This is a genomic window from Xanthocytophaga agilis, from assembly GCF_030068605.1.
GTDB lineage: Bacteria > Bacteroidota > Bacteroidia > Cytophagales > 172606-1 > Xanthocytophaga > Xanthocytophaga agilis.
Genome location: NZ_JASJOU010000003.1, coordinates 57,672 through 115,342, shown reverse-complemented (window position 1 = coordinate 115,342; position 57,671 = coordinate 57,672). Strand labels below are relative to the sequence as shown.

40 protein-coding genes (2 of these 40 cut by a window edge) are annotated in these 57,671 nt (G+C 39.4%); 24 read left to right on the top strand and 16 right to left on the bottom strand.

From position 1 onward, the window contains the following. From QNI22_RS10900 to QNI22_RS10865, 8 genes are all read left to right on the top strand, one after another. Positions 1–1,453, top strand: partial view of a hypothetical protein gene (locus tag QNI22_RS10900; RefSeq protein ID WP_314510663.1) — the 3' portion only. 3,629 nt of this gene lie to the left of the window's left edge; only the last 1,453 of its 5,082 coding nucleotides appear in the window; its start codon lies beyond the left edge, outside the window; its stop codon occupies positions 1,451–1,453. 90 nt (positions 1,454–1,543) lie between these two features. After that, the gene (locus tag QNI22_RS10895; RefSeq protein ID WP_314510662.1) at positions 1,544–6,199 is read left to right on the top strand and encodes an RHS repeat domain-containing protein; all 4,656 of its coding nucleotides are present in this window, start codon (positions 1,544–1,546) and stop codon (positions 6,197–6,199) included. Positions 6,200–6,237: 38 nt separating this feature from the next. Next, on the top strand, positions 6,238–6,699 hold the full coding sequence (locus tag QNI22_RS10890; protein ID WP_314510661.1) for a hypothetical protein: 462 nt from the start codon (positions 6,238–6,240) through the stop codon (positions 6,697–6,699). Between the two features lie 509 nt (positions 6,700–7,208). Beyond that, a complete protein-coding gene (locus tag QNI22_RS10885) occupies positions 7,209–7,751 on the top strand; it encodes an OmpH/Skp family outer membrane protein (RefSeq protein WP_314510660.1) in 543 nt (180 codons plus the stop codon). A gap of 319 nt (positions 7,752–8,070) precedes the next feature. After that, positions 8,071–8,700 (top strand): hypothetical protein, encoded by a 630-nt coding sequence (locus QNI22_RS10880; RefSeq protein WP_314510659.1) that lies wholly within the window; start codon positions 8,071–8,073, stop codon positions 8,698–8,700. A gap of 47 nt (positions 8,701–8,747) precedes the next feature. Further along, positions 8,748–14,051, top strand: coding sequence for a hypothetical protein (locus QNI22_RS10875; RefSeq protein WP_314510658.1), 5,304 nt, complete (start codon positions 8,748–8,750; stop codon positions 14,049–14,051). 212 nt (positions 14,052–14,263) lie between these two features. After that, positions 14,264–20,302 carry an RHS repeat-associated core domain-containing protein gene (locus QNI22_RS10870; RefSeq protein WP_314510657.1) on the top strand — a complete coding sequence of 2,013 codons (6,039 nt, stop codon included), beginning with the start codon at positions 14,264–14,266 and terminating at the stop codon, positions 20,300–20,302. Between the two features lie 469 nt (positions 20,303–20,771). Beyond that, positions 20,772–21,437, top strand: a complete 666-nt coding sequence (locus QNI22_RS10865; RefSeq protein ID WP_314510656.1) for a hypothetical protein — start codon at positions 20,772–20,774, stop codon at positions 21,435–21,437. A gap of 212 nt (positions 21,438–21,649) precedes the next feature. Here the strand turns inward: QNI22_RS10865 and QNI22_RS10860 are convergent, their stop codons facing one another. The 7 genes from QNI22_RS10860 to QNI22_RS10830 form a co-directional block, all read right to left on the bottom strand. Continuing rightward, on the bottom strand, positions 21,650–22,795 hold the full coding sequence (locus QNI22_RS10860) for a type II secretion system F family protein (protein WP_314510655.1): 1,146 nt from the start codon (positions 22,793–22,795) through the stop codon (positions 21,650–21,652). Between the two features lie 12 nt (positions 22,796–22,807). Next, on the bottom strand, positions 22,808–23,326 hold the full coding sequence (locus QNI22_RS10855; RefSeq protein WP_314510654.1) for a PulJ/GspJ family protein: 519 nt from the start codon (positions 23,324–23,326) through the stop codon (positions 22,808–22,810). A 19-nt stretch (positions 23,327–23,345) separates the two neighbouring features. Next, positions 23,346–23,816, bottom strand: coding sequence for a hypothetical protein (locus tag QNI22_RS10850; RefSeq protein WP_314510653.1), 471 nt, complete (start codon positions 23,814–23,816; stop codon positions 23,346–23,348). Positions 23,817–23,839: 23 nt separating this feature from the next. After that, complete coding sequence (locus QNI22_RS10845) at positions 23,840–25,099, bottom strand: bactofilin family protein (RefSeq protein WP_314510652.1); 1,260 nt, start codon at positions 25,097–25,099, stop codon at positions 23,840–23,842. Positions 25,100–25,119: 20 nt separating this feature from the next. After that, positions 25,120–25,983 carry a toxin-antitoxin system YwqK family antitoxin gene (locus QNI22_RS10840; RefSeq protein ID WP_314510651.1) on the bottom strand — a complete coding sequence of 288 codons (864 nt, stop codon included), beginning with the start codon at positions 25,981–25,983 and terminating at the stop codon, positions 25,120–25,122. A gap of 369 nt (positions 25,984–26,352) precedes the next feature. Further along, a complete protein-coding gene (locus tag QNI22_RS10835; RefSeq protein ID WP_314510650.1) occupies positions 26,353–29,550 on the bottom strand; it encodes a hypothetical protein in 3,198 nt (1,065 codons plus the stop codon). 477 nt (positions 29,551–30,027) lie between these two features. Then, positions 30,028–30,420: a hypothetical protein gene (locus QNI22_RS10830; RefSeq protein ID WP_314510649.1), complete on the bottom strand. Its 393-nt coding sequence runs from the start codon at positions 30,418–30,420 to the stop codon at positions 30,028–30,030. 806 nt (positions 30,421–31,226) lie between these two features. Between QNI22_RS10830 and QNI22_RS10825 the strand changes: the two genes are divergently transcribed. From QNI22_RS10825 to QNI22_RS10815, 3 genes are all read left to right on the top strand, one after another. Then, complete coding sequence (locus QNI22_RS10825) at positions 31,227–32,453, top strand: sensor histidine kinase (RefSeq protein WP_314510648.1); 1,227 nt, start codon at positions 31,227–31,229, stop codon at positions 32,451–32,453. 248 nt (positions 32,454–32,701) lie between these two features. Further along, positions 32,702–33,424 (top strand): 1-(5-phosphoribosyl)-5-[(5-phosphoribosylamino)methylideneamino]imidazole-4-carboxamide isomerase, encoded by a 723-nt coding sequence (hisA, locus tag QNI22_RS10820; RefSeq protein WP_314510647.1) that lies wholly within the window; start codon positions 32,702–32,704, stop codon positions 33,422–33,424. Positions 33,425–33,453: 29 nt separating this feature from the next. Then, positions 33,454–33,945: a YajQ family cyclic di-GMP-binding protein gene (locus QNI22_RS10815; protein ID WP_313989470.1), complete on the top strand. Its 492-nt coding sequence runs from the start codon at positions 33,454–33,456 to the stop codon at positions 33,943–33,945. A gap of 393 nt (positions 33,946–34,338) precedes the next feature. Here the strand turns inward: QNI22_RS10815 and QNI22_RS10810 are convergent, their stop codons facing one another. Beyond that, positions 34,339–34,617 carry a hypothetical protein gene (locus QNI22_RS10810; protein WP_313989442.1) on the bottom strand — a complete coding sequence of 93 codons (279 nt, stop codon included), beginning with the start codon at positions 34,615–34,617 and terminating at the stop codon, positions 34,339–34,341. 289 nt (positions 34,618–34,906) lie between these two features. Here QNI22_RS10810 and QNI22_RS10805 point away from each other — a divergent pair, with 289 nt between their 5' ends. From QNI22_RS10805 to QNI22_RS10795, 3 genes are read left to right on the top strand one after another with little or no spacing between them, the layout of a single operon-like run. After that, positions 34,907–36,322, top strand: coding sequence for a methyltransferase RsmF C-terminal domain-like protein (locus QNI22_RS10805; protein ID WP_419836225.1), 1,416 nt, complete (start codon positions 34,907–34,909; stop codon positions 36,320–36,322). Beyond that, the gene (locus tag QNI22_RS10800; protein ID WP_314510645.1) at positions 36,319–37,011 is read left to right on the top strand and encodes a hypothetical protein; all 693 of its coding nucleotides are present in this window, start codon (positions 36,319–36,321) and stop codon (positions 37,009–37,011) included. Before QNI22_RS10805 ends, QNI22_RS10800 begins: the two co-directional genes overlap by 4 nt. Before the next feature lie 5 nt (positions 37,012–37,016). Next, positions 37,017–37,769 (top strand): M15 family metallopeptidase, encoded by a 753-nt coding sequence (locus QNI22_RS10795; protein ID WP_314510644.1) that lies wholly within the window; start codon positions 37,017–37,019, stop codon positions 37,767–37,769. A gap of 8 nt (positions 37,770–37,777) precedes the next feature. Here QNI22_RS10795 and QNI22_RS10790 read toward each other — a convergent pair whose 3' ends face one another. Beyond that, entirely contained in the window at positions 37,778–38,428 is a 651-nt protein-coding gene (locus QNI22_RS10790) for a class I SAM-dependent methyltransferase (protein WP_314510642.1), read from the bottom strand. 52 nt (positions 38,429–38,480) lie between these two features. Next, on the bottom strand, positions 38,481–39,020 hold the full coding sequence (locus QNI22_RS10785; protein ID WP_314510641.1) for an NADPH-dependent FMN reductase: 540 nt from the start codon (positions 39,018–39,020) through the stop codon (positions 38,481–38,483). A gap of 195 nt (positions 39,021–39,215) precedes the next feature. Between QNI22_RS10785 and QNI22_RS10780 the strand changes: the two genes are divergently transcribed. Then, on the top strand, positions 39,216–40,034 hold the full coding sequence (locus QNI22_RS10780; RefSeq protein ID WP_314510640.1) for a universal stress protein: 819 nt from the start codon (positions 39,216–39,218) through the stop codon (positions 40,032–40,034). Between the two features lie 89 nt (positions 40,035–40,123). On the opposite strand, the gene QNI22_RS10775 is transcribed toward QNI22_RS10780, so the two are convergent. Continuing rightward, positions 40,124–40,936: an SDR family oxidoreductase gene (locus QNI22_RS10775; RefSeq protein ID WP_314510639.1), complete on the bottom strand. Its 813-nt coding sequence runs from the start codon at positions 40,934–40,936 to the stop codon at positions 40,124–40,126. 225 nt (positions 40,937–41,161) lie between these two features. Here QNI22_RS10775 and QNI22_RS10770 point away from each other — a divergent pair, with 225 nt between their 5' ends. Further along, positions 41,162–42,283 carry a trans-sulfuration enzyme family protein gene (locus QNI22_RS10770; RefSeq protein ID WP_314510638.1) on the top strand — a complete coding sequence of 374 codons (1,122 nt, stop codon included), beginning with the start codon at positions 41,162–41,164 and terminating at the stop codon, positions 42,281–42,283. 182 nt (positions 42,284–42,465) lie between these two features. Then, positions 42,466–43,413 (top strand): ring-cleaving dioxygenase, encoded by a 948-nt coding sequence (locus QNI22_RS10765; RefSeq protein WP_314510637.1) that lies wholly within the window; start codon positions 42,466–42,468, stop codon positions 43,411–43,413. On the opposite strand, the gene QNI22_RS10760 is transcribed toward QNI22_RS10765, so the two are convergent. Next, positions 43,404–43,568: a hypothetical protein gene (locus QNI22_RS10760; RefSeq protein ID WP_314510636.1), complete on the bottom strand. Its 165-nt coding sequence runs from the start codon at positions 43,566–43,568 to the stop codon at positions 43,404–43,406. The genes QNI22_RS10765 and QNI22_RS10760 overlap by 10 nt on opposite strands. A 64-nt stretch (positions 43,569–43,632) precedes the next feature. On the opposite strand from QNI22_RS10760, the gene QNI22_RS10755 reads away from it, so the two are divergent. The 3 genes from QNI22_RS10755 to QNI22_RS10745 all read left to right on the top strand — a co-directional run bounded on the left by QNI22_RS10755 (position 43,633) and on the right by QNI22_RS10745 (position 45,834). Continuing rightward, the gene (locus QNI22_RS10755; RefSeq protein ID WP_314003533.1) at positions 43,633–44,280 is read left to right on the top strand and encodes an alpha/beta hydrolase; all 648 of its coding nucleotides are present in this window, start codon (positions 43,633–43,635) and stop codon (positions 44,278–44,280) included. A 122-nt stretch (positions 44,281–44,402) separates the two neighbouring features. After that, positions 44,403–44,981 (top strand): NADPH-dependent FMN reductase, encoded by a 579-nt coding sequence (locus QNI22_RS10750; RefSeq protein ID WP_313989428.1) that lies wholly within the window; start codon positions 44,403–44,405, stop codon positions 44,979–44,981. A 244-nt stretch (positions 44,982–45,225) separates the two neighbouring features. Then, entirely contained in the window at positions 45,226–45,834 is a 609-nt protein-coding gene (locus tag QNI22_RS10745) for a DUF4337 domain-containing protein (RefSeq protein WP_314510635.1), read from the top strand. A gap of 65 nt (positions 45,835–45,899) precedes the next feature. Here the strand turns inward: QNI22_RS10745 and QNI22_RS10740 are convergent, their stop codons facing one another. Then, positions 45,900–46,424, bottom strand: a complete 525-nt coding sequence (locus QNI22_RS10740) for a DUF4303 domain-containing protein (RefSeq protein ID WP_313989425.1) — start codon at positions 46,422–46,424, stop codon at positions 45,900–45,902. A gap of 911 nt (positions 46,425–47,335) precedes the next feature. Here QNI22_RS10740 and QNI22_RS10735 point away from each other — a divergent pair. Then, complete coding sequence (locus QNI22_RS10735; protein ID WP_314510634.1) at positions 47,336–49,417, top strand: M43 family zinc metalloprotease; 2,082 nt, start codon at positions 47,336–47,338, stop codon at positions 49,415–49,417. A gap of 63 nt (positions 49,418–49,480) precedes the next feature. On the opposite strand, the gene QNI22_RS10730 is transcribed toward QNI22_RS10735, so the two are convergent. After that, on the bottom strand, positions 49,481–50,335 hold the full coding sequence (locus tag QNI22_RS10730) for a pirin family protein (protein ID WP_314510633.1): 855 nt from the start codon (positions 50,333–50,335) through the stop codon (positions 49,481–49,483). Between the two features lie 187 nt (positions 50,336–50,522). Between QNI22_RS10730 and QNI22_RS10725 the strand changes: the two genes are divergently transcribed. Further along, positions 50,523–51,734, top strand: coding sequence for an outer membrane beta-barrel protein (locus QNI22_RS10725; protein ID WP_314510632.1), 1,212 nt, complete (start codon positions 50,523–50,525; stop codon positions 51,732–51,734). Positions 51,735–51,787: 53 nt separating this feature from the next. Here QNI22_RS10725 and QNI22_RS10720 read toward each other — a convergent pair whose 3' ends face one another. Both QNI22_RS10720 and QNI22_RS10715 read right to left on the bottom strand, forming a co-directional pair. Continuing rightward, the gene (locus QNI22_RS10720) at positions 51,788–55,414 is read right to left on the bottom strand and encodes an ABC transporter permease/M1 family aminopeptidase (protein WP_314510631.1); all 3,627 of its coding nucleotides are present in this window, start codon (positions 55,412–55,414) and stop codon (positions 51,788–51,790) included. 37 nt (positions 55,415–55,451) lie between these two features. Next, positions 55,452–56,333, bottom strand: coding sequence for an ABC transporter ATP-binding protein (locus QNI22_RS10715; RefSeq protein ID WP_313989418.1), 882 nt, complete (start codon positions 56,331–56,333; stop codon positions 55,452–55,454). Between the two features lie 283 nt (positions 56,334–56,616). Between QNI22_RS10715 and QNI22_RS10710 the strand changes: the two genes are divergently transcribed. Both QNI22_RS10710 and QNI22_RS10705 read left to right on the top strand, forming a co-directional pair. Further along, on the top strand, positions 56,617–57,219 hold the full coding sequence (locus QNI22_RS10710) for a hypothetical protein (protein WP_314510630.1): 603 nt from the start codon (positions 56,617–56,619) through the stop codon (positions 57,217–57,219). A 70-nt stretch (positions 57,220–57,289) separates the two neighbouring features. Beyond that, on the top strand, positions 57,290–57,671 hold the 5' portion of the coding sequence (locus tag QNI22_RS10705; protein ID WP_314510629.1) for an outer membrane beta-barrel protein. 212 nt of this gene lie beyond the right edge of the window; the window shows 382 of its 594 coding nt (coding positions 1–382); its start codon is at positions 57,290–57,292; the stop codon falls past the right edge of the window.

The following is a 57,671-nucleotide window of genomic DNA, read 5'->3' as shown; positions in this document are numbered from 1 at the left end:
CAATGTGGCTAATTATGCCAACAAGCAAGGGGTGTTTACTGAAGGTGTGATGACGAACGAACTTATTCTTGCCTGGGAGCAACAAGGTAATGATATATGGTGGACTCAGTATCACAAGTTATTTCGTACTAGTAAAAAATATATTCCGTCTGTGCTGGTGTCCCAAACTACTACCAAAGGTACTATCAGTAATACAGCCAGCACTCAGCTGTTTGATTTCCTGACGGGACAAGTTCTTGAATCACAACAGACAGATGCTTTAGGGAATACATTTGTATCTGTTGAGGTACCAGCGTATGAGAAATATCCTGAGATGGGGTCTAAAACGCTGAATCCTCTCAATAAAAATATGATGGTGCAACCTACTGCATCCTATGTGTACAGAGTTCAGAATGGTCAACGGTCCACTGCCCCTGTATCTGTTGCAGTACAGACCTGGAAAGGATGGGATTCTTATCGTAGTTATGATGAAGCAACTTCAAAATATCTAAACAAGACCGAAGGACCAAAGATATGGCGGAAACAGGAAGCCTGGGTATGGGATGGCCGTGAACTTAATGCCGATGGTACATTAAAAGGCTTCAGTACTTCTACTGATTTTAACTGGAGTAGCTTAACACAATTATCTCCCTGGTTAAAGGTTGGAGAAACAGCTGCATATGACCACTATTCTGCAAGCTTGATGTCCAAAGATATGAATGGTAATTTTGCTGCCTCCAAAAAAGGATACAACCAACAGTATACCATTGCCAATGCTTCCAATGCCCGTTATACAGAAATTGTCTACTCAGGGGCTGAAGACAAAACAATGGTGGCTCCCAATGTATTCCACTTTGGTGGAGAAGTACGGGATGCGGATAAGCAAAGCTCTGATGTAGCCCACACAGGCTTGTATTCGGTAAAGTTGCAAAATGGTGAACATGGATTCCGGTACACTGCGTTGGCTGGGGATGCAAATGATCCTGCTACAGAAATAGAGACAGGCAGAACCTATCGCATTAGTGCGTGGATACATAGAGATGACTTTGCCAGTAAAGCAGCGCGTTTGTATGTACAATATACAGATGCACAAGGGGCTCATATCCTGAAACAGGTAGGATTAGCTGATCCAGGAGCACAACTGTCTGGAAACTGGTATCTGGTAAATGCATTTGTTGATATCCCTGCAAGTATCAATGGGCAGACACTGACTGTAGGTGCTACCAACACAGGGGCTACTCCTGTATACATCGACGATTTCCGTTTCCATCCTATAGATGCTCCTATGACGGGATATGTGTATAATCCTAAAACATGGCAAGTTACACATATACTGGATAATGATAATATCTATACATTTTATGAATACGATGACGCTGGTATATTGATTAAGACTTATCAGGAACGCTTGGGAGAGACAGGTGTCAGACAACAGCTTAGTGAGAAAAAATATAACTACGCACGTCCCAAATAGTCTCATTGAATGTGCAGATGTGTTGAATAAGATCAGCACATCTGCTTAAAAACACCTTCTTACATCTAATTCCTATAACTAAACGCCTATATGTATAAGTATATAAAGATGCCTGATAAGGTAGTCAAAGTAGTGATATGGCTGTTTGTCCTTGTTTGTGTGAATGTACAGTTTGCCAGTGCTCAATGGATTGATATGACCTGGACAGGTGGTAATACGGTTTATCCCTGTCTGGACTCAGATGTGACTCTGACCTGGAATCCAGGTCAGCAGACCTCTGTGCCTACGCTCAACTGGTATTACGGACCAATAACTCCGGAAGTAGATTATCATATTCTATCAGATAGCAGAAATACGGAAAGGGTTATTCGCTTCCTGAAACCGGGCACCTATTACATTAGCGCTGGTGGGACATCAATTGAGGTGTTTATTCCTGAATCTCCTGTGATCACATTGACAGCTACCAAACAGACTGCTAATCCTTATGAAGCAGTGACATTAACAGCCAGTGGTGGTAACACATATACCTGGCGGGCTGGAAATGTTGAGTTGAATGAACATGATTATCAGATTACGGTATCCCCCGAACAAACAACTACCTATACAGTAATAGGTACAGGACTTGGGGCATGTCCCGGTATTAAGAGTGTCACAATTACTGTTAACCAAAGCACAGATCCTTATAATTGGACACAAGCGACTGTTTATGGAGAAACGTTTGTTGAAGAACCAACAAGTGGAGGGGTAAGCCCTGGTAATTATGGAGATGACGTCTTTTATCTGGCAACTGCATTTACGCTGCCTCAAGGTGATAATCCTTTGATTATAAATGCTAACTCTCAAAAGAAAATATATGTTAGCAATGATAAGATTACTGTAAAGAAAGGCCTTTTAAGTATTGCAGCCGGGGGATCACTGGAAATGCGGATTGACGCACTTTCAGGTACTACTCCTGAAATAAAACCTGGCACACGAACAGAAGTAGCAGATAGTCGCAACTATTCTGATGGAATGGGAAGAATTACCCAAAGTCAGAGCAAGGATGTGACACGTAATGAACTTATTGTTGGCCAGACTTTATATGATCAGTATGCGCTGCCTGCTATACAAACACTTTCTGCACCAGTAGGACAGGGAGGTTTTCGATATGTTACCAATTTTGTGACATATGGTGGTGCACCCTATAATTTTACCCATTTTGACCAGACACACGTCAACTCACCTTTAGCGGTTGATAATACAAATCCGAATACTTTAGGAGTCTATTATTCAAGTCAAAACGTACGTGAGCCTCTTGTAGCAACTACTCGTTTTCCCTATGCCCGTACCTATGTAGATCCTAAGGGTAATGTATCCCGTACAAGTATTGCCGGAGATCAGCACCGGATGGGAAATGGCCACGAAACGCGATCGGCTGTGGTGCCTTTACTCAATGATCTGGATAATCATTACCTGAAGGTACGTAATTTGTTTGTGGCAACAGATCCGGCTGCCAGTCTTCTTTATAAAGGGGTAAAGAGTGTTTCGATCGATATTAACGGACGTGAATCCATTAGTTTTACAGATACTGATGGCAAATTGCTGGCTACCTGCCGGACGGATGCTTCTTTTCCTGCCCGGGAAATAAGCGGAAATATAACGGGTGGATCAGATGCCTATTACCTGGATGTACACATCCCAAATACAGATGCACAAACAGTCCTGACTATTCAGTGGGGAAACGTTCGCATCTATAGCCAGCTGGATGGTTCAGTTATCAGTGAAAGTGCTACTGGTAATCTGGCTCTGGCGCCCGGATTTTACCGGATTGAGTCGCTGGGCGGAACTCAAACTATCCGTTATTCTGTAAAATACGGAGAGTTTAGTTATCAGATCTACGATGACATTGGCCGACAACTTGCCAGTATTGCCCCAAAAGGTGTAGACCTGAGTACAATCCCGACGAGTAAAAATGAACTCTCTTTTGTAACTACATTTGAGACAGCGGCCAATGGTGATATGACCAAAGCTAGTTTAGTAGATGAAGGTACCACTGAATATGTATACCGTAGAGATGGAACGCTTCGGTTTAGCCAGAATGCACAACAAAAGCTGGAAAATAAGTTCTCTTACATCAATTATGACCGTATTGGTCGTGTTTTGCAATCAGGAGTGTATACATCTGTGACCCCTTTTAATGCTACTGATCCATTTGAAGTACAGTTACAAGCCCAATTGACAGGCTTTGCTACTATATTGGAAGATCGTACCCGAAGTGGAGGACTAGATCCTGTAAGATGCAGTGAGACTACCAATACTTATTATGATATACCTGCTACAGATGTGCCTGGTGGGCGGGTTCAGCGATTTACGCTGGGTGCTGCCAGTAAAACATCCAATGTGAACGTAACTACCTGGTATAGTTATGACGAACTGGGACAGAAAGAATGGATGATTCAGGATATTGCTGGATTAGGAGTAAAGATTATAGACTACCGTTATGACCGTAATGGAAATCTACGTGAAGTCGCTTATCAACGTGATACTCCATCTGAACGCTTCAGTCATTATTATACCTATGATGCCGATATGCGTCTTTTGCAAGTACACACCAGCCGTGATAATGGGCTCAGCAAAAAGCTTCAGGCTACTTATCTGTATTATCTGCATGGTCCATTAAAGCGTGTAGAAATAGCAGATAAGCTACAGGGTATTGACTATGTCTATACTATACAAGGATGGCTGAAAAGCATCAACCATGTAGACAAGGCAAAAGATCCTGGTAAGGATGGTACGGGTACCAGTGAGTTTGCTCCGGATGTATTTGGAATGAATCTGGAATATTTTGCAGGAGACTATACAGGAGCCAATAGCCCAATTGCCAGCATGCCAGTAGAGGGGACAGACTACTATTCAGGTCGCCTCAAGGCCATGAGTTGGCATACGCAGAAACCTACAGTTGTGACTGGCACAATGACTCCTGCCCAAGCCGCAGCTCTCGAAGCACCGACCATGCAGGCATACACCTATGATACACGTTATCAGCTAACACAAGCCAGATGGGGAGGTATTGACTTTACAAAAGCTACCAACGGGCAAAATGCCTTTGTGGAAACTAATTTGTTTCGTGAGACTATTACAGGGTATGATGTACATGGTAATATTCTGGGGCTGATACGTACAGACCAGAATGGTAACGAAAAGCATAATTTTACTTATATTTATGAGAATAATGGAAAGAGCAACAAACTCTCAAGAGTTGATAAAGTTGTAAAGGATCAGAATGGAAATAGTACTATTGGGGGTACATATGCAAATTATGCATATGATGCAATAGGTCAGTTGATAGGACAGGAAAAAGGAGCTAACAGTGAAGCTTTATCTCATTATCTGGAATATGATGCTTTCGGATTGGTAGTAGCTGTCTATGACAAACCCAAAACAGATCCAAGTCGACAGAAAAAAGTAAGTTATACATATGATGAAGCTGGACTACGAGTAAAGAAAATAAACCATGTAACCAATATTACAACCTATTATGTAGGAGGGGTTATCTATGATAATACTAATACCAGTACTGTAACCTTAAAAGAAATTCCAATAGAAGGTGCTGGTCGTATCGGAGTTTATCGTGTTGTAGATAGCCAGTATACGTATGAATTGAGTGATCATCTGGGCAATGTCCGGGCTGTAATTTCGGAAACAAAATCAAGTGGCAAAGCTGATGTACTAGAATATAGCGACTATTATGCTATGGGTGGAATAGCCCGTCGGGATGGAACAGTAGGTTATCGGTATGGGTATCAGGGACAGTATGCAGAGCTTGAGCAGGAAACAGGATGGAATGCATTTGAATTGCGTATGTATGACCCAGTGATTGGTCGATGGGTTTCTCCTGATCCTTACGGACAATACGATTCTCCGTATGTTGGCATGGGTAATGATTGGCCTAATGGGACTGATCCGGATGGAGGATTCTTTGGTCCTGGCCCAGCTGTTGGTACTATTGGTAGTGGAACTGCTGCCGCTACAGGTGGAGTAGGAAGCGCTATGTTTGCTATGGGACAAGCTGTAAATTCAGGCATGTCTGCCGCAGCAAGTGTTTTGCAAGGTGCTTATAATTCTGCTTGGCATGCGGTAGGCATAGGCCCACAATACGATAATTATAGCTTTCGTCAGAAGGTGGCGCGTTTAGATGCACAATTTGCGGAGGGGGCTCGCGAACCTATGACAAAATTTGGTAGAGGCATAGCTAGTTTTAGTCCTGTAGAACATGTTATCAATATTGGGACGGGAATCCACCATGATGAGAATTTATGGGGAGAGCCTATGGAGGGATGGATTGATTATGCACATGAAGGATTAGGTGTCATTCCTTCAAGTAATGTATATGTAAAAGCTGGAAAAACTGTCATAAGCCAATCTCTTAACTTTGCAAAGAAAGCGAGAGCTCTAGGAAAATTGACATGGGCTGTAAGATATTACAAAGATCACAAAAGAAGGATGGAGGCTATTGATCATATTTGGATTAGACATAGTCATGGCTCTACCTATTCAGATGTGAGTAGATTTTCTTCAGCGTTTAAGACAAAAAACCAAATAAAGGGATTAGTGACACAAGCTTGGGTAAAAGCTGGTAAACCATTAAATACTTTTGTATATGACTTGGGAAGAGTTATAGGTACAAAGGTGGATGGCGTTACTCCAACAACAAAAATAATGGTTTATATGGAAAATGGAGCTGTTAGATCCGCTCATCCTTGGTAAAATAACTATCATATATTAACAATAAAAATAATTTTAATATGTTTTCTATCGAATTCTTTATCTCATGGGAAAATGTGAAAAATGATAAAAAGTGGGTGCCTTTTGACCAAATGGTATATACAGATCTTATTTCAGAATTTGGATACGGAAAGATTCTTATTTATCAAAATAATAAATGTATATTTTTAAAGAAAGTTGATTTATTGGGATTCGCCATAAATTTTGAAGAGAACTTGAGATTGGCGCTAAAAACAAATGATGAACTGTGGATTACTAGTATGTATGAATACTATAGACTATCTATTATAAAGAAAGGAAAGATATGCACGATTACTACTTACAATATTAATGACACTTTTCAGTTAGATATAGATTTTGATAGCTTGTTTAAGAAAGTAAAAACATTCAAGCAACATCTATTTTTAGAATTTGTTGATTTTTATCCTGAATTGCAATTATTACTTAATTTTGATGAAATGAAATCAAAATTTGGATTGTAAATGTAATCTTCTTCTCAAAGAATGCATATACAGGTAATACACGCAATAAAGTTACTATCTATACTATAGGTACTAATTTTGTCAGAAGAACATGAATTAATTGTATGGTATCAAATGTTTTGTATGTAGTATAGGATACTACTAAGTCATCCTCAATAAGTATGTGATATACCTGCTACCAGATAGCCTAAAACATGTAATCTTACTATGTTTTAGGCTATTTTCTTTCTATCTATAGCGTACAGAATCCTACTAAATATCCTATTTGTAAGTAAACTATTGTAGTATGGTTACATATTGTATACAAAATGTATTCAGAATTGAAAAGTTTATAAGCGACTCAGAGGCAAATGAACATCTATAATTCTGGTTCTTTGTTTCCAAAAATGGAAAGAAAGTAAGTATAACCGGGATTTTCCTTGGAATTAATTTGATCTGAGTATCTGCTTGCATACAACTTTTATCACATTAACCCATTTAATCATTTTAATCCAGCATTTAATTATTTTATGAACCGCTATTTTCAGATTGGTTTTTACATTCTTGTTACTGTTTCTATTGCCGTACTATATATTCTCTATTTTAAGAGAGCAAATACAGAAGTTGTGTATGTAGATTCTGCAAAATTATTAAATGGCTATCAGGCTATGGTAAATGCCCGAACCGAATATGAGCAGAAAGCCAAAGGCTGGCAAGCCAATGTAGATACACTGATGCAGGAAGTGCAGACAGCTATCAAAGAACATGAAAAACAAATTCCTTCCATGTCTGCCAAAGAACGTGATTTATCGCGTCAGGTTATTGAATCCAAGCAGCGCCAGTTAGCGCAATACCAGCAGGCTATAGCTGAGAAAGCACGCCAGGAAGATGTAAAACTTACCAAACAGGTAGTAGACCAGGTAAATGCCTTTCTGGACCGTTATGGAAAGGAACATGGATACCAGATTATTCTGGCAGCGAATCAGACAGGTAATATTGCCTATGCTCAAAAGAAACTGGATATTACAGAAGATGTATTGGCCATTATTAACCAGGAGTATTCACATAAGTAACAGGCAAAATCAATATAGAACTTTTTTTAGTTTAAAATGGACAGGGAGTGTATTCTCTTTGTCCATTTTTTTGCTGATAGTTTATACCTCTGTCTAATTAATATAGAAACAACTTTGAGTTTCAAAATACAACCATAAGTTGTAAAATAGGCTTTATTTTTTTTGTATTATCCTTTATTATAGAGGTAACTTTGTATAGAATGTTACATGTAATATTCTATCTCAAATTCATAGATGGAGATAATTGATATACTTCTCTTTTTGAGTTAGTTATGTATTTGTGATAAAGCAGACTAAAAAAATAAAAGTGGTAATGACTATGAAAATCAATACGAAGAGATTGGTGTGGATACTAAACCTGTTTCTGGGAGTGCTTACAGTGGCATGTCAGAATAAGGTTCATTCAAGAGAAGAATTACAAGGATATATCACAACACCAGAAAATGGTTTGATACAATCAAAACTGGTACAGAACATAAACGTACAGGTGAATTACCATCCTCAGGAATTACTTGTTGCCCAGGAACTTGCCGGACATACTCCTTCTGATAGCCTACTGGCTCAGTTGACAAAAAAATACGCAGACTACTACTATTTCACTGTAAACCTATCGCATGATAACAAAGAGGTGTTACATCAGGTGGGAGATATGGGTAGTTACAGTGACTTGTTACAGGTATTGGCTTTTCGTATGGGTGAATATACAGAACTGGTAAGTGCCAATAAGGATACAGTTGCACTAGCTAACTATATGTTTGATCGCACCTATGGAATGGCAACGGCTAATACGTTGTTATTGGCATTTCCTAAAAAAGATCTGCAAAATACAGAGTGGGTACAGGTAAATATGAAAGAATATGGCCTGGGTGTCGGCAATCTGCCTTTCCGCTTTCTGTTAAAAGATATTCAGGATGTACCCACACTGGATATAAAAAATATCAATCTATAATCTACCCGATCTATTTTATTATAAGACTACTCTATTAGTACCATACTATGATACCAAAGAAAAAAAGATTGGTGCGAATAATTGCTGTATTTTTGTTATTAAATATTCTACAGCAGATTATTGCACCTCTTGCAACGTATGCGCTGACAGCAGGACCTACTGCACCAGAAGCAACCAGTTTTGAGCCTATCGATACCACTGATATGGTAAATTTACAATCTGGAGACTTCAATTATAACATTCCTTTATTAGAAGTTCCAGGCCCAGAAGGAGGATATCCGCTTTCTCTTTCATACCATGCAGGGATACAACCTAACGAAGAAGCTTCATGGACAGGATTGGGTTGGACAGTCAATACAGGTGCGATAAACAGAACTGTAAATGGATATGCAGATGATCATCAAAATATGAATCATGTGGTTCATGATTTCTGGAAAGGTGGTGCAAGAACCACTTATTCTTTAGGAACCACTGTAGGAATAGGACAAACACCTGCCAGTGTATCATTCAATTTATCCGTTTCCCGTGACACATATCTGGGAAGTGGTTTAGGGTTTTCCATGGGACTAGGTGGAAAGTTTGGTTGGAAAAATATAGGAGGAAATGTCGGTGTTAAGGCAGGTTGGGATCCTTTGGGTGATTTTAGTACAAGTGCTAATGCTAGGCTGGGCGCTGCTGTACCTATTGGAAGTGCAGCTAGAAGCTCTGGCGCTCTGAGTGGAGGATTAAATGCCAGTACGAACTTTAAATCTATTAGTTATTCAGGAAGCGTTGGTTTATCTGATGCATATGGTAACAGTGTAGGAGCAAACATATCTTCTACAGGTGTAACCGTATCAGCGAATGTTGGGGGATTCGAAGGCCGTGTAAATAATCAAAACTATGGTAAAACGTCTACGACTGGCTCTGGCTTTACTATTCCTATTCCAGTAGCTTGGGGAACAATTGATGTAGGATATGATTATGAACGGTATTGGTCTGATGAAAAAGATGAAATATTAACAAATGGGACTTTATACTATCCATCGTCAAGTGTTGACTTTGATAAAAATGCTTTTGATACATATAGCATTGCAGATATAGATTCATCTATGACTAAAAATCTATCTGCTGAAAATGTGATGGGAGGAAGTTTTCCGGATTATGATAATTTTTATGTAGCTTCTCAGGGCGTTTCAGGGAGTATGAGGCCTTACTGGTTTCGGAAAAAGCTGGTGAGACAAAATAAAAAGAATGGTGATACTTATTTGCTTAAACAATATAATTACCAAACACAGACTAGTCCCGAATGGAACACCTATCAAAAGACAGGTTTTCGGTTCGATAACGATTTTTCAAATAAATTTTTATATGAAGGAGGTACATTCGTTAATTCTTCACAAACGAGTGCTCCGTTAAGTGAAGTTTATTCATCTACAAGTCCGGAAACAGGATTATATAATACAAATAGTACAAGCAGGCAAATAAATAAGTTGCCTGGCTCCAAAAATATAGAATGGTATACCAATCAGGAGATCCTAAACGGGACTGCCAAAGTAAATGGATTTATAGATACTCAAGCTCTCAATTTTACCAGAAGCACCTCAAACAGTAATCTGATTGGAGGATTCTCTATTACTAACGAAAGTGGTGTAACTTACCATTATGCCTTACCTGCTTATAGTTATGAAGAAGAGATTTATTCTGAGACTGTAAAACGTAGTGAATATAACGGAATTGGTCCAGAAGCATATAATGATCTTAAGAAACCAAATGCTTATGCTTATACCTGGTTTCTGACAGCAATTACAGGACCCGATTATGTAGATAAAGATAATAATGGTTTGGTAAGTGGGAATGACTGGGGATATTGGATACGATTTGATTACGGAAAATGGAAAAGTGATTATGCATGGAGAAATCCATCTGAAGGATTTGCTATGGATGTGGACAATCAATTCCAGAACTACTCTCAGGGAAAAAAAGAACTCTATTACTTAAATGCTGTTGTTAGTCGTTCGCATGTAGCCGTTTTTGAAAAAAGTGAACGATTAGATGGCCGTGATGCGAATTTTATAAGTAATGCATCTCTTACAGGTACCACACTCAGATTAGATAAAATCCATCTGATCAATGCCAAAGATTATGATCCTTTGTTATATGGAAGAGGAAACACTGATTTTGTTATTGATGGGAAGGATATAGCAACAGATTCACAGTTTAAGAACAAAACGCTGCGAACGCTGGTATTTGGTTATGACTATTCATTATGTCCAGGAGTTTCAAATTTCTATAGTTCTACAGGCATTCCTTCCGGGAAGTTGACTTTAAAGTCTTTGAAGACTCTTGGTAAACAAGGAGCTGACCTTATTCCATCCACAATTTTTGACTACGATATTCCGGCTGTAGAAAAACGTACAGCTACTGTCTCAGTTACCTCTATTACCAAAGTGGATGCGTTTACAACACGAGGTACACTTAGAGTACTAAGTGGAGATCAGTTTTTGCCAGGTGATATCATTGCTTTTAATGGATATCATGCTGTAATTTTTACCGGCTCCTCTGGAAATTATTCTATACAGTTTCTAAAAACAGCTCCTACAACAATAGGAGGTACATCTGTCGCTTCTACTACCAAAAATGCCCCTTATAATTTTATGTATTATGATTCCTGGGGTATGTACAAGCCGGATTATATTAGTTTGGATAATGAAAACCTGTCAAGAGCTGTAACAAATGTTTCGGCTCTGGCTGTAGATGTATGGTCGCTTCGCAACATTACCACTGCTACTGGCGCTACAATTTCTGTTAACTATGAGTCAGATTCCTATAACATGCCTGTATTAGCCAGAAAGTCAATTCTTAGAATAAAATCTATTAAGCCATTGGCTGATAACCAGATGAGAGTAACCTTCTGGGAAACAGATAAAATGTCCGAATTATTAAAGCTTGGAGGGAGCTATGGTGCTCTTGTATATGCAGCTTATAAGGCAAATGATGATAATTTCTTTTGTAATGTGGACTTGAGCGATGACAACTCGTATGAGGTTGATTGTAGTAATAACAATGTTTTTCCCTCTAGCCATATTCCCATGTTGAAAAAGACACAAGGTATGGTTCTAACGGAGTTAGGAGCTGATTATGCTGTTTTTAAAGATGGTGCATTCTATGATGATCTGACTAAAACTCAAAACTTGCTTGCAAAACCACTACCAACAGAAGGTAATTGTGGAAACAGGCCTCTTGAGCGCCCATGTATGTATATTTCCAGCGCTTTTCCTGAAGATATTTATGGTGGTTTTCTATTATCACCTACCAAAACAGAAACTAAAGGAGGTGGTATAAGAGTAACAGCCATACAACTAAAAATCGGTGATTTAAAAAAGAGTACTACGTATGATTACACAGGTATGAATTCGTTAACCTCTGGAGTCACTTCATTTGAGCCTTTTAGAGTAGTGGAACCCAAGATTCAATTGCCTGCTGGTTTTTATCATATAGCTGCAAGTAATTCCGAAGCTATATCTATCTATGGTAGAGAGCTAAGAAATAATCTGTGGGATTCGTACTCAAATATGTTGATGATTGCCAGAGAGCTTCCAGCTCCAGGTGTAATGTATGAATATGTAACTGTTGGAGAATCTGTATTACAACCTGGTTCACAAACTGCATTCGAAATTCCTGGAAAAGTAAAATATCAGGTTGAGGTATTTAAAGAAGATATGGTTCGTCGCAAAATCATAACAGATGATAAATTTAACCTGATCAATAATAATGTACAGGGAATCAAGCTGGAAGATGGTGATCATGTGAAAATGCGGAAGTTGGCACTAGAAGATTATTCTTCACGTATTGGTAGCATAAAACGTGTTATTTACTATGATAAGCAGGGGCAAAAGCTAACAGAGACTATCAATAATTATCTTTATGATGATATTAATGATAAGACCTCTGCCTATAAGGATGCGTTGGCAGGTTTTAATAATCAGGGAATTATTCAGGAGAACTTTACAGATGCTCATTTTGCCAAACAATCTTATGGTAAATATGATTTGCTAGGCACAATGACCCGGCGGGAATTTTATCCTAATATTCCTACTGGTAGTACTACTATCAATTATAAGACGGGTGTAAAAGCACAAACACAGAATCTGGCATTTGATTTCTACTCTGGAGAATTGACACGTTCTGTGTCAACAGATGGATATGGTAATCGCTTCATGTCTGTGTCTGTTCCCGCTTATACTGTCTATCCTCAGATGGGATTAAAGGTATATGATCCCGCACATCCTGAAATTACGAATCCGGGTTTGAATAAGCATATGCTTACACAAAATGCGGCTTCTTATATGTATAAAGTTGATGCAAACAATGAACCTATCGGTGTAGTGAGTGCAAGTGCTCAAACGTGGAGTAATTCGGTGAATATTGTAAATCAGTCGACACAGAATGATGTTTGGCGTAAAAAGGCTACGTATGTTTTTGTTCCCCAGGGAAGTGATGCCAGTGGTATAACACCAAACAGCCAGTTTACAACTTTCGACTTTACGAATCCTGAGATCAGTACGTTGTGGCGTAAGACAGGTGAGATAACTCTCTATGATATCTATTCAAATGCTCTTGAAGCGAGAGATATAAATAATAATGTATCTGCTACTAAACTGGGATATAATCAGACATTAGCCATCGCGTCTGGTTCTATGGCTAATTATAATGAAATAGCCTTTAGTGGTGCAGAAGATCAGGAAATTGACGGCTATTTCGGAGGAGGAGTGTTGGCTCGACTTACAGGGACAGATGCTTCAGCTGTAACTGCTGTATCTACAGTGGCTCATACAGGCAGTAAAAGTTTGCAGGTGAATGGGCAACAATCTGGTTTTGTTTATTCTTCTGCAATAGAAGAGATGAAGTTACAATCGGGTCGCAAATATGTAGCCAGAGTATGGGTACGTAATGCAATACAAAACGATCAAGCTACTCTGCCAACAAATGCCAGATTATACTACAAGATCAATGGTGAAACTCATCTTTCTGATGCACCTGTAATAACAAAACAAGCCAATGGATGGTATACCTTGACAATTCTAATACCTGTAAATGGAACGGGTACTTTAGAAGTAGGATGTTTGAATAATGGTACTACTCCTTTGTATTTTGATGATTTCCGCTTCCAACCCATGGATGGAGGACTGGCAACATATGTATATGATCCGTTTACTGGAGAACTCACTCATATTCTGGATAATAACAATATGTTTACCCGATATGAATATGACGGTATAGGAAGATTGATTCGTACCTATAGGGAAACATTCCAGTACAGTGTTGCAAAGACCAGTGAAATCAGATACAACTATGCACGCCCACAATAAGGATTAACGCCAACATCTCACTACTAAGAGATAATCTCATACAAAATCTACAAGTAATATGGCTATGGTCATTTTCTAAGAGCATAGCCATACTTCTGCACATATTTAATAAATATTTTATGTATTCTTATTATAGAAATAAGACTCGGAAGTTAAATGGACTATATCAGTGGATTATTATTTTAATTTCTCTGGTTAGTTTCCAAAAAAGTATGGCTCAAAACCCAACGGGTCCAAATCCATATGTTGAAATAAACTATGGTAGCAGCTTTTGTGTAAATGAAGAAGCCTCATTTACCTTAAGGGATCTTCCCTGTGGTAATCTTCCATTATACTGGACCATGAGAGGACTTTCATCAGGTGTTGATTATCAGGAAGTTTCAAGTGATAATGGAAAGTCTACTGCTACCACCTATCGGATAAGGTTTTTACGTGAAGTAAAGAATAAAAGTGTTGCCCAGGTAAATTGGGGGAATAGCGGTTCTTGCTCTAGTGTCACAGGTTTTTATCGGGAATCAGCTGAGTTTTTAGCATACAATGCCCCCACAGTTACATTGAGTGGCCCTACTTCAGTACAATGTCCAGGTGAAGAACTAACTTTGACTGCTACAGGAGGAGGAACTTACGTATGGAGTGGTGATGCAGAAGCTTCGGGATTTAAAACAGCTACGATTGCTGTACATCCCAAAGTTACTACTGTCTATACTGTGCAGGTGTATGGTTCTGGAGGGTGTGCAAGTTCCAAATCTATTACTGTTCAAGTACGTGTTCCTGTGGCTACTGCTGGTGTAATTACCGGAGCTTCTACCATAGAGGTTGGAGGAGGAAACAATCAGGGCGTGTTAACATTGGAGGGATATTCCGGAACTATTACCCGCTGGGAAAAGTCGGAAGATAATGGTGTAACCTGGATTGACCTTGGAAATTCAGGCCAACCTTCCTATACCTACAAAGATTTACTTACTACCACTATATATCGGGTAATAGTAACAGGAACAGACAATTGTAGTGTTGCCTCTACCAATGCAACTGTGTTGATAGAGCAACGAATGAACTGGGTTGAGACACGAACTTTCAATAAAACATTAGTAACAACAACAACTGGCTCTGGTCCGATCGATAATAATGCTCAATATTCAGCAGAACCAATTACATTACCGAAACCTCTCATTATAACAGCAAATACCACCTATGTCAGTGCACAAAAAATTACAGTACCAGCTAATAGTGGGCAGATACGAGTGGCAGGAGGAGGAAGCTTAACATTAGAGATCAAGGAGCGGCAATCGTATGGAACAGAAATCAGAGATGAATACATAACCAGTGAGAGTAGAGCCTATTTTGATTATGGTGGAAATCCGTTACAGAGTCAATCCCGGGTTATGTCTACCAAAACACCTGAACAAGATCCTGATCAGGCTGAAATAATGGTTGCTCAGCCTCTATATGGTCGCTATTATAATACTGTAGGACAAACTTTGGCTGCGCCTGTTGGCATAGGTGGATTCCGTTATATCTCTCGTTTTGCTACTTCTTCTTCTGTTCCCTATAATTATACACACTTTGATACACAGGAAGGAGGACAGGATCGGATAAATAACCCACTCCCTGTAGATGCCTCATCTCCATTAGGAAAATACTATAGTGATCAGAATGATCGTGAGCCGTATGTGGCTACCAGTTCCTATCCATTTAGCCGTACTGAAGCATATGGAGATGGTAGCGGAGAAATGAAACGTAGTGGAGGAGTAGGAGATGAATTACGTATGGGTAATGGGCATGATAGTTATTCCGGAGCCTTTCCTGTTACTACTGAGTTAGACCATTATTTACGAGTTCGTAGTATTATTCTGCCTGCTGCTCAGAACAACCCTGTTACATTTGCCAATAATGCAGTGAAACAGGTAGGGATAGATGTAAACCAGCGAGAAGGTGTTTCTTTTTCTGATAATAATGGAAAAGCAATTGCATCTTGTTTGACGGGTAGAGACTTTACGGAGCAGACTATAGTACCAAAAATTACTATCGGGGTTCCTATTTATTGGAGCAATATCACGCCTGTAGGAAACAGTACCGTTTCTATTTCCGGAAAGGGTAAGATTCAGGTTTATCAGTATGTTGTGATAAGTAATCAGGTAGCATTATCAAAGTCATATGAGGGTGCTGCTCCCTTTACATTTACGTCAATTAATGGTGGTCCCATTACTATTAGATATCAGATACGTTCAACAGAAACTTTTACTGTTCAGACTACCACAAGCACTGGTGTTATATCCAATAGTACAGCGAATTCCCCTTCTGGGAACTATACTACCAGTAGAATACATATACCTGATGCAAATGGGAATGTACCTGTAACCATCACCAACAACCTGTCAGCGAACCTCACGTATGTAGTAAAAGATCTAAAAACAGATCAGGTGGTTGATTTGTCAAATGGATTACCTTCTGGATTTTATTCTATCTCGCTGTTAAATTCTAATGGATCTCCATTCAGTCCGGAGCTACAGGATATCCCATTTGATCGAAATGGATATAATTATAATTTACAAGTTAGTTATACCTATCCTACTGCTAGCTGGAGTTATAGCTTTTATAATGATGCAGGCGAGTTAGTTGCATCCATTGCCCCGGAAGGAATAAAAGCGATTTGGCAAAATGTTCCAACTGATAAAAATAATATTCCTTTCCTTACTACTTATGAGTATGGTTTAGACGGGCATTTGGTTGCTAAAGAAGAAACGGATGAAGGTAGAACGGAATATGTTTATCGTAAAGATGGACAAATACGATTTAGTCAGAATGAGGTTCAACGAAGGGCCATTCCGAAACGCTTTAGTTATGTAAATTATGATGGTTTTGGTCGTTCAGTTGAGTCAGGTGAATTGGAACCATTCACAGATATTTCAAATATACATGATATATCTGTTTCTGTAATCGAAAGTGTAGCATCTGATGGCGGGTTAAATGAAGGGACTCGTAGAGATTGGGTTCATACCTATTTTGATGAAGCTCCTTGGCCTTTACCAACTGAGTGGAGTGATAAATATATTGTTGATTATACGTATGGTAAAGTAGCTGCTAGTGAAAATCCTAATTCCAGAACATGGTATAGTTATGATGAACAGGGGAGAATGCATTGGATGTTACAGGATATTAAGGGCTTAGGTACAAAGATGGTAGAATATACCTATGATCTGAGCGGTCATGTACTAGAAGTTGCTTATCAAAAAGGAAAATCTGATGCTTTCTATCATTACTATACCTATGATGATGACTTGCGTCTAAAAACAGTTTATACGAGTCGGGATGGACAACAACGGGATCTTCAGGCTACTTATTATTATTATCTGCATGGTCCATTAAAGCGGGTGGAATTAGCTGACAAGTTGCAAGGGATTGACTATGTCTATACTATACAAGGTTGGTTAAAAAGTATAAACCATCCGAATAAGGTTAACGACCCTGGAAAAGATGGGATTGCAAATACAGCAAATGCTGCTTTTGCTCCTGATGCTTTTGGTGTACAACTAGATTATTTCTCGGGTGATTATATACGAAGTAACACAAATATTGCATCATTTAATTCTCTTTCTACTGGAAATACCCTTCTTCAGAATCAATACAATGGCAACATCCGAACCCAGACATGGTTTAATCAGAAATCTTTATCTGCAATAGGAAGAGATGGAGAACAAATTAATAATCCTCAGAGTATTACTTATTTATATGATAAACAATATCAATTAACTGAAGCTACATTCGCACTGCCAGATTTCTCAAATAACTCATTGCAATTACTTGATAAATACCAGGAGTTTGGAATTAAATATGATTTGCATGGAAATATAAAGTTTTTGAAGCGAAGAGGCGTAGACGGAGCGATAGTTGACGATTTTACTTATAATTATTTACCAAACTCAAATCGCTTACAGAGTGTTGGAAATTATAGGAGTTACCAATATGATGAGATGGGACAAATGATCTCAGAAGTTGGTGCTGGACAAGGAAACTATGTAGAATATAATGCGAATGGACTAATAAATGCTGTTTACAGTGATGAAGTAAAGTCTCAGCTGAAAGCAACTTTTAGCTACACGGCTGGTGGTGAACGCTATAAGAAAGTTGATTTTGAAAATGGAAACATTTTATATTCTGTCTATGGAAGCAGTGGACTGTTGGCAACATATTTAATAGAGAATGGGGTTGCTGTTGTAAAAGATTTTCCAATTTATGGATTAAAGCCGATAGGCACTTATTCGGAAGAGAGTGAAAAGTTTACTTATGAATTAAGCAATCATACTGGAACTGTTCTAGGGTCTATTAGCAGAACCAAAGAAAGTGGTTTAGCAGATGTATTGTCTTATAGTGATTTTACTGCTTTAGGATTACCCGCTGAGGCTGGGGGAGAGGAAAACCAAAGTTATGGATACCAAGGAGCGTATAGTGGGAAGGATACACAATTGGGTTGGAATACATTCGAATTGCGTATGTATGATAGTCGTATCGGAAGATGGTTGTCTATTGACCCCCAACAGCAATACTGGTCTCCGTATGTGAGTATGGGGAATAACTGGCCAAATAGAGTGGATCCCACTGGTGGAGAGGATGATTGGCATTTAGAAAATGGTGTATTAAAAGCAGATAAAGGGGATACTCCATATTCTTTGTACCTATACTTCAAAAACCAAGGAAAGAATTACAGTTATGAGCAAGTCCATGACTATGTAAATGATCTATCCCACTGGGATGGAAATATGACTGCGGGTGATCTTCAATTTATGAGATATGGAGATCATAGCCTTGATATTATACCTCTAGCTGATAACTATCTACAATTTGCAGGAGCTTATGTTAATGTAGCGGGTAATACTGTTTTAGATTATCTTGGAGATAATATAGAAGGACTTAAGTCTTTAGGAACTGCTCAAGGATGGAAAAATCTAGGTAATGCTCTGGCTACAGGCGTTCGCTATATTACCATGACGGATAGTGAGCTACATAAAAAGATAGATTATAAGATTGCGGATGCTGTTGAACATTATTCAAAAAGTTTCCCTAAAAAAACAACACCGGAAAAAGTACGTGATGTTGTATATGGTGCGTCTACAATCGGGGATGCTGTCTTTGGAAGTAAAGCAACTGGTTTAGCAAAAAAAGCTGCATTGTCAACAAAAGTGGGTCAAAAGGCTGCATCAGGCCTTTCTGCCGTAAATAAAACTGTTTCCAACTTTGCCACCGAAAAAATACAGGCAATAACCAGATCAGTCGGATATACTGCACGAAATGGATATCCTGTATATGTAAAGGGGATTAGCTTTAAACAGAGTATTTTTGCAGAACGTATCAAAGGATATACAACACTCTTAGATGAATTATTCAAGAGTGGTGTTGATGAAAAGTTTCTACAGGACTTTCAAAATGCATCAGAATCCTTTTTTAAAGCTTTAAATGAAGATCTTAGTCTATTAGATGTCTGGAAAAGCTTAGATGGTGGAGGTTTTTCTAATCTCAAAAAAAGCACAGAATTTATTACTAATAAAGGAGTATTGAATGATCTAAGTAAATTAACTGATGATACCAGAAAGTCGATTCTTCGGACACTTGATGGGGATGCCGACTTATTAGCTGAAATAAATAAAAATCCAAGCATATCAAAAGCATGGGTACAACATAAAGTGGAGGCTGCTGTAACTTCAGAACAGCTTGCTAAAGCAAGCGAGGCAATAAGTCAAATAGAAAATGCAACTACTAAGCAGAAAGCGTTGGACTTGCTTACAGAAAGTGCCAAAAAACAACAATTTATAGAAAGAAATATTTTATCTAAAAGTTTTGATGAGAATGTGGTAGGTGAATTATTAAAAGAGACATTTGGTGAAGACAATATAGCAGCTCAAGTTCACCTTTGGGTAATAGATAATAAGTCGGGATTAGGTACAAAGATGATTGCTGATTTTTTTGTCAGACTTCCAGATGGATCTTTTGCGATATTTGATTCAAAATATCATGCTTCAGCAGAAGTCTTTAGTGCTGCAAATAGCCTAACAGATAATCAAGCAAAAGTTCTAAATCTATTGCAAACAGGAGGAGTACGGTCTATTGAAATCCGATCTCCAAATTTACCAGCATCCTTCAATCTTCCTTATACTACTAAATTACCAAATCCAGGTAAAACGGATTTTGTGCTGGCCAAAAGTGTAAAAGGTCAACAGCAAGTTGAAAGCTTTATGGATTTATTTAAAGCTAATTAAGAATGTATATACAAATTGTAATAAAACTTCCATACTTATCAGTGTCAGGTATTTAGATAATAATACCTGACACTGATAAGTATGGAAGTTTTAATTATATTGGAACCTAGGGAAAACGGAGTTTTTAATTTTTTAGATACTATTTTATCAGAGAGAAGGAATTATATGTGAGTTTACTAGTTTAAATTAGAGCAAACTAGCTGTCATACAACTATTTTCCAAAAAGAGAAACATTCTATTAATTGTGCAACTAAATTTAAGAATGGGAAAATCATTTAGTTTAAGTGTTTATTCTCAAAAGAACTTGTCCTTTACTACCTATTAGCGTTCTATTAAACTTCAGCACTTAGAAAGATTACTGTTGATAAAATTTTATAAGTTTGTAAAATCAAGATTTGATAGATTTAAATTATGCTATTTATCAAACTTTTAATCAATAGGTATTTTATTTTGAATTACTCACTCGAATATGTATCAACAACTCAAAACACAGTTTTTAGAAATAATAACCCCATTTTTGGCAGGTTATGGATTTAACTTTGAAAAAAGTTTATCCTCTCATAAGGTTAAATTCTATTCACATATAAAAGAAAATAATACGAACCGTATCAGATTTGAGATGAGAGAGTCTGTGGATCTTTATATAGACATTAATGCTATCATTATCAATGAAGAAGTAGGACAGATACGAAAAAAGTTTAAAGAAGGAGTCGATCTTGGCAACAATTATTTTACAGTTGCGGCGTCTATAAGTAAAATAATACCTCCGACTCATATACTATATAGGCTAAAACCCTATTGTATTTCTGCAGATGTAAGATTTCCCTTGTCTAAAACAGTTTCAGAGATTGAGCAATTATTCATTGAAGTAATATTTCCTTTTTTTGATCAATATCAAACCATTCCTGATCTAGATAAATGGTTTAACCAGCCAATTTTAGATGGTACTTATGACTTTTTTCGTAGTGCTACATGGAATGATTCAATACAAGGACTTATTGTCGCTAAACTCAATCACAACCCTCAATACGAAAGATTATATCAGTTGTGGTTAAAGAATATACATCCAGATAAGAAACAGGAAATTGATATGATAAAAGCTGTGAAAATCTTTTTAGATGGATTGAAGGTCTAAGAGCTATCAAAGCTTATGCAAAGCATATTACATAAATAAATTTTGAGTTTATTTATGTAATATGCTAGTTAAAAGCAAAGTGGTTTTTAAGAATATAAAGCTGTTTTTTGAAATTAGATTATTATAAGGTAGCATGCAAATTCAAATTTAGACTCTTTGCAAAATTTTGAAGAAAGTATAATAATATAGATTTGAGCTTGATACTAAGCTATCTATCCAATATTCGTACTCAACTGGAACAAAGGCAAATACATCGCTACCAGAATCACTCCCACAATTAAACCCAGAAAGATAATAATCATCGGTTCGAGGGCACTGCTCAGCAAGGAGCTACGGTGCTCTACCTCTTCGTTATTCTGAACAGCCAGCTTGTCAAAGAAGAAATCGAGCTGGTTTACCTCTTCGCCTACCTTAAGCAGGGCTATCATTTTGGCATCGTAAATCGAAAAGCGGGACAAGCTTTTGTGAAACAGCTCCCCTTGCAGGATGTCTTTTTCTACCTGTTCCAGGGAAGTCGCTATTGGATAAAAGTTGATCATCTTACGTACCAACCCTATCGCCTGCAGCAAGGGCACCCGTGCTCCAATCAGCAAGGCAAAGGAGGAACACAAACGGGCCAGGTATACTCTCCGTACAATTTCACCTACAATCGGTAGTTTCAGAATGAGTCGGGTGCTGTGGCGCTGAAACCATTCCTTCTGCTTGTTCATACGCACAAAGGCCACAATCAGGGCAATGAGCACCAGCAATGTCCATCCATAGGATTCCAGCGCTTTGGACAGTTTGATGATCTGGGCTGTCAGGTAAGGGAGTTCGCCGCCAAACCGTTTGAACACATCCGAGAACATAGGTACGATAAAGCGAAGCATAAACCCTACCGCTCCTACAGAAGTAGACAATACAATGATAGGATAGGAGAGCGCCTGCATCATTTGCCGGCGTTGCTTCAGCTTTTTGGTATAATAGGCCGCCAGTTCGGTAAGTACCTGTGTCAGCTTGCCTGTTTCTTCCCCAATCTGCAAACTATAAAACTCATACGCTGAGAAATGTTCTGTCTGCCGCACCGCTTCCGAGACACTGGCCCCACTGATGATGCTTTCCCGGATGGTGCGTATCAGGTCTTTTAGCTTAGCTTTGCTTTGCTGATCTTCCAACAGCTCCAGCGATCCCTTGATATCCACCCCAGCCGATAGCAACACCGATAGTTCCAGGTAAAACGATTCCTTAAACTTATCGTTGATCGGGCTAAAAAGGGTAATATCTTTTTTGAGAAAGGCCAATGGGTCCTTCTCTTCTGAATTTTTCGCTCCAGTCTGGTTTTGAGGCAATGCCAGTTTGCTTATATCTAATCCTGCCATGAAGGTATATACTTAATAGGATTGTGTCTGTTGTTCGAGTTTCCAGAGAGTCTGGTAATCATAGGACTTCTGAAAGTGAAACAAATAGGTTTCTCCATTCACCAGTCCTTTAAAGAATAATTCATCTGCAGGGTCAGTAGCTCGTACCAGATTCTTTCCCTGCCAGTGACAGATCAGCGAATCAGGACGCATATAAAACGTATCTATTACCGTTTGCTGCGTACGAATAATTACCGTATCCCGAAACGCATATTCGGTGGCTGTTCTGGGTTGAGTCGTGTATGCATCTTGTTTGTAGGTTACGGTTAGTCGGTTTGCATTCCAGTACAAGCCTTCTGCCTGTTCGATATCTTTATGCAACGTATTCTCCAGCAAACTGATCTGAGTTTGTCGTTTGGCCTGAGCAAAAAACAGATGGTAGCGGTGTTCAATGGCTGCCATCGCTGCATACACAATGACCAGAAGCAAGGCGCTCACAGCCATCACCGTCACCATCTCACTAATGGTAAAGGCTGGGAGAGTAGTTTCCATGACTCTTCTGTTCGTTGACTTATTTGGTAGCAATGGCATGATCCAGATAAATGATTTCCTGATGTATATAGGCTTTCTGCTTAGGGATAGTAAGCAAGCCTGTTCCTGTATAGGTTGAGGAACTGGCTAGAGACTCATCTGCTTCCGGTATTGGGGTAAAGGTTAGCGTTAACAGGAGCAGATTCGGCGTGTTCTGGTACATGGTTATCTCTCGTGTTACCGTTCCTTCCGGAAATGCCAACTGCGTATTCCGGTAATCCGACTGTTGTTTGGTTTGCTGGGCATAATGGATCAGCCATAGCTGCCATCGCTGCCCCTGAATCGTGATACCCGAACGGGTCACCTGCATATATAACAACAAAGCGGCTCCGGTTACCAGAGTTAGTACTACCATCGCTACGGTAAGCTCTACCATCGAAGAAGCTTTGAGACGTTTGGTCAACTGTAAACAGGTTTTAGATAGCCAGTTAAGTTTCGTTGTGTGTGTCATACGTTTAAAAGCTGGTTCGTTACTCAGTCCAGCCACATCAGAATACGAGTAGGGGCTTTACTGAGTAAGGGACTTGTTAGAAACACCTTAGGTCGTTTGTCTACATTGATCTCTGTATTCATCAGGTAGTTTTCGTAAAGGGCAGAAGGCGTTCTGAGAAACAGTCGCCTGCTTACCAATGTACCATGGAGTATGCCTTTGAATTCTATTAATCCATCACAATACACATAGCCTCGTAGTAAACAATCCGGTTCAATGTCTAGCCGATCTTTGAAAGCTTCCAGGGTAGAAAGATTTTTAGTGGGATTATTGACTATAACCAATCCTTCTATCACAGATTTCTCGTCTATTCGCATGTAACATCCCTTGGTGCTGCTTACACAAACTGCACTCGGGTAGGTAAGCTGTACATTGTTTTCAATCTCTACTGTATCCTGTGCCAGCACCTGTATCTGTCCTTTAAACCCCGAACGAATAATAACCCGCCGGGCTACAATCAACACATTTTCAAGCTGGGCAGAGGAGGAAAGCACCAGCGTCTGACTGGTATGTAAAATAATATTTCCTTTTAATCGGCCTGACAACTGAATGTTTTCCGGACTGGTATATACCAAAGGAGCTTCCAGAAATGAATGCTGATATGGAGAACGAAGCTGCTGAATAGGACGGACCTGCGGAGAGGCTGCTATGGCCGTATAAAAGGCAAAACGTTCCTGGTATTCATTCGCCAGATCTGGCAGTTGGGCAGTGCTTTTTCGTTGCTGAGCAGGTTCCGGAATCTCTCCACTGAATCCTCTGCCATCTATATACGAAGTTCGGATGCCTGCCTCCGGCAAATAACAAATCCCCTTGATCTGTGTATCTCCTGTCAGGGTGAGGGGACGTTTTTCGTCTGTTAGATAGAGAGCTGCTTTTGCGATAGAGTCTGGCAAGCTAGCCAGTAGAGCCGCCTGCTGTTCATGATGACGTCCCCGAAAGGCTCTGACAGCCGCAAGGGTATATACTCCCCACGGTTTGCGGGTGAGTTCCACACTATCGTTTCCTTTCTGAAAAAGGTCAAACTGCACAGGGGTATTCAGTGGAAACGAGTTACTTCCTTGCAGAATCTGAATGCCTGAGTGTACATTTCGTACCAATTCTTCCTGAATCCGATCTCTGGATAGAAGCAGATTACGGTAATAGACAATGCCTACCAGTGCACTACACAAAAGCGTGATGATGGTACTGACAAAAAGTACTGTTGGCAACATTCCTGCTTGTAACTGTACCCGTAGTAATCGCATGTTTACACACTTTATGGTTGCTACCCGGTTGTAGTATCCGGTTTTTTCCGGCTTTTCTTCTCTTTGGGTTCTTTATTTTTCTTCTCTGTCTTCGGTTTTTTAGCAGACTTTTGCTTTTTTTCAACAGGCTGAGAAGAATCTGTCTTTTTCTTCTTCCAGAAAAGGAGTTTTTCTGTCCACTTTTTCTTTTCAGAAACCGATTGCTCTTTTGCCGCCTTTTTCTTCGCTTTCAGCTCTGCTTTTTTCGCCTTTCGTTCTGCCTTCTTTGCCTTTTTGCGTAGCTTACGGGCAGATTCTTTCTTTTTCTTAGGCACAATTAGTTTGCCCTTCTTGTATTTTTCAACAACGACAGAATCAGGGTTGGCTGTTGGATAGATTCTTCTGCGACCATGTAAAAAACCATGTTTTAATGTGCCTTCTTCCTGTATCGCTCCCTCCGGACTATATAGTACATATTTTCCATGCTGGAGTCCATGTTTCCAGTTTTCTGTTTTTTGCAGTGTGCCATCTGCATACCAGTATTTCCAGAAATCTACCTTCAAGCCATAGGATAGCTGCCCTTGTGCCAGCAGGTCTTTTTTATGATTAAAAAGCTGGTATTTTCCATGAACAAGCTTGCCACTATATCCACCCTGGGTCTGTTTAAGACTACCACTGGTATACCAATGATAGGTACGTTGCAGATCTGCTTTTTGCCTGGCAGAGGGTGCTGCAATTGTAAAGTTTTCTACACTGTCCCCATGAGAAATCGTGATATGCTGCGTATTAATCGCATCTCGGTTTAACGAACGCAAAGACTGGCCCTGGGTAACTTTGAAAACAAGGAAGAAACCTGCCAGTAGTATCAGACGATATATATAAATAGTTGAAAATGAGAGATGCACAAGGATTAAATAAAGTAATGCGTATTCCTGTAAAGGTATTGGGTTATCTGTAATCTATTTATGATAGATTGAGTTTGTTTCTTACAAAGAAAGAAAATGATTTGTTTTGGGATTTTTAGCTTTTAACTCTTTTAAAAGGTCTTTCGCTTGTATCATGGCTGTAAATTACCAATTTAGATAAGCTCCCAATACAATCTTTCCTTATAGTCAAAAAGAGGAATTAAAAAAGTCTGGAGAGTAGTTCTGTACTTGCTATCCCTAATTTCATGAATAACATCTAAGATATACACCAGTGACATATAATTGTCACTGGTGTAATTTTTTGTTGAATCTTAAACTAGTATAATTAGTATAGTTAGACACTAAGATTTACTGTTGTACAGTGTCATCTGTCTGGGTTGCCATATTGATAGTGGATGCAGGAGAGGCATTGTTAATTATATTTACTTTCTTTTTAAATACATTTCCTCCTGACCAGTTATTTGTTTCTCCTCCTGTTTTTTCAAATGTAATAGGATCTATAAATGTAGACCCTGCTACATCTGTTATATTAACTGCTTTAATCGTGCCACTACTTTGTGTACCTGTACTTCTAACAGTGCTTTTATTAATAAGGATGTTGTTAGTAGCAGTCAAGGTATATCCATTCAGATCAATTCCACTGCCTTCCGTAAGTGCAAAAGTTGAAACTGTAAGACTGGAAGGTAGTTGAGGACAAACCGTACATGTATTTACTATTACAGTACCTGCTGTGGTAGGTATATTACTTTGTTCCCAGTTTTGTGTGTCATTCCACTGATTCGTAACTGCATTGCTCTTCCATACATAGGTAGGACCTCCCAAACCAATAGTATAATACCCGCTAACAAGTGATTTACCAGCCTGATTACCATTTTGAATCGAAAAAACCAAACGGTTGCTTGCATCCAACGTGGGTATCAATGCTGCTCCCTGACTGTTAGTGACTACAGTAAAGTTTCCTGTAGTTGCAGAACGATATAACAAACGATAATTAGCAGAGGATGTACTTAAATTTGCTGGTATTGATAATCCTGCTTGTATGAAGTCGAAGCTTAATGTGGCATTAATCTCTCCATTTTTCTGTAAATACCAGCTACGTTGCCAGCGATTGGATATTTCTATAGGTAGATCTGTCGTAATAATGGAATTGGTGGTAATATTATGTCCTGAAAAAAGAAATTCATTGGATGCATTCAGTGATCCGTTAACTTCTGCTAATTCTGACAATATCAATCCGCTTCCACTGGATGCCCGTTTATGTCGGTCGGCTCCATCAATAGTGCCAATCCCTTGCACATCATAGTTGTAAGAAACATCAGGAGCATTATAAAAATCACTGGTAGCAGGAATTGTCAGGTTATATTTAGCAGCCAGATAGTTTTCAACAATAATGCGTTGAGTGGGTGTTAGTGCTTGGCTAAAAGCTATTATCTCAGCAATATCTCCATTCAATGGCCATGCATAATCGCCAGATGCATTAGCAGCTCCTATACGTACCAATTGATTAGTATAGTTGGCCATTAAAAATCCTTTGGTACTACTAGCCAATGGATTTCCATTGATAAATCCTTTGGTTGTAGTAGAATTAGAAGTTTCTATATTTTGCATAGTTGCCATTAGCCAGCTTCCCTGGCTTATACTTCCTGCAGTAGTCGTTCCATCTGTTGGAACTCCCGGATAATTTCCATTCACCCATGAACTCATCGTTGCATTTAAGGCGGTTGGGTACCCATAAAGCCATATACCAGAATGATACCCAATTGCAATAAAAATAGATTGTGCAGTGTTGGTTGTATTATTTAATGCCCCCGAATTAGTCCGTGCAATGGTAAAAATAGTATTGCTGTTGCTCATCAGTGTTCCAATGTTATTTCCACTGATTTCCAGATACTGATAGGCATTGGAGCGGTCAAAATGAATTACAGGTCGGCTATTAAGGCTATTGCTTTGATAGGTAGGTTTATTATTGGTACTGGATTGTAAGGCATGACGGTTATTGCCTGATCGGTCAGTGAAACTGGAAATGACACTACCATTACTAGTAACAGGCAGCTTAGATGCATCCAGCCATAAAGCATTGGTTAGCGAACTACCTACCCCACCTGGACCTGTAAAATCCAATGATCCTGTTACTTTCCCTAAGGTATAATAGCCGGTAGGTAGATTTGGATAGACAAAAGTCAATTCATCGCCATTCTCTAATACAGGAACAAGAGGTTGATTTGAACTATTTACAACTTCAAATGGGCTATTTGGATTTGCCCGATACAATAAACGAAACTCGGATGTAATAGCTGCCAGATTGCCAGGCGCAGTAATCTCTCCATCGCTGAAATCGAAGCCTATCTTAACATTTACAGATCCGTTTGCCTGAATATACCAATTACGATCCCATCTATCTGCTATGGGAATAGATGTATTGGTATGAACCAGTGTATTCGTAGTACTATTATGACCAGCTAACACAAACTCATTACTGGTATTCAATGTATTATCTAACTCACTCAACGTTAATCCTTTTCCATTTCTGGCAATGGGATTTTTTTCAGAGCCATCAATAGTGCCAATCCCTTGCACATCATAGTTGTAAGAAACATCAGGGGCATTATAAAAATCACTGGTAGCAGGAATTGTCAGGTTATATTTAGCAGCCAGATAGTTTTCAACAATAATGCGTTGAGTGGGTGTTAGTGCTTGGCTAAAAGCTATTATCTCAGCAATATCTCCATTCAATGGCCATGCATAATCGCCAGATGCATTAGCAGCTCCTATACGTACCAATTGATTGGTATAATCAGTCAATGGATACGTAGATGTATTAGTTCCACCTGGGGTTCCATTAAAAAAGGCACCACCTATTGTGTTAGTTGATGTTTCTTCGTTTCTTACTGTTGCCAGAAACCAATCCCCTTGATTGATAGAATATGAAAAACCGTATGCTGTTACAGGTGCAGGGTTTAAGTTCATATTTCCCCCAAGCCAATTGGTACAAAATATATTAGTAGCATTCGGATATCCATAGACTTCAATTCCTGAATGAGACCCCACTGCTGTAAAGATAGATTGATAATTGCCAATGTTATTTGCATTGTTATTAATACCACCAGAATTAGCTTTTGCTACTGCAAATATTGTATTGCTATTACTCATTACAGTACCAATATTGTTTCCACTGATTTGCAAATACTGATAGGCATTGGAACGGTCAAAATGAATTACAGGTCGGCCATTCAGAGCATTTGTTAGATAGGTAGGCTGGTTAGCGCCATTACTTTGCAGGGCGTGTCGGTTGTTTCCCGAAAAATCACTCCACTGAGATAGTTTGGCACCATTGGTTAATATACTCAGTTTAGTGGCATCCAGCCACAACGCATTGGTGCTGGTGTTTCCCACTCCTCCTGGGCCAGTTTGGGCATGAGTAGTTGGAAAGAATAAAAGGGCGCAAAACAAGCCTAGACATATAAGCCTTACTGAAGTTGAAAAATGAAAATTACTTATAATTCCTGAACGGTGGTGAAACTGTAAGATTAGTTGATAAAAAGACATAAAATTATGTGTTGTGGGATAATAGTTGTGCCTGAACTTATCAAGCGGTTTGTACTTTATCTTAATTCTAAAATTTCTTTAGATGTAACATTTGTAACAGAAATAATTGTTGCTGTCTGAGTAATTTCTATCAGATTGAAAGATGGCATAATAAGATAAAAACTTGTAAGTTGTTTATAATGAATATCTTAGTCTGGGAGTGATAGGAGAGTGTACGTAATTCATACAAATAGAAAAAGAGAAAGTCTGAGATAGTTTATCTTAGTAAAACAGATGAAGTGCAAGTGGAACAGAGGTTTAGTTCTGTGTTGCAATTACTATTATCTTAGTGTGTTATAAGGAGAGTGTGGGATATAGAAGTATTTAGTAGTAGACAGCACCATACATCTGTTGGAATCTCTTTAAACAAAAAATCCTCTAACATGCATTACCTGCATATCAGAGGATATGTATATTTACTCACAAAAATATAGCTCCTTATATCAACGTATCCAGAAACGCTTCTGCTTCGGCAAATGTCGGAAACTGCCGTACGGGCATCTGGCTGGACTTGGCTACCTTGCTCAATTGAAAGGCTGTTACAAAGTCCTTAGGGGCAACTTCTGCCGTATGTCGCAGACCATTTTCTGTAAGCAGCTCCTGTGCCTGTTTATGAATGCCTAATACCTCTGCCGGGTGAGTGAGCATAGTAGTCAGGTCAGTTAACAATGTAAAGTTAGGCTTTAGTAATGCCAGTGTCTTGCGCCAGTCGGATATATAATTGGCGACAGACTCCGGGTTTCTCCAATATCCGAGTACTTTCAGATATACTCTGTTCTTTGTTTCGTCTATGGCGATTTCGTACTGTGGTGTTTTTACTATCTCTTTCATAGGATGCTGGTGTATTCTGAAAATACAAAGTGTGCTATTCAAAATGATGCTACAAAGAAATTAAAAACATATGTAATTAGTCAATTGCTTCAAAATGAAAAACTTACAATATTATGGATAAGTCGTAATTTATATGTGCTGCTTGGTGCCTCAAGTCTGTATACACACATAATCGCCCTACCTGTTTCAGAATAAATGTTCAGGACAAAGAATAGAAATTCTACAAAACAGCAAATAATAGGAAACATATGTTGCAGATGCATATCTGCAACATATGAAAAGCGTAAAGTGCTGACAAGGCCCGTAAATGAAGGTTTTTCACCTTTATTGCTATCTGGGATCAGGTAAAAATAAACGTACTGCTCATGTGTTGATTTCTTGTTTATACCACTACCAATTGATTCTAAAATTATACATTTTGTGTTGTATCCGGAATATTTATGCAAGAAGGAGTTTTTTGTATCCTATAGAAAAGGTACATAGGTTCTGTTGTCTGAGCGAAACCAAAAGCATGAAAAGTAGCAAAAGTGTTTTCACTTCTTGTACTTCTTTAAGTTGAATCATACATGTGTCCGCCTTTTTTCCTAGGTAAATCTGCTCTATATTCCTCATTGCTACTAGTGTTAAAGTTCGTAGACATACAAAGCTGATTCATAGGACATTTTTTTCGATTTGTCTTTTTTCTGGCAATTTACCATTTACTTGACCCTCTGATTGGGTATCTAAGAATAGATAACACTGCTAAAAGAAATATCACTTTAGGTATAATTGCTGCATGTTATGTTTTTACTTTGCCAGCTAATGATATGATAATTTCCAGGAATCCTGACCAGGATGCAAGTCTTCTGCAAACTGCTGCTGCTTATTCTTCATTGGATATCAGTTCTATGGATAAGAATTTTGAAGAAATACTCCAGCTTGTGTCTTTAATATGTGGGGTGCCGATTGTGTTGATGATAACGATAGAGGGCGAGAAACAGTGGGTGAAGGCAGAAAAGGGATTGAATTTGTCTGAATTACCCTATGAAATACCTTTCTGTACCCAATTGATTCGTCAGGAAGGATTGTTTCTAACCAATGACATAAAAAAAGAAAAGCTTTTGTGTGGCAACCATCTGCTTAAAAATGATTCCCATATTTGTTTTTATGCAGACATCCCTCTGGTTGATTCTGAAAAACATCAGATAGGTTCTTTATGCATCATGGATTATGAAGAACATGCCATTATTGAAGAGCAGGAAATGATATTACAGGTGCTGGCCGGACAGATTGTAAAAAAGCTGGAACTGAAACAACGTAACGAAAGTCTGATAGCACTGCTGGATCAGGCACATGAACAGGCACAGAAGATCTACCATTTGCATGAAATCAATAGCCGTATTCTGTCCGTTATTTCCCATGATCTGCGTAGCCCGTTAAACCTGATCAGTGGTATGCTTTCGCTTTTGTCGGAAGAGGAACGTATAGAAGACGATCTCAAATCTATCATAGACAAAACATCCCGCATGCTCTATATCACAGACCAGATGCTAACTAGTCTGGTACAGTGGGGATTTGCCCAGCAGGAAGGAAACGAAGTTACAAAAGTTATCTTTACCCTGTGGGAACTGGTCGACAAGGTACGTCAGGAACAGCTGCCTATGGCTGAAGCCAAGGACAACCAGATTACAAACCGGGTAGATAAGAAAATACAGATACAGGCTGATAAAGAGATGATCCGATTTGTGTTGCGTAACCTGGTAGGCAATGCCAATAAGTTTACAGACTCAGGAGAGATCACCATTCTGGCCAGTCAACTGGAGGCCGCTGTACAGATAGAGGTAACAGATACTGGAAAAGGAATGAGTCAGGAGTTTATGGAGGGTGTATTTGAGCGGCATCAGACCAGCCGCGGGACGCAAGGCGAGAAGGGACTGGGATTTGGCCTGATGATGTGCCGGGCATTTATTGAAGAACACAATGGGCGTATTGAGGTAAAAAGTGAGGTAGGGAAAGGAAGCATCTTCTCGATTTTTATTCCACAGGAGATATAGCTATATGCCTTAAAGATACACTAGGATGAATTTAGAACGTATTAGTTGTAGTATAACTAATAGTGTGCACATACAAGGCCTCCTTTCTAAGGAGGTCTTTGTATTGTAAGCCTGCTATATTTTCTGAAAGTAGTGTCAATAGGATACTTATTGCATTGGAGGTAGAATTGAGTACCTTTGCGCACTAAATTCTTTTTGTCTCTGCTGCCGTTCTGTCATAAACTGTGGCACCAATCCTATACAAGCCCATGCATATAATTCCCGCCATAGACCTGATAGATGGCAAATGTGTTCGCCTTACACAAGGTGATTATTCTCAGAAGAAAGAATACAACTCAAACCCGCTGGAAGTAGCACAGATGTTTGCCGATGCCGGACTGAAACGGTTGCACCTGGTAGACCTGGACGGGGCAAAACAAAAGCGTTTGGTAAACCATAAGGTGCTGGAAAAGCTAGCAACCCATACTTCCCTGCATATCGATTTTGGCGGAGGGATTCAATCAGATGAGGATATACGCATTGCCTTTGAAAGCGGTGCCCAACAGGTGACAGGAGGCAGCATTGCTATTCGTAAACCCGAATTGTTTGAAAGTTGGTTAAAGCAGCATGGCAATGAGAAAATTATTCTGGGCGCTGATGCCAAAAACGAACGTATTGCTGTAAGTGGATGGGAAGAGACTACCGAAGTATGGATCTATGATTTTCTGGAAGAGTACTCACGCAAAGGAGTCAAATATGTGATCAGCACTGACGTAGCCAAAGATGGGCTGCTACAAGGCCCTTCCTTTGAGCTATATAAAAATATCCAGGACAAGACACCTGAGCTGAAACTAGTTGCCAGTGGCGGGGTTAGTAACATAGGGGATGTGGAAAGATTGGCAGAAATGAATATTTTTGGGGTGATTATAGGAAAAGCCATTTATGAAGGAACGATTCAGCTTGCTGACTTGTCCAGAATGGCAAACGCCTAATGTATGTCTCATTTTTTTCTATTCCGCTTATGCCTTCTTTTGATATTGTTAGCAAAATTGATGGTCAGACTCTGGACAACTCGATTAATACTGCCAAGAAAGAGATCCTGAACCGCTATGACTTCCATGGCTCTAAATCTGAAATAGAGCTGGATAAAAAGGAAAATACGATTCAGGTACTGACCGAAAACGAAATGCGTATGAAAGCTATTCAGGATGCCATTATGGTACGGATGGCTAAACAGGGACTTGATCCGAAATCGCTGGATATGGGTGAGTTGGAAGCCGCTTCCGGAAATATGGTGAGACGAAAGATTCAGGTGAGACAGGGGATTGATAAGGATACTGCCCGGAAGATTGTAAAGATTATCAAAGACAGTGGCTTAAAAGTACAGCCAGCCCAGATGGATGATCAAATCCGGGTCACCGCCAAAAAGATAGATGATCTTCAGGCGGTAATAGCAAAACTCCGCGCGTCAGACATTGGCCTGCCGTTACAGTTTGTAAATATGAAGTCCTGATATATGAACTTGATAGCCCAGAAATGGGCTATTTTTTTGTCTTTACAGATTTTGTGAACCTTTGTTGGTACAAGCAGCTTCCTGCAGTTGGTGATTGTCTTTTTTATTTCTCTTGCTAATGGGTGAATGGGTTCTAACCCTGTTTTTTTAATGCCCATAACCTATCTCTCCTTGCGGCTTCTTCATTTTTTGCTTGCTCAAAAAAGTAACCAAATTCTCATTTGGTGCCCTGTTTTTTAGGCCGGCAAAGAAAGTACAGGTGGTAGGAAGTGAAATGTTCCGGGCAATATCCCTTTCTTGATACCCTTCCATCTCAATTCTGTAGAACAACTATAAAAGAAAAACCCTGCATATAGGCAGGGCTTAGATGTATGTAAGGGTTTGTTAGAAGACTTAGTAAGCTTTCCGAAGGGCATCATCAATGTTGATGAGGTCCAGGTAAGGCTGTAAACATTGCAAAGAACTGAATGGCAATACCTTCACTACTTCTTCGCGAATCGTATCATACCACACCTCTACATAGAAACCGCGAAGATACAACAAAGAAACCCTCCGGCTAAAAAAATACCGTTCACATAAAATTGTTCCTTCTGAGTTTAACTGTTGTAGCTGTTTGAGCAGAGGAAGCCGCTGATACTCCATCAAGTCTTTGAATATTTTCGTGCTGCGCATGGGTCAAAAAATTACAAATGTAAGTTTTACTTCAAATAACCAAAAAAAAACACAAGCGAACAATAGTTTAAGCGTATTTTTTTATTTTTTCTGCTAACTCCTGTGTAAGTTCGGTAGCCATTCTAAATCATTACTGCCTGTGCTTTTGAATATTAATACCTTTTCATACGCATTTAGTAAACAGGAAGAGGAAAAAAATCTGGTTACCTTTTATTTTGTACTTTCGCACCACAAAGAAAAACGATGTACCTAACAGGTATTATCTTTCAATTTTCTTGTTGTTACGCTTGTGTTGACGTCTAATCATCTACCGGAAGTTTTTTTGTCCCGAATGCAGGCTACCCTCGGTTCGGAGTATGTTTCTTTTGTGAGTGCTTTGGAAAAAGAGCCACCTGTCAGTATTCGGTTAAACCCTCAGAAAGGTCTTCACTCTACAGCTACGTATTCCGCTGTACCCTGGACTGAAAGGGGGCTATATATTCCACAGCGTCCTGTGTTTGCGCTGGACCCACGCTGGCATGCAGGAGCTTATTATGTACAGGAGGCTAGTTCGATGTTTCTGGAGCAAGCCTGGAAGACTATTGCCGGGTCACTGGATGCAAAACCTGTTGTGCTGGATTTATGTGCAGCACCGGGAGGGAAAAGCACCCATCTGGCTTCGTTATTGCCTCAGGGTAGTTTGCTGGTTTCCAATGAAGTGATTCGTTCACGGGCACAGATCCTGACAGAAAATAGTACTAAGTGGGGAAGAGGCAATATCATTGTGACCAATAGCGATCCTCAGGATTTTGGAGATCTGGAAAGTTTTTTTGATGTAATTGTAATCGATGCACCCTGTTCAGGTGAAGGAATGTTCCGCAAAGACCCGGATGCTGTAAAAGAATGGTCAGAGGCCAATATACAACTATGTGCTGAGCGGCAACACCGGATTCTGGCAGATGTGTGGAATGCGCTGAAACCAGATGGCTTTCTTATCTATAGTACCTGTACCTACAATGCAAATGAAAACGAACAGGTACTACAGTGGTTAACAGAGAACTATGAGGTAAAAGGAGTGGAGGTAGTAGTTCCGGATCAATGGAATATTACGGTTTCCAGTACCCGTGATATCAATGGCTATCGCTTTTATCCACATCAGACAGAAGGAGAGGGGTTGTTTATGGCAGTTTTGCAGAAAACAGAAGGACAGGAAAGAAGCTTTCGGAAACCTAAGAAGCCTACCTGGCTGAAAGCCCCACGGAAAGAGGTAGAGATAGTGTCCGGATGGATTCAGGAACGAGATGACTGGGAATGGCTACGCTGGCAGGAAAAAATGGTGATTCTACCCGCAGGTATGTATGACCATGCCGAACAACTGGCACAACATACACGTATTGTCTATGCCGGAGTAGATGTGGCCGAAATCATCAGAGATCAGACAAACCCATTGCCAGCTCTGGCCTTGTTTGATGATATGAATCCGCGTCATTTTGCTGTCGAAGAAGTAGATCTGGAAAAGGCCTTACGCTTCCTGAAGAAAGAGGATATTGCGCTGGAAACCGGGAAAGGCTGGAAACTGATTGTTTATCAGAATATTCCACTGGGATGGGTAAAACAGATCGGACACCGCGCCAATAACTACTTCCCCAATGAATGGCGTTTACGAATGGATTGGCGGGAGGTTGAGAAGTTACTGACCAATCCTATAACTTTTCTGGAAATATGAACTTGGATATACCTTGGCTTAAAGTAACAGTTCTTATTGTATTTATAATGAGCATAGCCTGCAAAAACACATATAAAGAGCAGGAAGCAGCTAACTTGACACCTGTTTTAGGTTTGCAAGAAAGGGATACAATGCAATCAGTAAAGATAAGTTTGCATGAAGCATATAAACAGAATATATATGAAGACAAAGATGGGCGTTTCTGTAGGTACAAATTCATCTCAGATACCACTGCCTTACTGGAGTGGGGAGATTGTACATTTCAAAAGATTCGCCCTGATACAATCTATATGGAATACCACCCTCCTCATTTAGAAAGTGTTTCTTCTGATTTTATTACTCTTAATTATAGTTGTGGCAGTCCTTGCTGGGGAATGATTGTTTTGCCCTTTGATAAAAAAGAATCATCCGCTAATTATATGTATGACTATTTCTATGATAAATCCACCAACCTGATAGGGTATTTTGCCTACGAGAATAAGGAGACTAAATTTGTGATTCAAAATATCAAGACGAAAAAGAAAAAGGTCATTAAACTATATCCAGAATGTGACTCAGCTTTTGGTGGGGATTGCATTGACTTTGTTAATTTTACAAATAGAAGGCTAACTTTTTACTGGAAGACACCCTATACTTTTGCTGATTCAATTAGCACAAGTAAATATATTAGTCAGAGAATAGATTTTTAAGCGAAATGATAAAACGATATTGGCTTTATGGAATGCTGCTTATCTGTTACGGGGTAAAGGCGCAGACAAACCTGCCTTTGGCTCAGAAGTTAGTGAAAGCGTATCCTGCTTATCTGAAAGAAGTAGATGGTAACTATATTGTTTGGAAAGATGGCACTCGTATGCTATGGGACGATGGCAAAACGAAAACGTTTAACCAAGCCTTGAACAATCCCGATCTGGAAGACCAGATAGCACAGCCGTATACACCAGGCGAAAAATACACTATACCAACTGTAGATCAAGACCCTGGCCGTATCCGGTATGAACCGTTTTTTCTAAAGATGTATGGTGGTTCCAAAGAAGAAGTAGAGAAAAACCTGGTAGAGATCGACTGGCTGCCAAAAACTTCCCGTACAAAACTAAAGGTAACAAAGGTAAATGGAGTGGCTGAAAAGCTACAGGCTATTTCCAAAGAGTTGGAGGCTCTTCCGGATTTACACAAATACCTGATTGATCCGGGTGGCACATTCAGTTGGCGAAAAATTGCGGCCACTACCCGTATGAGTAATCATAGCTATGCCATTGCTATCGATATCAATGTAAAACACTCCAACTACTGGCAATGGGAAGTAAAAGACTCTACTGCCAAAATTCAATACAAGAACCGGATTCCCATGGAAATCGTGAAGATCTTTGAAAAATATGATTTTATCTGGGGTGGAAAATGGTATCATTATGATACAATGCACTTTGAGTATCGACCGGAGTTATTTTAACACCTATCCTATACAACCCTTACTCCACTGATGATCACAGAATCCATTTTTAGCACCTGGCCATGGATCGTTTGCTCAGGTTCGGGGATTTCATGGATGGAAATGGCTGCAAACCCATTTTGGGACAACAACTCTCTGACTTCTTCCGGAGAATACAAGTGAAAGCCAAAAGAGACAAAGGGGAGATGTTGCATGACTTCTTTGCTGCGTATGGCTATTAACAACTTGCCACCGGGTTGTAATACCCTTCGTATCTCTGCCAGTACCTTCGGTGGATCTTGCCAGAAGTACAGTGTATTGACAGTAAATGCTTTGGTGAACAGGTTATCAGCCAGGGGCAATGCCATTGCATCTCCCAGCAGAAACTGAGCCTGACCTGTTTCTACAAATGATTGATTGACCTGAATGGCTTCCTGAATCATAGTTTCTGAGAAATCACATCCTGTATACCGGATGCCCGGTGCACTCCCAAACAGGTATTTACAAAAAAGTCCATTACCCATACCTATTTCCAGAATAGTATCATTTGACTCAGGGGTTACTAATCTGATGCAGGAGAGATTCATGATTTCGTTGGTATGATTCATCTTCTCTCCAACTTGTTTGCCCAATTCGCCTTCTGGTTTGTGTAATTGTTCTGCGACTTCTTTAAAATCCATAGATGTTGTTATGTGTTTTGTTGTAAGTAAGAGTGTTATGCTCGTATACTAACTAAACCTGTGCCAGTGCTGCCTGAATCAGATTTTTCACCATCTGTTTGAGGGCGGCAATAGTATATGAATCTGTAACTTCACCAGTCGAGGATAATTTTTGTGCAACAGACCCGATCATCAGGGAAGATCCTTCTACCAGATGGGCATCCATGACTGTCAATGTCAGAGTCAGGGAGGCAAACGCTTTGTCTCCACCCATAAATGAGGGTGAGGCACTGATTACAGAAGTAGGTTTTTTCATAAGTTCTCCTGAAGAGACAATCCAGTCGAGTGCATTTTTTAGCGATCCTGGTACACCATACGCATATTCTGGGGTACAAAGAATCACTGCATCTGCCATTTTGAGTTCATGACGTAGCTGGATAACACTTTCTACTACCTGCTCGTCATCAAGGTCCGGATTAAAATGAGGCAGATCTGCTAAACTTTCATAGAGGATAAATGTGCTATCTGAAGGAAATAATGTTCTCGTGAACTGCAAAATAGCTTTGTTGGAAGAGTTTTTACGCAGACTTCCAGGTATAGCAAGTATTCGCATTGGGATAGTGGTTTGGTTTGTATTGTTGGGCTAACTGCTTCCATTGGAAAACAGTTCATTCTGGCAGGACTATAAAAAACAGAGTGAAGGTATCAGCGAATTTGTGGTGAGAAAAATCATCTTTTTTTGTGAGGAGTAAATTCGCAAAGCTGAGGAATATATAGCATATTTGAGTATACCACAAGCCTTTGTACCATGAAAACAATCATCATCCCTACCGACTTCAGTACCGTTGCTGAAAATGCGATGAGTTTTGTCAATGCCATTGCCAGTCGCAAACAGACACGGGTTGTTTTAGTACATACCTATCATCTGCCTGTTATTGCCGCTCCTGAAGCAGGATACGCACAAGCTGCCTCACTAGACTATATGGAAGAGGAATTGGAAATAAAGCTTAAGGAGACATGTACAAAGCTCCGGCATAATTATCCCAATGTAACCTATGAAGCAAAAGTGCTGAATGGTTTTCTGGTTGATGTGCTGCCAAACCTGGCTAAAGAGATGAATGCGGATCTGATTATTATGGGAACAGACGGGGCATATGGTTTAAAACAGGTGTTACTGGGGACTAATAGTGTGGAAGTGCTGACAGAAGCCACTTGTCCTGTTTTGATTATTCCGGCAGAAGCTCATTTCAGAGGGATAGAACAAATTGTGTTTGCAACGGATCTGTGGGAAGAACCTTCTCCAGATATACTGATGGTTGTGGAAATAGCCCGGATGTTTAAGGCGGAAATTTCATTTGTCTATATTCCTGTCAATGGAACGAAGGAACTTTCAGATGAGGACTGGAAGAATTTTTATCAGCAATTAAACTACGATAAGATTTCGTTTCATATACAGCAGGGAAGAAATATTGAAGAAGGCATACGATCCTTTACAGAAAAAATGGCAGCAGATATTGTTGTGATGATAAACTATCGACGTACATTCTGGGATCAACTTTTTACGACTAGCCAGACCAAACAAATGGCTTATCATACCAAGGTGCCACTATTAGTGTTACATGCCTGAAGTGAATACGCTAAAACCGACGAAGATACAAATATCATTTTATCTGAGATACTGCATTTGTCGGTTTTAGCTATAGACAAGAAAGCTACTTACGCCTTCTTGAAGGGAGAGTCCTTTTCTTTTGCCATAACATTGTAGACAATCTTATCCATCCAACCTGGAAACCACTTATTCAGAAAAACAGTAAGTTTACCCTGTCTGGTAAGAATAAGATATTTTTTACGTTTCTGAACTGCCTTTAGAATATGTTCCGCACATTCTTCCGCACTCATCATCTTTTCCTCTTCTCTCGGTGACTCTCCCTGTACAGAACCATCACTGGTAAGTGCCGTATTGCGGATATTTGATGCCGTAAAGCCTGGACTGGCAGTGAGCACATGAACACCTTTGTGCAGCATTTCAGTGCGTAAAACTTCCAGAAATCCATTTACCGCAAACTTGGAGGCTGAATAGCCTGCACGAGCTGGCAACCCTCTGAACCCTGCAATAGAAGAGATGCCTACTACAGAGCCTTTACTTTTTAACAGATAAGGTAAACAATATTTGGTAGCATATACCGTTCCGTAAAAGTTGATGTCCATTACTTTTCGGATTACATCCAGGTCTACATCTTCAAAGAGCGAACGCATGGAAATCCCAGCGTTGTTAATCAGTACATCAATCTGACCATATTTACGTATCGTTTCGTCGACCATACGCTGATTGTCTTTTTCAATGCTTACATCTGCAACAATGGGAAAGTTTTCAATTCCTTGTGAGGAAAGTAGACGGGACGTTTCCTGTAGGTTGGTTTCATTGCGACCTGTGATAACGATCTTAGCGCCGGCACGGCCAAATATTTCTGCTAGTGCTTTGCCTATCCCGGAAGAAGCACCTGTGATGATGACAACTTTGTTTTTCATACTGCAAATCTATCATTTGTATTTCAATTCTTATACTATGTTATACAGGGTTTATATACCACAAAATTGAACTATTAAAGTATGTTATAGTATTCTGGCTGATTGGTACTATTTTAATACAAGGTATTGACCATTCATACGGATTTTGCTGGAAGAGAAAAGTAATTTGGTATATTCCAGCCTGATTTGACATGTTACTTATAAACTATATACGGGTAATTTAGTATGCATCTTGAAACACTAGCTATTCAGAGTACGCACTTTCCGGATGAAAATGCGGCTGCGGTTTCAGCACCTATTTATCTCTCTACCACTTTTGAGCGGGGAGAGGATGGTTCTTATCCTAAAAATTATGTGTATTCACGGGTAAATAATCCTAACCGTCAATTGCTCGAGAACAGTATGGCAACACTGGAAGGAGGGACACATGGATTTGCCTTTGCTTCAGGGTTGGCTGGTATTGCGGCTGCGCTCCAGATTTTACAAGCTGGCGATCATGTCATTCTGGGCGATGACGCATATTTTGCTGCTGGTGTTTTGATGACTGAGGTTTTTGGTCCGTGGGGATTGACGATCACTCGTGTGGATATGACTGATTTGTCGGCGGTTCGAAATGCATTTCAGGCTAATACAAAACTACTCTGGCTGGAAACTCCTTCTAATCCATTACTAAAGATAACCGACATTGCGGCTCTGGCAGAAATATCCCATCAGCATGGGGCATTGTGTGCAGTTGATAATACCTGGGCAACTTCTGTGCTGCAGCGCCCACTGGAACTGGGAGCTGATATAGTACATTATTCTACTACCAAATACTTCGGAGGACATAGTGATGTGCTGGGTGGTGCGCTGATTGTAAAAGATACACAACTGGCTGAGCGGCTTAAAAAAGTACAATCGCTGGGTGGGGCTGTGCCTTCTCCTTTTGAATGCTGGCTAATAACCAGAGGGATCAAAACCATGCCATTACGGGTGAAAGCCCAGTCTGAAAGTGCTTTTACGTTAGCCAGATTTCTAAGTGCTTATCCAAAGGTAGAGCAAGTTCACTATCCGGGTCTGGAAACCCATGCAGGACATGAAATTGCCAAACGTCAGATGAAAAGTGGATTTGGAGGAATGCTTTCCTTTCAGGTAAAAGGAGGTAGTGCAGAGGCTTTGAAGGTAGCTAATCATACCCGGCTTTTTATACAGGCTACCAGCCTGGGAGGGGTAGAGAGTCTGATAGAACATCGCAGGTCTGTAGAAGGTGCTGCCAGCACGTCTCCTGAAAATCTGCTAAGAGTGTCTGTTGGGCTAGAGCATCCGGATGATCTGATTGAAGATCTCAAGCAGGCGCTTGAAGCCTGAAAATAGGCAAAGAGTCTATGACCTGTCGCTTTGTCAGATGGGTGTGTCCGGAAATCACGGATAAATACGCTTTTATCTGGGTTAAACCCGAGTTTGGCAGAGACATCGGAAAAGTTACAAAAGGGCTTATTAATTGTATATACATAGAATGTTTATACAACATTGAACCGAAGATGACGAATATGAAAACGCTTATAAATGGCTTACACCATGTAACTGCATTTGCCAGTAGTGCACAAAAAAATGTGGATTTTTATGTAGGTATTCTGGGATTGAGGCTGGTAAAGAAAACCATCAATTTTGATGCACCAGAAGTGTATCATTTGTATTACGGAGATGAGATAGGTCATGCGGGCACTATTATGACTTTCTTTCCATACAATGGTATGGTACGTGGTAGAAAAGGAGCTCATCAGCTGACATATACTTCTTTCTCTATTCCGGACAATGCGCTGGATTTCTGGATGAATCGCCTGAGTCAATTTGATATCACATTTGAGAAGCCTGCCAGTCGTTTTGATGAGACGTATATTCGGTTTGAAGATCCGGACGGAACAGGCATAGAGCTGGTAGTAGCTAAAAATGATACCCGGCCCGGATGGTCAAATGGTAGTATTCCATTAGATAAATCGATCAGAGGCTTTCATACAGTAACATTGCATGAAAACCAGGCTGATAAAACAGTGGCATTACTTACCGAAACCATGCAGCATCAGCTGGTTGTGCAGGAGGGGAATAGAATACGGTTGGAAGCTGGAAAAGGAGGGTCTGGTAATTTGGTAGATATATTGTTTAGCCCAACAGATCTGAAAGGTTTACAGGGAGCAGGAACTGTACACCATGTGGCATTCAGTACAGATAACGAAGCCACTCAACTGGAATTCAGAGAAAAACTTCTTGCAGCAAATATACATCCTACTACGGTTCAGGACAGAAACTATTTCCGGTCTATCTATTTCCGTGAGCCCGGTGGTGTGTTATTTGAAGTGGCCACCAATGTACCAGGCTTTGCAGTAGATGAGGACGTGACGGCTTTAGGGCAACACTTGAAGCTGCCGGAGTGGTATGAGCCCAGACGCTCAGAAATTGAGAAACATCTGGACCCAATAGAGAACAAAGCTTATTCCTGAAAATATAAACAGAGGTTTACTGGTAAAGAGCAGGCAACCATATTGACTGTTGTTTGTTGTGGATGCACAGAAACAAAGCCTTCCATTCCAGTGTTTTTCTTCTGAAGATAGCTACAGATGGCATTGCGTTTTCGCAGTGATAAACGAATATACATTTTTATATATGTTATCAGAAATGCGTTTCTGATGATATACTCTCTTATTTCAAATTATAGTACTATGATTCATCAAACCAAAAACTATCTGAAAAGTGGGGCTTCATTATTGGATGCAGAAAAAGTAATGATTATGATACACGGACGTGGGTCTACTGCACAGAATATTATGAGTTTATCCTCTTATTTTTCACAGCCTCATATGAGTTTTCTGGCTCCACAGGCAACGGATAATACCTGGTATCCCTATTCCTTTCTGATGCCCATTGAACAAAATGAACCTTACCTGTCTTCAGCTCTGGAGTCTGTAGGTGGGATTGTAGAACAGGCACTGGCAAACGGAATTCGTTCGGAAAATATTTACTTGCTTGGATTCTCACAGGGAGCCTGTCTGGCACTGGAGTTTGTAGCACGTAATGCCCGTCAGTATGGCGGTGTATTCGGATTGAGTGGAGGATTGATCGGTCCTTCTGGAACACCCAGAGACTATACAGGCTCTTTGGAGGGCACACCTATATTTCTGGGATGCAGTGATGTGGATTCACATATTCCAAAAGACAGAGTACTGGAAAGTGCGGAGGTATTTGAGAGAATGGGAGCACAGGTGACTACCAAGCTGTATCCGAATATGCCTCATACTATTATTGAAGATGAAATCAAAATTGTGAATACTATTCTGAATTCAAGCAATGCTGTAAAGCCTACAGTGTAGGCAACCGATGCATTGACTTGTGAGAAACAGGTGTTGGAAACTTTTTTATAGGGTTCAGAGTTCGTAGTTCTATATCATAGTCATAGAACTATGAATTCTGACACCTTTCTGACCTATAGAACATGAACTTAACCATTGTATCTGCCAGTACCCGTATTGGCAGACAATCACATCGGGTAGCACTGGGACTGAAGAACTATTTTGCACAATTCAGCCATGTGAACCTGACTATTGCTGATCTGGCAGATTATCCTATTCCCTTGTTTGAAGAGGTAGCTCAGCGACATCCCAATCCGCAACCTTCCGTTATTGAATTGGGTAAGATACTTCATCAGTCAGATGCTTTTTTGTTTGTGACACCTGAATACAATGGAAGTTATACACCTGCTCTGAAAAACATGGTGGACACCTACAACAAAACAGAGTTTGCAAGGAAGGCTATTGGCATTGTCACAGTCACTACCGGCGGTTTAGGCGGGATGCGGGCTGCTATGCAGATGCAACAATTAATACCTGCTTTGTTCGCTATTGCAGCTCCACATATGTTACTGGTTCCTCATATGACACAGAAGTTCGATGAAGAAGGAAATCTGATAGACGAACATTATCTGAAAAATCTGGATCATTTTGCAAAGGAGTTTTTGTGGCTTGCAGAGGCTGTATACGAGAAAAAACAGAAAGAACACCTTCATACGAATTAACTTCCCTTATAGATGATAGTTATAGTACAAGAGCTCCAGTGATGATACCACGATTCATCACTGGAGCTCTTGTATTTTTATATGAATCTTTTTGAATTGGTGGCTTTTAGCAGGATGTATACTTTCTGAAACCAAAATACATCATACTGAATATATAGGATACTTTAACCGAAGAAAAGCTCAAATGGGATAGTCTAAAATAAACTTATCTCTATATTTACGGGCAAAAATTTAACCAGATCATATGAATAAAGACATTTTGCAAAATCGTTTTGAAGTAATTTGTGGCTTGGTACTGGCGATATTTGCCTCTATACTGGCCGTTGTTCAGATTGGGTCAGGACAGGCAGGTGGAGATGAGTTAAAAGCTATCAATGAAAAGTCCTCTGCCTATCAATGGTACCAGTCTAAGAGTATTAAAGAAAGTTTGCTGGAAGGTCAGATTGGATTGCTGGAAACATTGTTGAAGTCAAATTCCATTCAGGGTAAGGATACAGCTGCCTTATATGAGAATATTCATAAAATGCAGCAGAAGATAGCACGTTATGAAAAGGAGAAAGATGAAATACTCCGGGGTTCTTTAGAAGTAGGAGAAGCCAACTGGGTACAGGAGAAAGACGGAAAAATGGGAAAAATTACAGGGGCACAAGAATGGGAAAAGCTGGCCGATAAGGCTGGCTATATTGGCGATCAGTTTGACCTGGCTTCGTTGTTTTTACAGTTATGTCTGGTAATGGGTGGGGTGGCACTGGTGATTCACAAACCAACTACCAAGTGGACCTTCTTTGGACTAATGATTGCCCTGGGTGCATTAGGAACATTGCTTTCTATCTATATTTATACAATATCCTGATTTCCGGAAAATCAAACAGACAGGAGCTGTTATTTTTTAATGCTCAACACCAGCTCCTATCTGTTTTAGCCCCAACTATGACGCCATAGCCTGAAATTTTCCGCATGTACAGAGTCATTTAGCCGTTTGATCCAGTTAGATTCTTTTCTGGGATTATCATAATCTGTGATTGTAAAGACAAGGATCATATTCTGGAACCAGTTTTCCTTTCTCATTTCTTCCAGTACAGATACTACCGTCTCAAATACATTTTCCCGAAAACGGGGAAAGCTTTCTGTATACGTTTTGCCTAGCACTGTATTTCGCAGTAGCGCAGACAGTTGATTAAAGTCTTCTGTCGCAAGGTTTCCTTCGTTTTTCCATTCTGCCGGACTCCACTGATAATACTCTGTATTGTCCGGATCTTCTGCTTGTTGTTTTTGCAAATACGAGAGTGTATTGACCGCTGGTGAAAGCGTAAGCACCCCTTCATCTGAGTACAACGCAAAGGCACATACTTCACCAGTATATTGTCTGGTAGCTTCTATCAATGCGTTTTGAGTTGCTTCTTTTACTTGTTGTCTGAATAAATTAAAGTCAAACGGTTGCATGAAAAAAATTAACTATACTAGAAAATGTGCGATGGATAAAAATACAACAAATTGTGTTCACACGTGTAGCCAAAGGTAGATTGACATGACTACTAAAAGTCGCAAAGTAATGAAAAATAGAATGCAAAAAATGAGTGCTACAGACTTTATGTTTTATTAAACTATTCTATTCCTAAATGTGTGTTGGGTATGAGATGCTTAGATAAACTTTACGCATTTTGTACATTACCTCCAGGTCTCTGGTAAGCGATAGGAAGATTGGTTATTACTTACACACAAAAGTTGTCTGGTACCATTCTGTAAACAGAACATACAAGACAACCTACTAAAGAGCTTCATTATTGAATTACCTGTAGTACTTCATTGTGACGTCGAAGATGTATTTTGGTCAATAAAAGCACCACGTAAGACCGATAGGAAAAAATAGTTAAAATGAAGAATGTTGTTTGAGTGATACCGAAAGCTGAATAGTAAATAGATTTATTCATACCTGCAACTAATTGACTATCAAAAAGTAGTATGTAATATTATTGTCAATTAGAAACTCTGTTCCGATCTATTGTACTATAATATTGAATCATTCACAAAGTCTGAATGAACCAGGCTTTATCAGATAACGTCTTTCGTTTTAGCTTATGTTATCTTTACTTTTAATGTAAACTCCTAAAAACTGACCATGCATAGTGGAAAGATGTAGGCTACTCTAAAATATTTAAAAAATCAGCAAACCTCAGGTGGGAGTAAAAGCAGTATCAGTTGTCATACAGGCAAAACAAACAAAGAGATTTATTTTAGCTAAACAGAAGACCATGAGGTGTGTATACTTTTTTATTTTCCTTTTACTAGTGGGAGTAACAACACAGGTTTTAGGACAATCCGTGAGTACAGGTGGCATACAACGCTGTATTACAATGGAACGCTTGAAGCAGAAGTTTGCCCTGGATGCTAAGTTTAAATTGCAGTTTGAGCAAAATACACAAAAATTTAATCAGGATGTTCGGAAGGGTTCTTATCGGTTGTCATCTGCGCGAACAGGAAGTGGAACCAGTAATGCGAAAACGGTGTATTCTATACCGGTTGTTTTTCACATTGTGATGTCTAATCCCAATCAGGTGACAGATGCTCAGATTCAGAAACAACTGGATATATTAAATGCCGACTTCGCTGGTGCAAATGCTGACTCTACAAGTATACCTTCCTATTTTAAGCCCTTATTTGGAAAATCCGGAATACAGTTCAGTTTGGCTCAGCGTACGGCAACAGGAGATCCAACAACCGGAATTAACCGGGTGACAACTACCAAAAGTTCGTTCTCTTATACTGCCAATGACGTCAAATATACCTCCAGTAGAGGTGCTGATAGCTGGGACCCTGATAAATACCTTAATGTGTGGATTTGTGCAATCACTGCAACGAGTAGTGGTAGTATACTGGGATACGCGACTTTTCCAGGTGATATGCCAGCCGCTGAGCAAGGTGTTGTGATTGATTACAGAACATTACCTGGTGGATCATATACAGATTATAATAGCGGCAGAACCCTGACTCATGAAACCGGACACTACTTTAATCTGTATCATATCTGGGGAGATGATGATGGCGCTTGTTCCGGATCGGATTATGTAGAAGATACACCGAATCAGGCAGATGCTTCCAGTGGATGTTATTCAGGAGTAAAAACAGATAACTGTACTTCTTCAGGAAATGGCATTATGTACCAGAATTATATGGATTATAGCGATGATGCCTGTCTGGTAATGTTTACTGATGCTCAGGTGACTAGAATGGAAGCAGCTTTGGTTGCCTACCGATCATCATTATTGACATCTGATGGAGCACAGATTGCTGTTGTTACCACCAATAATGCTGAACTAAAATCGATTGATAATCCGGAAGGTCGATTGTGTAGTGACTCTTTTACGCCATCCATTACCATTCGTAATCGAGGAAGCCAGACGCTTACTTCCTTGACTATCACTACAAAAATAGATGACGCTGTAGTGTCTACCTATAACTGGACAGGTTCTTTGGCTAAAGCGAATACAACCAGTATTTCGCTGGCGGCAGTTACCATGTCAGAAGGAGATCATACGGTAACTATCCGTATTTCTTCCCCAAATGGAAAAACGGATGAGGAAACAAGTAATGATGTCTTGAGTGAAACCTATCAATATTATGCGCCAGTATCCACAATCAGCGAGGGGTTTGAAGGAAGTACATTTCCGCCAGTTGGATGGAGCATTATAAATAATGATGGTGGGATTACATGGGAAAAAGTAACTGGCATTGCCAGAACAGGTAACGCCAGTGTGAAAATCAACAATTTTGATTATAGCAGTAATGATGAAACTGACGATCTGATATTACCTGTATTAACTATCGCCGAGGTAGATTCAGCTTACTTATCGTTCTATGTTGCAGCGGCTACTTATACTTCTGTTAGCAGTACTTCCAGAAGTATTGTATGGGATACATTGCAGGTACTGGTAAGTACAGATTGTGGAAAGACGTATACCAGTCTGTACAAGAAGTATGGTAGTAGCCTGGTGACACGAACGACTGCCACAACAGATGCATTTGAACCAACCGCCAGTGAATGGCGTAAAGATTCTGTAAATCTGGGAGATTATATTGGCGCTGGTGAGTTGTGGATTGCGTTCCGGAATACAACAGAATATGAAAATAATATTTATCTGGATGATGTAAACTTGAGAACGGTCACAATCAATAAAAATCTGAAGGAAAAAGGGTTTCTTGTAGTGCCTAATCCTACGGATGGCAATGTTGATGTTCAGTTTTATCCACAACCAGAAGGGTTGCAGCGTATTCAGATTCTGAATGGACTTGGTCAGAAAATAGCTGAAACAAGTATTTCGAGTAGTACACCAGCCAATGCTTATACATTTGATATCAGTCAATATGCATCAGGGGTATACATTGTGCGGGCAGTGTTCTCAGATCATGTGTCTGTGAAGAAGATTGTGAAGTATTAGCCTTTTGTATAAAAACAGCCCTGTATGCAATAATGTATACAGGGCTGTTTGATTTTTCATTTCTCAGTGTGACCAGCTGCCAAATTTTCCCATTCGGTAGTCATTGTACGCTTCCATAATTTCCTGTTGCGTATTCATCACAAAAGGGCCTTGTGCTATTACTGGTTCTCCTATTGGCTCTGCATGTCCAAGAAGCAATATACTATCTTCCTGTGCCTGGATAGTAAGTTGTTCTGCATCATGATTGAATTCAACTAAAGTGTGCATTGCGGCTTTTTGTCCATTCACTATAAACTGACCTCTGATTACATAGAAAAAGATAGTGTGAGAGGCTGGGATCGATACTGAATACTGACTTCCCGCTTTATATTCCATTGTACATAAAGAAACATCAATAAGCGAGTCAAATGCACCTTTGTGACCTTCCCATGTACCCGATACCAGATGGGATACAATATTTCCATTATCATGAATAATGGTAGGGATCTCATCTTTTTGCAGGCCTTTGTAGAATGGTTCTGTCATCTTCAGGCGGGAAGGGAGATTAAGCCATAACTGTAAAATCTCCAGATTACCTCCATTCTTTTTAAACTCTGTAGAGGATACTTCTGCATGGATCAGGCCTCGTCCGGCTGTCATCCATTGTACACCTCCGGCTGTGATTACACTTTCGTATCCGCCGGAATCCTTATGCATGATATCGCCATCTATGATAAACGTTACCGTTTCCATTCCTCTGTGTGGGTGGGGACCAAACGGAAGCCCTCGATTATTGGCTGGATATACCTGTGGTCCGTGATGATTTAGAAACAGAAATGGATCTATCTGCTGGAGTGTTCGGGAAGGTAAAGGGGAATAAGTAATTAAATCCGCAATAGGGGAGTACGTTGCTGTATGAATCTGTTTGATGGTTCTCATAAAGGTGTATTTAGTTCTGTTATTGCTAAGTCAGAGTGAAAGAAAATAGTTTCCAGAAGCAGGAAACTACTGACTATATATTTTTTTACATGGATGTTTACAATGGATAAGATGAGATTATTAATCGATGCGTCATTTATTTGTAGTTTTTCTACAAATTTTTATCTGTTTTTACATTATAACTCATATGAATAATTCTACCATGCTCAGTCTAAGAAGTATACCTATTATTTTATTTATTATTTTTTCAATACATATTCAGGCACAAAGCTTGTTTAATCCTGGAAAGATAGTAACATCCAAAGGTGATACAGTATCCGTTCTGATCAAAGATAGACCTGATAAACTGAACTCATCAGAATGTATTGTGAAAACTTCCTCTGGAGAAAAAGCTATTGTATATACCCCAGTAGATATTCGGGCTTATATTCTGGAAAGTGGAAAAATTTATGTATCCAGAACGATAGGCAATGCGGAATCCAAAGATTCTATTCATGTATTTCTGCAAAAGCTGGTAGGAGGAGAGATTAATCTTTACTTCTGGAGAGGTAGTCAGGGTAAAGATCGCTATTTCGCAGAAGTTTTGCCTGATGGGATGCTGGAGCTGGAAGGACAAAAGGATACCTACATCAACGGACAGCGATATCAGGCAGATGGAAAATACCAGAAACAGTTAAATTCCATTATGACCAAATGTGTAATAGATCAGGGAGCATTAGCGGAGCTGCGATATATTCGTACTGATATGACAAAGTTTGTAGTAAAGTATAACAAGTGCAGTGAGATCCGGAATCAGACCTATCAGTATCAGGAACCCAAAGGAAAACATTTTTGGGGTGTTAGGATAGGAACAAATATTGGAAATGTAAATTTAGTGGCTGGAGATGCTGCTATAAAAGGTGTTCCGCTATCACCTATGCCCATGGTTTCTGTATTTGGATCGTTTCAACTGGTTGATATGGATAGAAGGTTGTATCTGCAACCGGAACTTCAGTTTGTAATGATGAAGATTGAGAATTTTACACAGGCAAAGCCTAAGGTTGATATAGGAGAGATTCGTAATAATCTGATTTACATTCCAGTTACTGTAAAGTATGATCTGCTGAGAGGGGCTATTACTCCTTATGTTTACGCTGGAGCTGGAGTAAGCCTTAATTTTTCTTCCGAAATGAAAATTAACTATATGTATAGGCGTCTCAATGAAGAGAGTCTGAATCGAAAGCTTGGGGCTCAGGTGATATTGGGTGCCGGATTAAAATGGAAACGCCCACACAGAGAGTATGCATTGGATTATCGTATGTATGAGACTTCACTTCATGCTACCAACAGTACATATGACGTCTATCTCTATTCAAACAATCTCACTTTTTCGGTGGCACTGGAAAAAAAACGTAAATAATCTGATAGTACAAGAACGCCCTTTATGTAAGTACATAAAGGGCGTTAGCTATGTTAACTAGCAGTTTTTTCCTCTGCTGATTTTACATTATCCTCAGCATGTCGGTCGATCAGCTTATTAAGTGGATCGATGCCTGCTTTGGATGGTTCTTCTGAAACTGTAATCACAAAGGTGTTTTCTTTTTTATTAACCTTGTGTTTTTTCAGATAAATGAGTTTATCCTTACCCTTCTCATCCTTGTGGTAGACACCAACATCTATCCAGTCGTTTATCGCGATATTTTTCTCATTACCCGTACTATCTGCCCGAAGTTTTTCGGCCAATACTGTTAATGTAACCTCATACTGCTTGTCAGCTTTCTTCTGATAGGTTACAGTCTGCGCTTTATTTTCAAATAGTGTAATGGTTTCGAACATATCTGTGATGATATATTTCAAGGAGTCGGGCGTTTGCTCTTTAAAATAGCCCAGTAAGTCTCTGCTGGTAGGATAGCGCTTTTGTTTGGATTCGGGACCCGGATACTGCCAGTCGTTAAGGAAGTTGTGCAATGCCAGATTTACCTTATCTTCTCCAATATAATCCTGTAGTGCAAACATCACGAGGGATCCTTTCTGATAATGAATGTATCCTTGTCGTTCTACATCTACCAGAGGCTGTTCCTTTTTACGTTCAGCGGATCGACCTCTCAAATACCGGTTTAATTCATATTTTAGGAATTTCTGCATCTGTTCCTGTGAGTAGGTCTGTTTCAACACCATAAGGGCAGAATACTGCGCCTGTGTTTCTGATAGCATTGCATTTCCTTTGACATTCGCTTCCGGAACCTGGTGCCCCCACCACTGATGCCCTACTTCATGAGCTGTAACATAGTATGGCATGTCCAGATCTTCTTCCGGATCTTTGATACGCTGGATATAGCCAATGCCTTCAGAGAAAGGAACTGTGTTCGCAAAGGACTGGGCAAATTCTGCATATTTAGGAAACTCCATAATGCGCATTTGTCTAAACTGAAAAGGGCTGAAGTTTTTAGAGAAATAGTCAAGGGATGCTTTCATGGATTCCATCATCCGCTTCAGGTTAAACTCATGGCCTTTGTTATAATAGATTTCCAGATTGACATTATGCCATTTGTCTTTCAGTACTTCATATCGGGCAGAAACTATGGAATAAAAGTTAACCATCGGTACATCCATTTTGTAATGGAAGTATTTACGATCCTTTTCTTCCCATGACTTTTGCAGATAACCCGGTGCAATAGCTGTTTGATCTTTGGATGTACCTAAAACAATTTCAAAACGAATATAATCCGAATCATCTCCAAACAAACTTTGACCAAGCCCAACCGGATCGTTTTGTGCCATCATTCTTTCCTTTTCGGGAAGTTTGTGTTTGCGTCGGTTGTCATCGTTTCCAATTTCAAACCCATCATTGTATCCCAATGATGGAAAATAACTATTGTTGAAGAATGTTCCATTATAGACAACTTCAGTATTTGAACCTCTTGCTACAAAGCCTCTGCTATTGTAACTTGTTTTAAAACTCATCTTTACAGAATCTCCCGGATTTAGTATATGAGTTAATGTATAGATGGTATATCCGAGGGGCTGCCATGTTTGTTTTTCTTTCGCACCGCCATCAAACTTCAAATAGGCAAGCTGCATATTGTGTTGTACATCATTCTGGATATGGATATCCTGAATAGGTTTGCCTGTTTTATTTTTTAGCCAGTAATACCCTTCTGCCACAAAATCCCGTTTGTCAGGATAGATTTCAACTTTGAGATTTACATCTGTGATACGAGGTTGAGGAATGTTCTCAAACTTTTTCAGCGTTTTCTCATAGTCTACCTGCCGATCCTCTTCCTGATCGCGAGTGAGATAGGTATTGAGTTTGTTGGTATTATAATAAACAAAACAGCCGGTTGCAGCAAAACCAATAATGGTGGCAATAGCAAAAGTCAGTAAGGGTTTTGTCAGACGAAGCTTTCCTAATTGTAAGCGGGTTTTAAAGAGTACATCCGTACCTCTGACAGTGAAAAGTACCGATAGTGCAAACAGTAATCCTATAAAGAATAACCAATAGAGCTTAATCCAGGAGAAAGAAGTAATAAAGTGCCCATATTTATTCATGTCAGAATACCTGTCCAGACTGCCACTATTGAAAATGAATAATGGATGATCTATCCCCATATTGCTGACGAAGTATAGGGTTAGAAAAATAACAAACATGATTGCAAAGCCTGAGAATTTGTTATTTATTATTATCTGAATAAAGAAAGCGAGGAGAGTCCAGGCAATAAGGAAAAATAGTGTATTAGTAAATAATGTTTGAACATACAATGGAAGTTCAAAATTGTAATACCCATTACTTGCCTGAATGAATACACCACAAATAATCAGAATTAATAATAAGCTGATATAAATCAGTAGCAATCCTATAAACTTGGCAACTAGATTAACCCAATTGGGTACAGGCATTGCATCTACTATGAGATTGATATTAACTGAGCGTTCCTTCCATATAAGTTCGCCTGAATAAAAGACAATGATAATAAGAAAAAATAGGTCAAACTCATTTATCAGCCCTAATACATTGGCTGTAACAGGATAAGAACTGGTTCCATACATTTGATTAAAGTAGAAAGAGCCAATGATGATATCGGCCAGGCCTACCAGTACAATAGCTATAAAGGGAATTTCCCTGGTTACCATTTTGAAGTAAAAAAGTGTTTGTTGCCAGAGTTGTTGCAGATTAGTTCCAAGAGAGGTGTATTGTGATACTTTAGGAATAATAACCTGATCTGGACGTATTTTAGATCTTTCTATCTTAATAGCTTTTTTCTTTAAAAGTCCTGTCCTAACCACATTGAAACTGAATCCGTAATAAGTGACTATCAGAATACCTAATGCTATGCTGCACCAGATGACCCGGTTCCATAATAACAATCCATCCAGAGGAACTAACATCGAATTTTTCTGTGCTGGAGTCCAGTATTCAGTATATACGACAAATGCGCGATATCCAAATGGATCAATAAGGGATGCTAGTGTTTTGTTTTCAATATCTGATAGTAATCTACTGGTAATCTGATACAGTACAAACAGAATAATGCCTTGGGTATAGAGAACAATGTGTTTTCGGCTTAATGTGCCAGCTGCAAAAAAAATGGCACCTTGGATGAAAAGATTAGTGATACCATAGTAAATAAAAGGTTGGAGATAACTCCATGTATAAAAAGGCAATATCTCTTTTTCTTTCCAGGCAGGATCCCAGGGAAGGTATCTACCGATGCTAAAGCCTAACATAAAAGCTATCCAAATACTACAATACGCCAATACCATTACAGCAAAAGATCCTAAAAATCTTCCAAATAGGTAATCAAATTTAGATACAGGCTTACTGAACATCAAAGCTTCCATTTTATGATCAAAATCCCTTAAAACAGGTACCCCCATGAAGGCTGAAGCAATGAATGTCATAAAAAATGTCATGATAAGGGTCATAAACGCGAGATTGAAAGGGGAGTTCTCTTTTATCTGACCACCAGCTACACCTCCAATGGTGACATCTTTGGAAGTAACAGCTGCAAAACAAAGAATAAACAAAATGGCAAAATATAGGTAGGTGGCCGCACGTCGCTTCCGGTAATCGAATTCAAAACGTAATATTTCTGCTAACATAAGTCTATGGCGTTTGAGAGTGAGAAGAATGTGATACTTAGACAGTAATAACCTGTGTTCCAAAGATCTTGGCAAAGTATACATCCTCCAGATCTCCTTCTGCTGCATCAAAGCCTTCAGGCGCTATGTCTGCCAGTACACGAATTACAGGTGTACCACCAACCAGTTTGTCAGAGATAACTACATGTGTTTTCTTATAGGTTTCCAGTTCACTCTTGGCAATTCGTTTACTCCATACTCTTCCCTGAATCTCATCAATAGCATCTTGTGGATTGCCTTTGTATAAAACCTCCCCTTTATTAATGATTGCCATGTCTGAACATAGTTCCTTGACATCTTCTACAATGTGAGTAGAAAGGATTACAATAGTATTTTCTCCAATTTCGCTCAGCAGGTTTAAGAATCGGTTACGTTCGGCAGGGTCCAGTCCTGCTGTGGGTTCATCCACAATAATCAGTTTCGGACTGGCTAGTAAGGCTTGAGCAATCCCAAAACGTTGTTTCATACCTCCGGAATAACCACCCAGGTTTTTCTTGCGGGCATCATACAGGTTGGTTTTGTACAATAAGGCTTTTACAATTTCCTGGCGTTCTTTACGATTGGTAATACCTTTTAGTACAGCCAGATGATTCAGCAGATCTTCAGCAGAGACTTTGGGATATACACCAAACTCCTGAGGTAGATAACCCAGTATTTGTCTTACCTCTTCTTTCTGTGTTAAAACATTCAGGCTTCCAAGTGAAATACTGCCGCTATCTGCTTCCTGCAGTGTAGCAATGGTACGCATCAAAGACGATTTTCCGGCTCCATTGGGGCCAAGTAACCCAAACATGCCTTGTTTGATGGTGAGATTTACATCTTTGAGAGCCTGCACTCCATTGGAGTAGGTTTTGCTGAGATTGCTGATGGTTAATTCCATAATAAAATCTGAAGTAGGTTTAGTATAAGTTAAATATGTTGATTTTATAAGGATGATGCATCTGTTTTTAGGATAAGAGGTAGCATGCATGCATTAAATCCCTTAAAACCTATTTAAAAGAATATGCAGAGGCGAGGTGTTTAGAAGATACGGCATGGAGAATAGTTGAATATGTAATTGATATGTGTTTTCATTTTTGAAGGAAATGGCATTAATCCGATTATGTTAAATCTGTAGTATATTTGTGCAGTCAAACTATTCAAGTATTTCTTATCAGTAACTTATGACAAAATTATTCTACATTACCCTTTCTTTTTTCATTATTTCTCTTCTCTCATTAACTGATTCCCTGGCCCAAACGCAAAAAGGCAGATTTATGCTAGGAACCTCTATGGGCAAATTCAACTTTGGAAAAAATTATACGGAACTTTCTCTGGATGTCAAGGCGGGCTACTTTGTTATTGATAATCTGGTTATTGGATTAACTCCTTCCTATGCTTATACATCTGCTGATTATCCGAATGGGAATAACCAGAAAAATAATGCATTAGGTATTGGACCATTTGTGAGATATTATTTTGGAGAGGGTAAGCTAAAACCTCTGCTTAATACAAGTTTTGTTTATTACAACAGTACAAGCAAAATTATCGCGACAATGATACCTTATCCAGGTGCTCCGGAAGGAGAATATGAATTTCAGCTTAAAAATAAGTACAAGTTACTTCAGGTTGGAGGAGGAGTTGCTTATTTTCTAAATGATTATGTTTCACTCGAAGGGCTTATCAATTATGGTCGTTACTTGGATTGGGATTATGATAGTGTCAGTTATGAGAAAGCTGGTGAAGTAAGTATAAATCTGGGTGTGCAGATTTTTATTGGAAAGTAATTGTTATATTACTATGTCTATTCACCATAAATACTTCCAGTGTTATTGTTTTATTTTGAAGTTTAGAAAGATGAGAAAAAAAAACACCTTATTTCTTGCTGTTTTTACCATCTGGGCAGTAGCAGGACGTATATGCTACAGTCAAACAGATAAAGGACACTTTATGGTTGGTGGAAGCATTGGAAACTTAAGCTTTCAGAATGATTATTTTGGTATTTCATTTAGCCCTACGGTTGGATATTTTGTAATTGATAATCTTGTAACAGGATTAATACCTTCTTTTGAATATGATTCATTCAAGCTTCCAAATGGTAATAAAACCAAAAGTACTTCATTAGGAGTTGGACCATTTGTAAGGTATTATTTTGGCGAAGGCAAGCTGAAACCTTTACTCAATGCCAGTTTTCTATATTATAAAAATACTACAAAACCTGGTTATTCACCTGTAGATC

Coding starts and splice junctions, on each gene's coding strand:
- QNI22_RS10895 (WP_314510662.1), top strand. CDS start 1,544: ATGTATAAGTATATAAAGATGCCTGATAAGGTAGTCAAAGTAGTGATA.
- QNI22_RS10890 (WP_314510661.1), top strand. CDS start 6,238: ATGTTTTCTATCGAATTCTTTATCTCATGGGAAAATGTGAAAAATGAT.
- QNI22_RS10885 (WP_314510660.1), top strand. CDS start 7,209: ATGAACCGCTATTTTCAGATTGGTTTTTACATTCTTGTTACTGTTTCT.
- QNI22_RS10880 (WP_314510659.1), top strand. CDS start 8,071: ATGAAAATCAATACGAAGAGATTGGTGTGGATACTAAACCTGTTTCTG.
- QNI22_RS10875 (WP_314510658.1), top strand. CDS start 8,748: ATGATACCAAAGAAAAAAAGATTGGTGCGAATAATTGCTGTATTTTTG.
- QNI22_RS10870 (WP_314510657.1), top strand. CDS start 14,264: ATGGCTCAAAACCCAACGGGTCCAAATCCATATGTTGAAATAAACTAT.
- QNI22_RS10865 (WP_314510656.1), top strand. CDS start 20,772: ATGTATCAACAACTCAAAACACAGTTTTTAGAAATAATAACCCCATTT.
- QNI22_RS10860 (WP_314510655.1), bottom strand. CDS start 22,795: ATGGCAGGATTAGATATAAGCAAACTGGCATTGCCTCAAAACCAGACT.
- QNI22_RS10855 (WP_314510654.1), bottom strand. CDS start 23,326: ATGGAAACTACTCTCCCAGCCTTTACCATTAGTGAGATGGTGACGGTG.
- QNI22_RS10850 (WP_314510653.1), bottom strand. CDS start 23,816: ATGACACACACAACGAAACTTAACTGGCTATCTAAAACCTGTTTACAG.
- QNI22_RS10845 (WP_314510652.1), bottom strand. CDS start 25,099: ATGCGATTACTACGGGTACAGTTACAAGCAGGAATGTTGCCAACAGTA.
- QNI22_RS10835 (WP_314510650.1), bottom strand. CDS start 29,550: ATGTCTTTTTATCAACTAATCTTACAGTTTCACCACCGTTCAGGAATT.
- QNI22_RS10830 (WP_314510649.1), bottom strand. CDS start 30,420: ATGAAAGAGATAGTAAAAACACCACAGTACGAAATCGCCATAGACGAA.
- QNI22_RS10825 (WP_314510648.1), top strand. CDS start 31,227: ATGATAATTTCCAGGAATCCTGACCAGGATGCAAGTCTTCTGCAAACT.
- hisA (WP_314510647.1), top strand. CDS start 32,702: ATGCATATAATTCCCGCCATAGACCTGATAGATGGCAAATGTGTTCGC.
- QNI22_RS10815 (WP_313989470.1), top strand. CDS start 33,454: ATGCCTTCTTTTGATATTGTTAGCAAAATTGATGGTCAGACTCTGGAC.
- QNI22_RS10810 (WP_313989442.1), bottom strand. CDS start 34,617: ATGCGCAGCACGAAAATATTCAAAGACTTGATGGAGTATCAGCGGCTT.
- QNI22_RS10800 (WP_314510645.1), top strand. CDS start 36,319: ATGAACTTGGATATACCTTGGCTTAAAGTAACAGTTCTTATTGTATTT.
- QNI22_RS10795 (WP_314510644.1), top strand. CDS start 37,017: ATGATAAAACGATATTGGCTTTATGGAATGCTGCTTATCTGTTACGGG.
- QNI22_RS10790 (WP_314510642.1), bottom strand. CDS start 38,428: ATGGATTTTAAAGAAGTCGCAGAACAATTACACAAACCAGAAGGCGAA.
- QNI22_RS10785 (WP_314510641.1), bottom strand. CDS start 39,020: ATGCGAATACTTGCTATACCTGGAAGTCTGCGTAAAAACTCTTCCAAC.
- QNI22_RS10780 (WP_314510640.1), top strand. CDS start 39,216: ATGAAAACAATCATCATCCCTACCGACTTCAGTACCGTTGCTGAAAAT.
- QNI22_RS10775 (WP_314510639.1), bottom strand. CDS start 40,936: ATGAAAAACAAAGTTGTCATCATCACAGGTGCTTCTTCCGGGATAGGC.
- QNI22_RS10770 (WP_314510638.1), top strand. CDS start 41,162: ATGCATCTTGAAACACTAGCTATTCAGAGTACGCACTTTCCGGATGAA.
- QNI22_RS10765 (WP_314510637.1), top strand. CDS start 42,466: ATGAAAACGCTTATAAATGGCTTACACCATGTAACTGCATTTGCCAGT.
- QNI22_RS10760 (WP_314510636.1), bottom strand. CDS start 43,568: ATGTATATTCGTTTATCACTGCGAAAACGCAATGCCATCTGTAGCTAT.
- QNI22_RS10755 (WP_314003533.1), top strand. CDS start 43,633: ATGATTCATCAAACCAAAAACTATCTGAAAAGTGGGGCTTCATTATTG.
- QNI22_RS10750 (WP_313989428.1), top strand. CDS start 44,403: ATGAACTTAACCATTGTATCTGCCAGTACCCGTATTGGCAGACAATCA.
- QNI22_RS10745 (WP_314510635.1), top strand. CDS start 45,226: ATGAATAAAGACATTTTGCAAAATCGTTTTGAAGTAATTTGTGGCTTG.
- QNI22_RS10740 (WP_313989425.1), bottom strand. CDS start 46,424: ATGCAACCGTTTGACTTTAATTTATTCAGACAACAAGTAAAAGAAGCA.
- QNI22_RS10735 (WP_314510634.1), top strand. CDS start 47,336: ATGGAACGCTTGAAGCAGAAGTTTGCCCTGGATGCTAAGTTTAAATTG.
- QNI22_RS10730 (WP_314510633.1), bottom strand. CDS start 50,335: ATGAGAACCATCAAACAGATTCATACAGCAACGTACTCCCCTATTGCG.
- QNI22_RS10725 (WP_314510632.1), top strand. CDS start 50,523: ATGAATAATTCTACCATGCTCAGTCTAAGAAGTATACCTATTATTTTA.
- QNI22_RS10720 (WP_314510631.1), bottom strand. CDS start 55,414: ATGTTAGCAGAAATATTACGTTTTGAATTCGATTACCGGAAGCGACGT.
- QNI22_RS10715 (WP_313989418.1), bottom strand. CDS start 56,333: ATGGAATTAACCATCAGCAATCTCAGCAAAACCTACTCCAATGGAGTG.
- QNI22_RS10710 (WP_314510630.1), top strand. CDS start 56,617: ATGACAAAATTATTCTACATTACCCTTTCTTTTTTCATTATTTCTCTT.